This is a genomic window from Streptomyces sp. NPDC001536, assembly GCF_042894505.1.
Classification (GTDB): domain Bacteria; phylum Actinomycetota; class Actinomycetes; order Streptomycetales; family Streptomycetaceae; genus Streptomyces.
Window position 1 is genome coordinate 735,611 of sequence record NZ_JBIAVQ010000003.1, and the last position, 57,529, is coordinate 793,139.

Genomic DNA, 57,529 nt, shown 5'->3' on the forward strand with positions numbered 1-57,529 from the left:
GGCTTCGGCACCCTCCTGCCCCTGCTGCGCGCCCGCCGGGTCGCCGACGTGGACCGGGCCTTCGACAGCTGGGCCGAGCCCGTCAACGTCGTCCAGGCCGCCGACACCGAGGGCGGGCTGCTGCACCGGGTCGCGGGCCGGGTCCCGGTGCGGTCCCGGGCCAACCGCACGCGTGTCGTCCCCGCCTGGGAGACCGGCCACGAGTGGCAGGGCTGGCACGACATGCCCCGCGCCGGACTCACCGAGGACGGCGTCGCCGTCATGGCCAACCAGCGGGGCCCGGCGGCACCGCTCGGCGTCGAGTTCGCCCCGCCGCACCGCGCGAACCGCATCGCGGCGCTGCTCGCGGAGAAGGACCAGTGGTCGGCGGGGGACATGCCCGTCCTCCACATGGACACGTATCTGGCTTCCGCCGCCCCCCTGTTGGACCACCTCGCCACCCTCCACGACCTGACCCCGCAGGCCGCCGAGCTCAGGGACACCCTCCTGCGCTGGGACCGCCGCATGGACGCCGACAGCCAGGACGCCGCTCGCTACTCCGCGGTGCGCGGCGCGGTCGTACGCCGGCTCGCCGCCCACCCCGCGTTCGCCGCGCTGACCGCCCCGCCCGCCTACCCCGAGGTCCTCCTCCCCTGGCTCGGACTGACCCCACGCATCGGCTACGCCCTCGAACACCTGCTGCGCGCCGAGGAGTTGTACGGCATCGACCGCCCCGCCGAGATCCGCGCGGCCGTCGAGGAGGTGGCCGCCGGGAAGCCTTCCGCGACCTGGGGCGAGACCCACCGCCTGTACCCGTGGCGGGCGTTGCCGGACACGACGTTCGACGAACCCGGTCTGTCCGGCGACCACGACTGCGTGCTGTGCACCTCCGCCGTGCCCGGACTGACCGACCTGGCCGCGCGCGGTCCGGCCGCCCGCTACGTGTGGGACCTGGCCCGGCGCGAGGACAGTCGCTGGGTGGTGCCGTTCGGCGCCTCGGGCGTGCCCGGCTCACCGCATCACCGTGATCAACTGCCCCTGTGGCTCGCGGGCGACCTCGTCCCGGTCGTCACCGACTTCGAACAGCTCAGCAAGGAGAGCGATGTCTGACACCTACGTCCACGAGCAGGAGGTCGACGGCTTCGGCACCGTCCGTGTGCGCACCCTCGACGCGAAGGGCGACGCGGAGGTGGTGCACGGCTGGGTCAGCGAGGAACGGGCCGCGTTCTGGGGGATGAACGGCCTCACCCAGGACCAAGTGACCGAGATATACGCCCACATGGACACCCTCGACACCCACCACGCCTATCTGCTGGAGAAGGACGGCGAGCCGGTCGGACTGCTCCAGACCTATGAACCGGAGGCCGACCGGGTCAGCGAGTGCTACCCCGTCGAGCCCGGTGACATCGGCGTTCATCTGCTCCTGGCGCCCGCCGGAGCCGAGGGCGGGCGAGCGGGCTGGTCCTCCGCGCTGCTGGGGGCCGTCGCGTCGTACGTCCTGCTCGGCCTGGACCGCAGGCGGGTCGTGGTCGATCCGGACGTGCGCAACGAGCGGGCGATCGCCCGGTTCCTGCGACAGGGGTTCGTGGCCGGGGAGCGGGTCGTGCTGCCGGAGATCGACATCCCGGACGTGTACCTGCCCGAGAAGCACGCCCAACTGGCCTTCCTGACCCGGGAGGTAGCCTTCCCGGGGTGACCCCACAAGACCTCGTCGCCCACTACGGACTGGAGCCGATTCCGCGTGAGGGGGGCCTGTTCCGCCGTACCTGGGCGGGCCCCGAGCGCGCGGACGGCAGACCGGAGGGCTCGGCCATAGTCGTCCTGCTCACCGCCGACGACTTCTCCGCCCTGCACCGCCTGCCCAGTGACGAGGTCTGGCACTTCTACCTCGGCGACCCCCTGGAACTCCTCCTCCTGTCCCCCGACGGCACATCGAGCGCTCCGGTGCTCGGGCCCGACGTCCTCGCCGGCCAGCACGTCCAGCTGACCGTCCCCGCCGGCACCTGGATGGGTGCGCGGACCCGGGGCGCGTGGACGTTCTTCGGCTGCACGATGGCTCCCGGGTTCACCTACGAGGGGTATGAGCACGGGGAGTCCGAGGCTCTGGTGGCGCGTTACCCCGCCGAGGCCGACCGGATCGCGGCACTGTGCCGTCCATGAGACTCCTCGAAGGACAGGTCGCCCTCGTCACGGGCGCGGGCGGCGGCATCGGGCGGGGGATCGCGGTGCGGTTCGCCGAGCAGGGGGCCGCCGCGGTCGTCGTGCACTGCCGTACGGCGGTGGCGGCGGCGGAGGAAGTGGCGGCCCTGGTCCGGGAGTCGGGGGCGCGGTCCGTCGTGCTCCAGGCGGAGCTGAGGGACGAGGACGACTGCCGCGAGCTGGTCCGGGAGGCGGACGCGTGGGGCGGCGGACTGACCGCGCTGGTCAACAACGCGGGGGTGCAGCCGGTGCGGGAGCTGCCGGGGATGACGGCCGCCGAGTGGCGGGAGGTCGTCGACACCAACCTGACGAGCGCCTTCGCGTGCACCCAGGCGGCCGCGGAGGTCATGGCGCACGGCGGCGGTTCGGTGACGCACATCGCCTCCATCGAGGCGCACGCCCCCGCCGCCGGACACGCCCACTACTGCGCGTCCAAGGCCGCCCTGGTGATGCACGCCCGGTCGGCGGCCCTGGAGTACGGGCCGCGCGGCATCCGCGTCAACAGCGTCTCGCCCGGGCTCATCGACCGGGAAGGGCTGGCGCGGGACTGGCCGGAGGGCGTGGAGCGGTGGCACGCGAAGGCGCCCCTGGGCCGGCTCGGTCGCCCCGAGGACATCGGCGACGCCTGTGTGTTCCTCGCCTCGCCGCTCGCGTCCTGGATCACCGGGCAGGATCTGGTCGTCGACGGGGGAGTGTCGGCGCGGCCCACGTGGTGAGTGTTCCGGCGCCGTCGTGCGTACATAACCCGGAGCTGCGGGACGGAGTGCGGACGTGGAGCGTGACGGTGGACGAGGACGGCGGCGAGTTCAAGGGCTGGTGCTGCTGGGCACCGTGCTGGTCCTGCTCCTCTTCGGCGGCGCGGGATCGGCGTCGGCCCATGCCGCCCTCCGCTCCACCGACCCCGAGGACGGAACCGTCCTCAAGTCCGCCCCCGCGTACATCACCCTGACCTTCACCGAGTCCGTCGGTCTGCTCGACGACTCCTTCCGCGTGCTGAGCCCGAAGAACGAGCGGGTGCGCACGGGGGAGGCCGAGCATGTCCCGGGGAGCCCGGACACCGCCCGGGTGTCGCTGCCTACCGGCGGGCTCGGCGAGGGCACCTTCACGGTGGCCTGGCGGGTCGTCTCGGCGGACAGCCACCCGGTGTCGGGGGCGTTCACCTTCTCCGTCGGCAAGCCCTCGGCGACCGCGGTGACCGTGGACCCGGGACCCGTGGAGAACCCGGCCACGAACGGCCTCTACAACATCGCCCGCTACCTGGCCTATCTCGCGGTGGCCCTGCTCATCGGCACGGCGGTCTTCCTCGCGGTGTGCCGTCCGGCGGACGCGAGCATCCTGCCCAGGCTGCTGCGGGTGGGCTGGTGGACGCTGGCGGGCGCCACGGTCGCGCTGTTCGTGCTGCGGGCGCCCTACGAGGCCGGCACGGGCCCCGCGACGGCCTTCGACGCCGCCGCCTTCGAACGGACGGCGACGAGCCGGCCGGGGCTGGTACTGCTGGCCCGGCTGGTGCTGCTCGCACTGACGGCGCTCTTCCTCCTACGGCTGTTCCGGCACCGCCGCTCCTCCTACGCGATCGGCGCCGCCCTCGCCCTCGGTCTCGCCCTCACCTGGGCCGCCGGTGAGCACGCCTCCGCCGGCATCCAGGTGCCCGTGGCGATGGCCTCCTCGGTCCTGCACGTCCTGGCGATGGCGGCCTGGCTGGGCGGTCTGACGGCACTGGTCGTCACGCTGTACCGGGCCGCGGTCGTCGAACCGGCCACGGTCACCCGTTTCTCCCGCCTGGCCTTCGCCTCCGTGACCGTCCTGGTCCTCACCGGCGTCTACCAGTCCTGGCGGGGCCTCGGCTCCTGGAGCGCGCTGACCGACACGACGTACGGGCGGCTCCTGGTCGCCAAGCTGACCGTGGTGGTCGTGCTGCTGACGGCGGCCGGGTTCTCGCGGCTGTGGACGGTACGGCTGGCGACGGCGGACGCGCGGACCGCCGTACCGGAACGGGTGCCGGAGCCGGTGGGCGGGCCGCCGCTGCCGGAGGCGCCCGAGGAGCCGCCGGTGGTTCCGGACCGCCGCGGTCTGCGCCGGTCCGTCCTCGCCGAAGTCACCATCGGCGTCGTGGTGCTGGTGATCACGACCGTGCTCACCGGTACCGTGCCGGGCCGTGCGGAGGCGGAGGCCGCCGAGAGCCCCGCGGCTACCGGGCTGCCCGTCGCGTCCGTCTCCTACGTCCCCTTCGACATCGGCGGCGCCCGGGGCAAGGTGCAGATCACCCTCGACCCGGGCCGGGTCGGCCGGAACTCGGTGGAAGCGGTGGTCCTCGACGCCGAGGGCGGTTTCGCGATCGTCCCCGAGCTGCGCCTCTCCTTCACCCTCCCGTCCCAGGACATCGGCCCGCTGGACGCCAAGCTGACCGACAAGGGCGGCTATTGGGGAACCGGCGACCTCGATCTGCCGATCGCCGGCACCTGGGAGATGAAGGTGACGGTCCGCGTCTCCGAGATCGACCAGGTGAGCGTGACGAAGTCCGTGGTGATCGGCTAGGGCAGCACCTGGCAGAGCTGGTGCAGATCGGCGGTACCCGTCTTCGGACCCGGCCCTGTCCGTGGCCGGAAGCCGGCGGCTTGTTCGACCGGTCGAAGGTGATTCGGACGATCGGATCGATCTTGGATGTGTCGGTCACGTTTCCACAAAGGTGACATGCGCCTCTTGACGCATGACAGGACATACGGCTGTCATTACGCAACCGTGTTCGGTCAAGTTGATTTCTGGTCGGTTACGACGGACTTCGACACCCTCCCTGCCTGGCCGAAACCCTGTCCCCAGGAGCCGTTCATGCCCGACTTCTCCCTCCCCTCCGCGAGCCGCCGCTCCGTCCTGCGCGGCATAGGCGGCGCCGCCGTTCTCGGTGCCGGCATCCCCCTGCTGAGCGCCTGCGGCGGCAGCGGAGCCTCGTCCGACCCGAAGACGGTCACCCTCGGCTCCAAGGCGTCCGACCCGGTGCCGAAGAAGGCCTTCGCGGACATCTACGCGGCCTTCAAGAAGGACTCCGGGATCACGGTCGACGTGAACACCAAGGACTCCAACACCTTCCAGGAGCAGATCAACGCCTACCTCCAGGGCACACCGGACGACGTGTTCACCTGGTTCGCCGGCTACCGCATGCAGTTCTTCGCGGCCAAGGGACTGGCCACGCCGATCGACGACGTGTGGAAGACGATCGGGGGCAACTTCCCCGAGGCGATGCACAAGCTCAGCAAGGGCGAGGACGGCAAGTACTACTTCGTGCCGCTGTACTCGTACCCCTGGGCGGTCTTCTACCGGAAGAGCGTCTTCCAGCAGTACGGCTACGAAGTCCCCACCACCTGGGACGCCTTCGTCGCCCTGTGCAAGCAGATGGAGAAGGACAAGCTGGTCCCGATCGCCTTCGGCGACAAGGACGCCTGGCCCGCGCTCGGCACCTTCGACCAGATCAATTTCCGCCAGAACGGCTACGACTTCCACGTCGACCTGATGGCCGGAAAGGCCTCCTGGACCGACGCCAAGGTGCGCAAGGTCTTCGACCTGTGGACCGAGATCCTCCCCTACCACCAGGAAGGCGCCACCGGCCGCACCTGGCAGGACGCGGCGCAGACGCTCGCCTCCAAGAAGGCCGGCATGTACCTGCTGGGCACCTTCGTGGCCCAGCAGTTCACCGACAAGGCCGCCCTGGACGACCTCGACTTCTTCGCCTTCCCCGAGATCGACCCGGCGTACGGCCAGGACACCGTCGAGGCCCCGACCGACGGCTTCATGCTCTCCAAGAGCCCGAAGAACAAGGCCGGCGCGGTCAAGCTCCTGGAGTACCTGGGCACCACGGCCGCCGAGGACATCTACCTCAAGGCCGACCCGAGCGTCGTCCACGCCGCCACCGGCGCCGACACCTCCTCGTACACCGCCCTCCAGAAGAAGGCGTACGAGATGATCTCCGGCGCGAAGAGCCTCACGCAGTTCATGGACCGTGACAGCCGTCCGGACTTCACCTCGACGGTGATGCAGCCCGCGCTCCAGAAGTTCGTGCGCGACCCCAAGGGCATCGACAGTCTGCTGACCTCGATCGAGCGCCAGAAGAAGACGATCTTCGCGTCCAGCTGACCACGATGACCACCGACACCACCCCCACGAAGTCCCCGGAGGCGGCCCCCGAGCCGCCTTCGGGCGCTGCCCCGGTCACGAGGCGGGTCCCGCAGGGCCATGCGCGCCTGCTGACCCGCCGTGACCGGCTCACGCTCGGCCTGATGGCCGGCCTGCCGACGATCCTGCACGTGGCCCTGGTCTGGGTCACCGCGCTCGCGTCGATCCTCCTCGCCTTCACCTCCTGGAACGGCATCGGCTTCGACTCCATCCAGTGGGTCGGGCTCGAGAACTTCAAGGAACTGTTCACCAACAACCCGCAGTTCTGGCCCGCCGTGGAGCACAACGTCATCTGGTTCGTGGTGCTCATCTGCATCCCGACCCCGCTGGGCCTGTTCCTGGCCGTCCAGCTGGACAAGAAGATCCGCTTCAGCCGCGTCTACCAGACCGCGTTCTTCCTGCCGGTCGTGCTGTCCATGGCCGTCATCGGCTTCGTCTGGCAGCTCGTCTACAACCCCGACACCGGCCTGATCAACAGCCTCATCGGCGCCAACCAGCCCGGCCACTACATCGACTGGATCGGCGACCCGGACCTCAACCTCTGGGCGATCCTCATCGCGGCGTCCTGGCGGCACACCGGCTACATGATGATCCTCTACCTGGCCGGCCTCAAGGGCGTCGACCCGTCGCTGCGGGAGGCGTCCGCGCTGGACGGCGCCAACGAGTGGCAGACGTTCAAGAACGTCATCTTCCCCACCCTGCGCCCCACCAACACCGTGGTGCTGGTCGTGACGATCATCGAGGCGCTGCGCGCCTTCGACCTGGTCTTCGTCTTCAACAAGGGCGCCGAGGGCACCGAGCTGCTGTCGATCCTCGTGACCAACAACATCATCGGTGAGTCCAGCCGGATCGGATACGGCTCCGCGATCGCGGTCGTGCTGCTGCTGATCTCGCTCGTCGTGATCATCCCGTACCTGGTGAGCACCTTCCGGAAGGAGCGGCGCGCATGAGCACCCTGACTCTCAAGAAGCCGAAGACGCCGCTGCGCCCCGCGCGGGTTGTGCTGCACGTCGTCCTGGCCACCATGGCCCTGGCGTGGCTCGCCCCTCTCCTGTGGGCGGTCTACGCGGCCCTGCGCCCCTACGCGGAGACCAGCGAGAAGGGCTATGTGTCCTGGCCGGACTCCCTGAGCCTGGACAACTTCACCAACGCCTTCGAGCAGTCCGACATGACGCACTACTTCGTCAACACGCTGCTCATCGCCATACCCGCGGTCCTGCTGACCCTCTTCCTGTCCTCGATGGTCGCCTTCTACGTCAGCCGCTTCGACTTCCGCCTCAACCTCGCCCTGCTGCTCGTCTTCACCGCCGGCAACCTGCTCCCCCAGCAGGTCATCATCACCCCGCTCTACCGCCTCTACCTGCTCATCGACCTGCCCGGCATCACCATGAGCGGCAAGCTCTACGACTCCGCACTCGGCCTGGTCCTCATCCACGTGGCGTTCCAGTCCGGCTTCTGCGCGTTCGTGCTCAGCAACTACATGCGCTCCCTCCCGCACGAACTGACCGAAGCCGCCCTCGTCGACGGCGCCTCCGTATGGCGCCAGTACTGGCAGATCGTCCTCCCGCTGTGCAAACCCGCCATGGCCGCCCTCGGCACACTGCTCTCGATCTGGATCTACAACGACTTCTTCTGGGCCCTGGTCCTGATCTCCACCGGCGAGAACATGCCGATCACCTCGGCCCTCAACAACCTCTCCGGCACGTACTTCACGGACCCGAACCTGGTGGCGGCGGGTGCGCTGCTCACCGCGATCCCGACCCTGATCGTCTACTTCGTACTGCAACGGCAGTTCGTGAGCGGTCTGACGCTCGGTGCCAACAAGGGCTGACCGCCCTTCACTTGAAAGAGAACCACCGTGTCCCACTCCTTCACCCCGGTCGCCTCCGTGCCCGTGGACGCGCGCAACGCCCGTGTCCACGAGGAGGGTTGGCAGTCCTGGAGCCCCAGCGGCGCCTACGCCCTCGGTGACAAGCCGTACCGCCCGACCGACGACAACTGGGCCACGGTCTGCTACCGCCCCGGCGTCACCGTCCCCGCGGGCACCTTCCAGGGCGAGGGCCTGCTGGCCCTGGACCCGGGCGACGGCTCCGCGGTCCGCCTCTGGGCCGCGGTGGACCCGACCCGGGAGGTCCCGTCGATCCGTCTGGTCGTCACCGGCGAGGCGGCGGAGATCAGCGCCGACGGTCCGGTGAAGGAGTGGACGGGCACGGACATCCAGGAGGTGCTGGGCAGTTGGGCGGCCTCCCTGGAGGTCGCGCCCCCGCGCCCGGCGCCCACCGTCTGGTGCTCCTGGTACGAGTACTTCACCCAGGTCACCGAGGACGACATCCACGAGAACCTGCGGGCGATGGACACCCTCGACCTGCCCATCGACGTGGTCCAGATCGACGACGGCTACCAGAAGGCCCTCGGCGACTGGCTCACCCTCTCCGGCCGCTTCCGCTCCCGCCGGGGCATCGCGGACGCGATCCGGGCGCGGGGCCGCCGGGCGGGCATCTGGACGGCACCCTTCCTCGTCGACCCAGCGAGCGACCTGGCCGCCGAGCACCCCGACTGGCTGGTCAAGGATCTCGACGGCGGCTTCCTGCACGCCGGCCGCAACTGGGGCCACGACCTGTGCGTCCTGGACACGACCCACCCGGAGGCGGCGGAGTACCTGGCGAACGTCTTCCGCACCCTCCGCTCCGAGGGCTACGACTACTTCAAGGTCGACTTCCTCTACGCGGGCGCCCTGGAGGGCGTACGACACTCCGACGCGGACCCCCTCACGGCGTACCGCCAGGGCATCGAGCTGATCCGCGAGGCGATCGGCGACGACGCGTACCTGCTCGGCTGCGGCGCCCCGCTCCTCGCCTCCATCGGCCTCTTCGACGCCATGCGCGTCAGCCCCGACACGGCCCCGCACCGCCGCCCCGAGGCCGACGACTACAGCCAGCCCGGCCAGGACCCGGCGGAGTTCACGGGCGCCGGCCGCCAGTGGCAGCACGGCCGGTTCTGGGTCAACGACCCCGACTGTCTGATGGCCCGCCCCGCCGTGGAGACCCGTGAGCGCTGGGCGGCCCATGTCGAGGCGACCGGCGGGCTGATGGCGTCGAGCGACCGGCTGCTGTCCCTGGACCAGTGGGGTGTGGAGACGACCCGCCGGCTCCTGGGCGGAGACGCCCGATGATCCCGCGGGGCATCGCCTACGGCGGTGACTACAACCCCGAGCAGTGGCCCGAGGAGGTCTGGGCCGAGGACATGCGCCTCATGGCCGAGGCCGGGGTGACCATGGTCAGCGTCGGCATCTTCTCCTGGGCGCTGTTGGAGCCGAAGGAGGGCGAGTACGACTTCACCCTCCTGGACCGAGTCCTCGGCATGCTCCACTCCCACGGCATCGCCGCCGACCTGGCGACCCCGACGGCGGCACCGCCCGCCTGGTTCTTCGTCAAGCACCCCGAGGCGCTGCCCGTGGACAAGGACGGCAGGGGACTTTCGTACGGCAGCCGTCAGACGTTCTGCCCGTCGAGCCCGGCGTATCGGGAGGCGGCGCTGCGGATGGCGGGGGAGCTGGGACGGCGGTACGCCGAGCATCCGGCGGTCGTGATGTGGCACGTCCACAACGAGTACGGCTGTCACAACGCGGAGTGCTACTGCGAGGAGAGCGCGGCGGCGTTCCGGGTCTGGCTGCGCGAGAGGTACGGCGGCCTTGATGCGCTCAACGACGCCTGGGGCACCCGCTTCTGGAGCCAGTGGTACTACGACTGGGACGAGATCATCCCACCCCGCGCCACGGGCGCCGTCCCCAACCCCACCCACCAGCTGGACTGGCGCCGCTTCTGCAGCGACGCGCTGCTCTCGCTGTGCGAGGCGGAGCGCGAGGTGCTGCGGGAGGCGGCGCCGGAGATCCCCGCGACCACCAACTTCATGGTGATGCACAACTTCGACGCACTGGACTACTGGCGCTGGGCCCCGAAGCTGGACGTGGTCTCCAACGACCACTACCTCCAGTCCACGGACCCCGAGTCGCACATCGACCTCGCGCTCAGCGGCGACCTGGTCCGCTCGCTGGCCGGCGGGCCCTGGCTGCTGATGGAGCACTCGACGGGCGCGGTGAACTGGCAGCCGGTCAACCGGGCGAAGGGACCTGGGGAGTTGCGCCGCAATGCCCTCGCCCACGTGGCCCGGGGGGCCGACGGCATCGCCTACTTCCAGTGGCGGGCGGCGAAGGCGGGCGCCGAGCAGTGGCACTCCGCGATGCTGCCGCACGCGGGGACCGACAGTCAGATCTGGCGTGACGTGGTCCGATTGGGCGCGGATCTGCGGGCGTTGGCGGAGGTGCGGGGCGCCACGGTCCCGGCACAGGTGGCCATCGTCTGGGACTGGAACGCCCGTTGGGCCCTGGAACTGCCCTCGCAGCCGAGCGCGGAGGTGCGTTTCCAGGAGCTGGTCCGTGCCTGGTACGAGCCGTTGTGGCGGTCGGGCGTCGCGGTGGACTTCGTCCACCCGGAGGCGGACCTGTCGTCGTACCGTCTGGTCCTGGCGCCCTCGCTCTACCTGGTCGACGACGAGGGCGCGGCGAATCTGACCGGCTTCGCGGAGCGCGGCGGCACGCTGGCCGTGGGCTTCCACAGCGGGGCGGTCGACACCAACTGCCATGTGCGGCTGGGGGGTTACCCGGGCGCGTTCCGTGAGGCGCTCGGGGTGCGCACGGACGAGCTGTTCCCGCTGCTGCCGGGTGAGTCGGTGGAGCTGAGTTCCTCGGACGGCGGTGCCACGGGGACGCTGTGGTCGGAGCGGGTGCGGCTGGAGGGCGCGGAGGCCGTGTCGACGTACACGCGGGGCCCGCTGGACGGCGTACCCGCGGTGACCCGCAACTCCTTCGGTGCGGGCACCACCTGGTACCTGGCCACCCGGCCGGACCCGGCGACGCTCGCCGCCCTCCTCGACCGCATCCGCACGGAGGCGGGCGTGATGCCGGTCCTCAGCGCCCCGGAGGGCGTGGAGGCGGTGCTGCGGCGAGGCACGGACGCGGACTACCTCTTCCTGATCAACCACACCGAGGCGGCCGCGGAGATCTCCGTGTCCGGCGAGGCCACCGAGCTGCTCACCGGAAAGCCGGTGCCTGAACTGGTCACCGTCCCGGCGGGCGAGGTGGCGGTGGTGAGGGAGCCGCGCGCGGCGATGAGTTCTCGGCCCCTCACCGGTCGTACGTCCGACACCTTCTCCTGAGAGGACACGACCGCCATGACCGACGCCGTGAAGGGCCCCGCCAGCTACTTCCCGTCCATCGAGAAGAAGTACGGCCACCCGATCGCCCACTGGCAGGACCTGATCCGCACCTCCCCGCTGACCAGGCACATGGAACTCGTCACCTGGCTCAAGACGGAACATGGCCTCGGTCACGGTCACGCCAACGCGCTCGTCGCGCACACTCTGGCCGAGGGCAGGTGACCTGCCGTCCTCTACCACACCAGGCTGCGGCTCGGCTGTTCTGGAACTTCTTAGTCCGTTAATTCCAGGAGAACTCTTCTACAACCTTCCGTCACATACGTCTGTCTGCCTTACGCAGAGATGTTCGACAGGTTCATGGAAGAGGAGCTCAGAACGTGACCGTGCGTTCCTTTGCCCGGCGGATGCGCCCGCGAGTCGAGCGGAAGGCCGCCGAGAGCGTGTGGCAGCTGCGTACCATGCGGCGCCGCCGCCGGGCCGCGGTCACGGATCCGGTGCTCCGCCCGGTGGCCGTGCGCGGCCAGCAGCTCTACGGCCGGGTCGTGACGCGGTTCAGCGCCGCCGAGGCGGCCGCCGCCAACCTCGGCCTGGTCGTCGCCGCGCTGGAGCAGGAAGGGATCCCGTACTTCCTGGTCCCGGCCGCCCGCACCCGGCACACGGTCGGTGTGAACGTCGTGGACCGCGAGCGGCTGCTCACCGCCCTGGAGGCGCAGAACGAGGGCAAGGCGGTCTTCATCGGCCGCCCGATGCCCGGCGGAAAGCTCAAGCACCCCGCGCTGTTCATGGACGGCGCGCTGCCGGCCGGGCTGCGGAGCGCCCCCATCCTGCGGGTCGGGGAGAACCACCTCGGCCCCTCGGACCAGCTGCTCGCCGGCCCCGAACTGGCCTGCGACATCGAGTTCTGGGAGGACGGGGCCGAGCTCCTCGCCTCCGCCGACGGCCCCCGGCGCCTGGCCAAGGTGCAGCCGCAGGCCTCCGAGGACATCTTCGCCGACTCCCTCGTCGCCCCCCGGAACAACGGCATCACCGACGTCCTGCCGGCCTCCGAACAGCAGCCCGCCACCGTGCGGATCGGCGACCGTGAGCTGCCGAGCTTCGTCCCGCTCACCCTGCCGACCGTCAACGACGTGACCTTCCCCGTCGACGTCGTCTACACCTGGGTCGACGGCGAGGAGCCCGAGATGCGGGCCAAGCGGGCCCGCTACCAGGACCGCGGCACCGCCGAGATCCTGGACAAGGAGACCAACGCCTCCCGCTACACCAGCCACGACGAGCTGAAGTACTCGCTGCGCTCGCTCGCGATGTACGCCGACTTCGTCCGGCACATCTACATCGTGACCGACGGCCAGAAGCCGCACTGGCTCGACGACACGGCCCCCGGGATCACGGTCGTGGACCACCGCGACATCTTCCCCGAGGGCGTCCTGCCGGTCTTCAACTCGCACGCGATCGAGACCCGGCTGCACCACATCCCGGGCCTGTCGGACCACTACCTGTACTTCAACGACGACGTCTTCGTCGGCCGCCGGGTCACCCCGGAGCACTTCTTCCACGGCAGCGGCCTGATGAAGATCCCGGTCTCCCCCCTCAAGATCGGCGTCGGCAAGCCGCACGCCGAGGAGACGGCCACCAACTCCGCCAGCAAGAACGTCCGCCGGCTCCTGCTGGAGAGGTTCGGCCGCATGACGACGAACAACTTCATGCACACCCCGCTCCCCCAGCAGCGCCGCACCCACCAGGTGCTGGAGGAGCTCTTCCCGGAGGACATCCGCCGCACCACGGCGTCCCGCTTCCGCTCCCCGCAGGACATCGCCGTCACGGCCCCGCTGCTCTACCAGTACGCCCTGATGACCGGCCACGGCCTGCCGGGCAAGTACAGCTTCCGGTACGTCAACATCAGCCGCCCGGACGCCGACCGACGCCTGGCCGACCTGCGCCGCAACCGCCGCTTCGACTTCTTCTGCCTCAACGACGTCGACGTACCGCCCGAGGAGCGGGAGCAGGTGAGCGTCCGGATGAACGAGTTCCTGGAGGACTACTTCCCCTTCGCGAGCCCGTACGAGAAGCAGAGCTGACGGGGCCGGGGGGTAGCGACATGGGGGGCATGGACATCCGTGACCGCTTCGGAGTGCCGGGGGGCATCCGAAGGGTCCGGGACCTTCTCGTACGCCTGAGGCTCTGGTTCGCGGCCCGGCTCTGGGCGCTGCGCGCGGCCCGGGCCCGCCGCCGCCTGCGGGCCGCCGTCCCCGGGCTGCGCCGGGTCACCTTCGGACCGACGCGGCTCTACGGCCGTACCGTCGCCGGATACACCGCGGCGGACGCCGTCGAGGCCGACCTCGAACGGGTGTGCACGCTGCTGGACGGGCTAGGCGTCCCGTACTTCCTGGTCCCCGGCGAGCCCGGACAGGGGGCGCCCCGCCAGGTCATCGGCGTGGCGCGGACGTACCGCGAGACGATCCTCGCCCGGGCCGCCCAGCGCTTCGGCTCCGGTGTGGGGTACGTCGGGGCCGTAGGAGCGGACGGCAAGGTGAGCGCCGCGGCGCTGTGGGCCGACGGGAAGCTGCCGAAGGCGCTGCGGCGGGCCGAGGTGCTCCGCACCGGCGTGGTGCGCCTGGGTCCGAAGGGGCAGGTCCTCACGGGTCTCGAAACGGGCTGTGACATCGAGTTCTGGCGGCACGGCCGTGACCTCGGCACGGACCCCTCCTGGCTCACCGTGCCCGGCAGCCGGATGCCGGACGTCTTCGGCCCGGCACTGGTGGCCCCGCGCCACAACCCGGTGGCGGAGGTGCTCCCGCTGACGGCACAGCGCCCCGCCGTGGTCGCGGGCCGCCACCGCGGCGTGCCGACGTTCGCGCCGTTCGCCGAGCCCGGCATCGACGAGGTGCGCTTCCCCATCGACGCCGTCTACACCTGGGTCGACGGCGACGACCCGGCGATGGCGGCCAAGCGCCGCGCCCACCAGGCGCTCTCCCACAACCCCATCGCCCCGCGCGAGACCGGCGCCTCCCGCTACACCAGCCACGACGAGCTCAGGTACGCCCTGCGCTCGCTGGAGATGTACGCCGGTTTCGTCCGGCACGTCTACCTGGTGACCGACTCCCAGATCCCGGACTGGCTGGACCCGCGGGCGGAAGGCCTGACCGTGATCGACCACCGGGACATCCTCCCGGCGGACGCGCTGCCCGTCTTCAACTCCCACGCGATCGAGAGCCGCCTGCACCACATCCCGGGCCTGTCGGAGCACTACCTCTACTTCAACGACGACGTCTTCATCAACCGCCCGGTGGGGCCCGAGCACTTCTTCCACGGCAACGGCATCGCCCGTATCCCCTTGTCCCCCCTGAAGCTGGGCATAGGCGCCCCGCACCCCCTGGAACCGGCCCCGAACTCCGCGGGCAAGAACGCCCGCGAGATCATCAGCCGCTTCCACGGCCGACACATCACCCACAAGTCCCTGCACACCCCGCACCCCCAACTCCTCTCGGTGATGCGGGAAATGGAGAGCCTGGGCATCGAGGAGCTGGACCGCACCGCGTACTCCCGCTTCCGCTCCACGTCCGACGTGGCCCCGGCCTCGACCCTGCACCACCACTGGGCCATGGCGACCGCCCGCGCCGTCCCCGCCGACTACCGCTTCCGCTACGTCCAGCTGGGCACCCCGGACATGCGCCGCCGCCTCTCCCGCCTCGCCGCCGGCGACGACGTCGACTTCTTCTGCCTCAACGACGTGGACACGCCCCCCGAGGCCAGAGCGGCCGCCCAGACGGCCATCAATACCTTCCTGGAACGCAAGTACCCCTTCCCCAGCCGCTACGAATCAACGACCCGAACCCCCACCCACCCCGCCCTCCACAGAACGGCCCAGCACGCGGGCGACCCCCGCTGACCTGTCCTTCGGATTCGGCCCATGCCCTGCTCAGCCCTTGGATGCGGTGATCTGCGGATTCAGGATGGGTAAAGGGTGTTGGGGACGATTCCCCGGCCGGTGATCTGGCCGGAGCCCGGAGCTCGGAGAACCCGGGGAGCTGGGGGAGCCCGGAGAGCGCGTGGGCGTCAGCCGGCCAGTTGGTTCATCTTGCGGATCTGGTTGTCGAAGACCTGGGCGGGAGCGAGGCGGCGCAGTACGCGTGCGCGTCCGGCCAGGGGGCCGGCGGTGTAGCGCGGCTTCGGCTTCGGGGCGGTGGCCGCCGTGACGATCGCCTGCGCGACGACGGCGGGGGCGTCGCCGTTCCTGACGGCCTCCGCCATGACGCGGTCGACGGTCTGCCGCTGCTTCGCGTACGCGTGCAGGGGGATCTCGGGCTTCGCGCTGTTGGTCTCGAATCCGGTCCTGGTGTAGGCGGGTTCGACGATGAGCGCGCGGACGCCGTGGTCGCGGACCTCGTGGTCCAGGGACTCGGTGTAGCCCTCGATCGCGTGCTTGGAGGCGGCGTAGGCGGCCATGTAGGGCTGGGGCAGGAACCCGAGCACGGACGAGATGTTGATGATGCGCCCGCGTCGCTGGGCGCGCATGTGCGGCAGGACCTCGTTCACCAGGCGCATGACCCCGAAGACGTTGGTGTCGAACACGGCCTGGGCCTGCTCGACGGAGGTCTCCTCCGCCGCACCCATCGAGCCGACGCCGGCGTTGTTGACCAGGACGTCGATCCGCCCGAACCGCTCGCTCACCTCCTGGACCGCTGTGGCGACCGATGAGTCACTGGCGACGTCGAGTCCGAGGAACGTCACACCGTCGAGCGGGGTGACGCGTGAGGTGTCGCGGCTTGTGCCGACCACGTTGAATCCGGCTGCGACCAGTGCGAGCGCGGTTTCCTTGCCTATGCCGGAGGACGCACCCGTCACGAGTGCCACCGGGCGATCTGTCGTCATCATGGACTCCCGCACTCGTTTGAAACCGATCGGTTTCCGCTAGAGTAAACTGATCGGTTTCCGCGTGCAAGCCGGGCGGACGGAATGACGGCATGGACAGGATCGGCGCGCCGGAGAGACGTGAGGGCGTCATTCGCGCGGCGGTCACGGAGCGTGTTCGGCGTCGCGCAGCCGTATCTCTTCCGGCTCTTCCCGGACAAGAAGGCGATCTTTGTCGCCGCCGTGCACCTGTCGCTGGGTGCCGATGCCGCTCGCGGCCATGGGGCTGCCCCCGAGCGCCGGGCGGTGACAGGGCGTTCGGGAAAGCCGAGGTCAGCGCACGCCTGCCGCGTCGAGCAGGGTGGTCACCGTGGGCGCGACGAGCCCCGTCAGTTTGTCCGCTCCGATCCCCGCGCGGGCGCTGGCGCCGTCGAAGACCAGGCTGAGCTGCCGGGCCAGCAGGTCGGGATCGCTCGCCCCGCCCTGTTCGGCCTCGGCGCGGAAGAAGGCGGTCAGGTTCGCCTTGACCTGATGGGCGACCCGGCTCGCGGGGTGACTCTGATCCTTGAGCTCGATCTGGACGGCCAGATATTGGCAGCCTCGGAACTCGGGCGCACCCGCCTGCCGTTCCACCTGCTCGAAGACGTGCGTGATGCGCTCGCGAGGCGAACGACGGTCGTCCGCCGCGGGCAGGAGTGTCGCCACGTAGGCGGAGGCGCGCTGCTCCAGGCTCGCCGCCAGCAGTTCGTCCTTGCTCTCGAACAGCTGGTACATGGAGCGCTTCGACACCCCTGCCGCCTTGCACAGGGCCTCGACGCCGATACCGACACCGTCTCGGTAGGTGAGCGTGGCCGCCGCATCCAGCAGCCGCTCTCGGGGGCTGAGCTTCGCCTCGGTGGTCATACCGCGAGGTTAACTCGATTTCCACAAAATGGAAACTGATCGGTTTTCCGTGTGGAGCCCTGGAGCGTGGGGGCTCCCTCCGCTAGTCCTGGACCGCGGTCTTCTCTGGCGCCGCCCCCACCGGGATGCGATGCAGCCCCTTGCGGTCGTACGGCCCCAGCACGCCGAAGCCGAACAACGCGGCCGCCACGAGGCGGACGGCCATCATGACCAGGACGTACAGGGTTTCCTTCTTGTCCTGGAGTGGGCGCGGCACGGTGTCCATGAACGACTTGCGGTGGTCCAGATAGCCGGGCGACGAGCCGAGGCTCCGCGGCGGGCCCGCCCTGCGGACCGGGGTCGACTTGATCGGCCAGCTCGGCGAGGGCAGGCACCTCGATGAAGTCCACGCCTCCGACGTCCCATCACAGCAACTGAGACCACACACGACGAAGGGCCCCACCGTGAACGGTGGGGCCCTTCGGCATCGTGCCCGGTGAGGCACTGGCGGAGGATACGAGATTCGAACTCGTGAGGGGTTGCCCCCAACACGCTTTCCAAATGTTCGTCCGGGGGTGCAGGGGGGTGCGCGAGCGTTCTGACCTGCGGTGCGGCTGTAGCGGGTGGGGCTCCCGAACGGTGCTGTACGGAGGCGAATGCAACCAGAACTGCAACCATCGCCGGCCTATTTTCCGCTCTCCGGGCCGTACCACTGGAGAGCCTGGCCGGTCACTGCCGCGATGCAGGCGAAGTCGTGGTCGCGGTGTAGGAGGGTGAGCCCTTGCAGTTCGGCCGTCGCGGCGACGACGAGATCCACCGCACCCGCACTGCGATGCTTTCCCTGTTTGGTGAGTACTTCCTGGACCTGCCAGGCGCGGTCGTAGGCGCGGTCGTCGACGGGAACCCAACCGAAGATCAGGCGCATGTCCTCGATGCCGCGCGCCCTGTCGGCGGCGGACCGGGCGCTGTAGAAGAACTCAAGCTCGGTGATCGGGCAGGTGGCGATGAGCCCGGCGGCTGCCGCCTGGTCCCAGCCGTACTGCTCCGCGTCCTCGCGCATGAACCGAGCGAGTGCGCTGGTGTCGATCAGGAACTGGGCCGCGTTCACCGGCGGTAGTTCACCTTGTTCTCGAACAGCTCCAGATCGAATGCGCCGTCCCCGGCCGCGGCCCGCAGTCGGGCGAGGGCCAAGGCGCGACGTCGGCTCTCCAGCACCTCGCGAAGAGCGGTGTTGACCGTCTCCTTCTTGGTGCTCGTCCCGAGGGCTTTAGCCACGTCCGCGACCAGGTCGTCGTCCAGGTCGATAACCGTCCTGCTCATGAGCGCCTCCCTGATATCAACTGTGGGTTCAAGTATATCTCGCGAGATGTCGCGGGTGGTGAACCGGGCACCCGGCCTTGGCCGCCGAGTCCTACGCGGGCATCACGCCATGGATGCGGGAGAGAGTGAAGACGCGTTCCGCTTCGCGCAGGTGGCACCAGGCTTCGAGGTAGGGCGGGTCGAGTTCCAGGTCGCTGAGGGTGCGTACGGTCCGGTTGCCCGAGGTGGCGATGTACTCGACCGTGATGGCCGCACCGGTGTCGATGGCATGGGCGACCTGGCGGACGTCGCTGTACGACAGGTGCTTCGCATATCCGGCGACGATCTCCTCGGTGTCCGTCGCGAAGGGCACTCCGCTGCCGAACGGATCGGGTTCCGGTGCTGTCGGCGGGGCCTTGAGCAGCCGGTCGGCCAGGACGTCCATCCCGGCGTCGGCGGGCATGTCCGAGGCGCGGGTCGCAGTGGTCCGGGGCCCGCGCCGTCCGACGTTCCGTCGCGGGGGCGGGACGGCAGCGGCCCTCTGCGGCAGGCGCTTTTCGATACGCACAGTTCCCCCGGCGGTCTCGGCGACCGGGGCGTAGCCCGCGGCACGGAGCGCGGCGAGAGCCGTCGCGGGTGGGCTGCCGCTGACCAGAACCGTCGGAGCGAGTTGCCGCAGGGCGAGCTTGGCCAGTGCGCGGTGGGCGGCGAGTTCGGCCAGGAGCGCGGGTTCGTCGCCGTGGATGACACAGGCCGCGGGGGCGACGCGCACCCGGCCATGACTTCGTGCGGTGTCGGCGATGAGATAGGTCAGCGGCTGTGGCAGGGCCGTGGTGGAGGCGGCGGCCAGGTCGGCTGTGATGTCGTCCGGGCTGCGACCGGCGTCCAGGGCGCGGCGGATACTGCCGGCACTGAAGCGCCATACCGACGCCGTGCCACTGGTCTCCCGGTCGGCCGTCGAATCCAGCAGCGCCGCGAGTCGCGCGGACGTGGTGCCGGTGACGACGGCGGTGAGGTCGGCGCCGATCCGGGCCGTCGTGGTCGCGGGGGGCAGCAGCCGCCGGGCCGTGATGCTGAGTTCTTCGTCGGCGTGGGCCGCCAGGTGGGCACCGAGTGGGGACAGCGCACCCCGTGCCAGCACGCCCAGCAGTTCGCCTTCGCGGATCACGGTGCCGAACGGTGCCGTGCCTTCGGGCGAGGCGTCGTCGGCGAGCGGACGGTGCCAGGCCACGAGCGGCCCCAGCTCCGAAGCGACCTTCACCCCCTGTCCTGCCGGAAGCCCCGCCGCCGCGGCGAGCAGCCCGTGGCGGGCCTGCAGACAGCCGCCGCAGTCAGGCGCACCGGCGAGCGCGGGAAGCGCCTTGTTGTCTTCGTCGCGTGCTCTGGTGGGGGTGAGCGGCAGGTCCCGCCATGCCCGGAGCAGTACGGTGAATTGTTCTGCGGGCTCCTGCTCGGCCCAGGAGTCGTACTCCTCGGTGGGAGGCATGCGATCGCCGTCGCGGCCCAGCAGTCCGGCAGCGTACGCGGTCTCCAGGACGATGCGTACGACGGCGTCGTCCGCCTGGGCGGTCTTGCCGAGCCGGGCCAGTTCACGCGCGCCGATCCCGCCCGACTTCAGCCGGGTCGGTGGTGCGGTCGCACACGCCGAGAGAACGGAGGCGGCATGGGCCGCGAACGCGGTGGCGGCTACCGCGGCCTCCCGCTCCACCTCCGAGGGGGTGACGGGCCCCAACTGTGTGACAGGCGGCAGAGGATCGAACGGAGCGTGCCAGTCGGCGCCCCGCAGAGCCAGGGCTACCTCGGCCGGCATCCGGACGGGCCCGTAACGGTGACGGTCCTGGACCAGCAGCCCGCGGTCGAGTGCCCATCGGGCGCCTGGCTGGAGGTCCGGGTCAGGAGCCCCGAACACGACGAACAGTGACTGACGCGGCGTGGACCTGGCGCTCTGCTCAAGCAACTTCCGGGTGACCGCCGGTGCCCTCGCCACCAACGCGGCGACCCGTTCCGCGTCACTGTGCTGCTCCACCAGAGCCGCGAGTCGCTGCTGCTTGGTGCCGGGTGGCTTGACACCCAGGATCGCCAGCATGCCGCGCAGTTCCTCCGAGGTGGCGCCGGACAACAGCTCTTCCAGCGGGGCGTCAAGTCCCAGTGGCGTGCTCCACGCCTGCCGCAAGGGCATGGGCATGCGGAGCGCCTCGTCGCCGTCGGGCCACACGAGCGCCCAATCCGACAGCGCCTCCAGGGTCGCGTCCAGCGCGTGTACAGCCGCAGAGGACGTCGAGCCGAGCAACTCCGCGAGGCTGTCCCGGGACGCTCGTGCTCCCAGGGCAGCCAGCGCCTCGGAGACCTGCAAGCAAGGCAGCGTGAGGTGCGGCAGGGCGAGTGCCACGGACCCCGGACGTTGGAGACGGTCCGCCAGTTCCCCCACCGAGCGCGGTTCCGGAGAGGAGGCTGCGTCCTTCCGCATGGCGAGTACGCGTCCCAGGCGGGAACCGTCGAGTTCGCTCAGCCAAGTCGCAAGCGTCGATCGGGACTTCATGGGGTGCACCTCGACACACAGGGGACGTCACAGGCGGGCCGCAGCCGCTTCGGCTCAGCCCCAAGGCCAAGGATGGCGCAGGCGCGTGGTCTGCGGATGCCGTACGAAGACAGAGTCCGGGGCGCTTACCCGCCGTGGGCCCAGCCCGACGAGACGAGCCGACGGCAGTGGAAGATCTGACAACCTGCTCGCCGAAATGCCCATAATGGGTTGTTGTAAATGCAATCAAAACTGCAACCAGCGCACGGCGAAGAGCCGAGCCGCAATCGCGGCTCGGCTCTTCGTTTCGCCTGTTCAGGCAGCTGCGGAGGATACGAGATTCGAACTCGTGAGGGGTTGCCCCCAACACGCTTTCCAACTGTGTGGGTGGGGCGGTGGGGTGCGTCCGGGGGCGTTCACCTGGGTACATGGGCGTCTGGCCGTCGGCGTGGTGGTGGCTTGGGGCCTCGGCTGAACGGTCGTGAACGGGGCTGAATGAGACGGAAACTGAGACGGTTTCTGGCAGACGACGCCCTCCGCGCGCGAACAGGCCCGTCATGATCCGCTACATGATGTGCGTAGCTTGCTGCACCACTTCGGCACCGGGCCAGGTGTGGTCAGGCCGAGGGATTAACGAAAGCGGGGCATGGCCCGGCGGCGGGCATACAGTCGTCCCGTGAGTAAAAGGACTGAGGATCAGGTAGCTGATGGCCTGAAGCAGATAGCCGCTGCCACGGCTGGAACAGCAGTCGGTGCCATGATCGGTGGATCCGAAGGGGCACTGTTCGGAGCCGCCGTTGGCCCTGCCTTGGCAACGAGCTATGACATGGTCGCGGATCGGATCGCAGCGCACCGTGCCGGTCGACGTACCGAGTTGGTTCGTGAAGTGACCCGAGTGCTGCGGATCGATCCGGAAGAACTACAGGATCGGCTTCTCTCCGATGAGCGGTTGCTTGAGTTCGCCGGGAGAGTTGTCAGTGCCGCGCAGGACATCTCACTCAGCCAGAAGCGACGGGCTCTTGCTCGTGCCCTAGCCGCGGCGCTGGCAGACCCAGCGCCGGCACGCCTCGACATATGGGAACTGATGCAAAAAGCCATTAAAGAGATCGATCCTCCGCATATCAGGCTCATGCACATCATCTCGTCGGCGACACCGTTGCCAAGGCCTCCCGAGCGCCCCTCGGAGGGCGTGAAGTACGGCATGACGTTGCAGGACGTGTGCCGGACCGACCCTGGCCTAGAAGTGGGTGGGCACGCAGTCCTTCAGAAGCTCATCTCGCTGGGACTGGTAGAGAGTGCCCTCCACGGCGTTATCTACGGAGGTACTTACCGCCCGTACGCCTTGTCGGGTCTTGGCCGACGTTTGCTGACGCTGTTGCAGGAAGAAGCGGAGTCGTCATCTCGATGACGGAGCCGGGCATCTAAGTCCCGCAATCTGCCGTCGCGAGGGTGACCATGAGATTGGGCAGCTCAGGCGATCTAGGGATCGCTGTCAGGCTGACCTGCAGTGGAGCGGTGTCGGCGCTCGGTGGGCGGTCCACTGGTTCCCCGGTGTTCCCCGCACGACCTGGCACGCGTGAACTGTCACAGGAAACGGTCTCGTGCGCTTACTGACAAGCGCTGGCTCGAGGCGCTTACCGGCGGTGATCATGTATGCCAGAGACTAGCGATGCTGCTGGCAGGGTATGAAGGGGTTCAAGCGGCGAGCGCCTAGCTTCTTGGGGGGAACATGGCGGCCTCTTCTGCGTCAATTCAAGGAATTATCCGCCACATTCGAAACACTGTTGAACCAATAGTCACGCGCTGCGTCTTACTGGGAATATTTCTTCTCGGCCTAGTTGCCCAAATATTCAAGCCTGTCGGCGATGCTTTGCAAGGAAGCACATTTGTGGCTGGAGCTCTTCTGAGCTTAGTGGCATACGTCTTGTATGACGCGATTAAGGACTTAGCAGATGGGCCAAGGAGCGGGCAAAATTCATTCAGATTTGCGAATCCCGGCTCCCCAGGGGGATTAATCAAAGAAGCCGAGGATGGGCGCGTCGTTGACGTGCGGTTCATAGGCTATACTGGCGAGTCGATCTTCGAGCACATGCGTGAATCGTTGATGCGGTTGCACGACTCTCCGGGGCGCGTCCAGTCTGTGACGTTCAAGGTGTTGACTCCTGATCTATCTGGGCCAATGCGTATTCCATCCAAATTAAACAGTGATGGAACCTGCTCTGATGATCCAGAATTTCGAAGGTATGTAACGGGAAGGACTGAGGACTATGCGAGCCATCTACTCTTCTTCGCTAGGCGCCTAAGAGATCGCACGCGAATTCAGGTTTCGCTTCAATTTCGCACTCACCCCGGAATACCCGAATTCCGCGCGTGTCTTATCGGTGACAACGCCGCCTTCTTTACGCTCTACGATGTTGCCCGGGAGACAGAATTTCCTTATGGTCACCCCAACCGAACCCTAATTGATCCAGTCATATCTCAGACTGGAAATATCGGGTGGGATATCAGAGACGGAACGCCGCAGTCGGAGCGTATGGTAAAGGGATGCTCGGACTTTTTCGAAAGCATGTGGAAAATATCGAAAGATGCGCCTTGGAGCGATGCCGCGGGCGCCAGCTAGCATCTAGGTGATCAGCTCTAGCGGGGAACGGCTCACCGTTTGGGAAGCTGAGATTATTTGCGGACGGTCTGCGTGCTGACAGACCTGCCCTGAACTCAGAACGGCAGACGGCGACGATTGGCACCAGTAGTCCGGTTACGCAGGTCCGCTATAAATAACTGCTCACCCCGTCTCCGCGCACCGCTAACTCTCCCCTCACGTCCACCGGGTTGGACGGGACACGTACGTACTATCCCAGTGGAGGGCTGGAGTTACGGCGTCCTTGGTCACGTGGCTCCCCGGCTAGCCTGATCCAACACCGATTTAGGAGAGAAGCGGAGGTACCCTGCCGATGATCTGGGCCTTCGATATCAGCTGAGGTGCCCGGCAACTTGATGGCAGGGCACCCTCTGACCATAGTCGACCTCTGCATCTGGCACGGTTGTGGCATGAAGCTCAGCTGAAGACAGTCAGCCACGATGGCGAGTGTGCCGACCGACCACGCACGCGTGTGCCTCGCTGCAGCCCCACCGGCCTCAGCCACGTTGTCGGCTCGTGCCGTCGACCAGAAGAAGCCGGGACGGTCGGCCCCGTAACGACGGTGTGGAGCCCGCAGCTTGGGCAGCAGCGGAGTCGACTGGACCTCATCTCGGTACGTTTAGACCGATCGTCAGAGCATTGTGCAGTAGAAATGGTCCACTAACATTTAGATCAGAATGGCTTCGCCGGTGATAGAACTGAACATAGTCTTCGCGACGTCCTGGAATATAATTTGCGATCGCCCCAGAATAGAATAGCTGCAAGAGGAGATCGTCAAGGCTAATCTCTTCTTGTTCGAGGTCTGCTGCGAACAGTGCTTCAATATCTGATCGATCGAACCGCTGGCGAGGAATTCTCGTCATTTTGCCGATCAGTGATCGGCAGATTACTTCAGGTGCTAGTCCAACAAACTCGTTGGCGATCTCATTAGCGAAGTAAGTTCGACAGTAGTTGTTTACGCCTGCGCGAATCCTGAGAATGTCGAGGGGGTGTACGCCAGCTGACACTTTCCCCATCTCAGTGAACAGGGTAAGGATGTCTCGCGGTGTCTGGCGCGACAGATTCAAGAGGTACCGTGGCATCTCCTCCCTACGACCTTGTCCATATGTCATTTCAACAGGGAAGTAGTATGCGAGAACGTCTCCGTCGGGCCCGCCCGAAGCTTGAACCTTCCTTTCGATGAGATCCCACAGGTAGCTGTGTCGGAAGTCATCGACTCCGTAAGTCCAGTCCAGTTCAACACCCCACCCTTGGCGAATTTTGTTGCTATCGGGTAGTTGGATTTTAAGGAATACGTCACTGCGGCACAGTAGTGTGATCCGAACCGTTGAGTTACCTTTACGGAGATCCTTGTGGATGGAGTTGCAGGCGCGGAGAAGATTCGCCAAAAGTGTCCAGTACTCAGAACTGCCGATGAATGCACTATCTAGACCATCCAACGCCAGATAGTGGGGAGAACTTGTTTGTGCACTCAGTACGGCTTGGGAGATAATCTCTGCAAGCCTGTCGGCGCGTACTACATTCTCGCCTGTTGCCTCGATGGTGTAACTATAAAGCCCCTGGGGGAGCGAGAACTTGTGTCCCCGTTTTTTAACTTCCGAGATTACGGTCTTCAGATTTCCTGAAACTAGTCCGGCCGTTTTGAGGTCGTTAAAGAATTTGAGGTGGTCTGGGTCGTTGGCTAGGTCGCTCCCTTGGTCCTTCATGAGGGATGCATACAGTCGAAGCCAAATGAACACTCTCCAGGCTAGCTCGCTGCGGCTGTTTTCCAGATTGGAGAGATTGCTCTCCGCTGACTGGTAGAGTTCGCCGACGTCGCAGATATCGAAAAATGACAGACCGTTTGCTCGCTCCGCTTTCAGGCGAAGGTATTCAACTACTGTCGACTTTCCAGACCCTTTGGGTCCAATCAACAAGAACGCGTCACCTTTGGCTAGCTTATTTTCTACGCCCCATTTGTCAACGAAGCTGTGAAGCAGGAGATCTGGGCTCTTTTCGGCTTCCACTTCGGCGGCTGCCTCGCCGAAATTGAGGTCGCTGAACTTCATGGTCGCCATCGAGACCCCCAGTTAGGAGAGCATGCACAAGATGATTCACGTGTTAGACCGCTCGCGAGGTGAAATCAGCTTAGTGGCATCTTGCTCGGGGGAGGTGGCTAATGCCATGGAACCAGGCGTCGGGCCATGGCGTAGCCCTTCTCTCTGGCATCCGGTGGCTGCATCTTGCGTGCGCGGCCCGGCCCCCGGCCGGGCTGGAGCGGGGCGGAGACAGGAGCGCAGGCCCGGCCGGGGGCCGGGCCGCGCGCGGGGAGCGGAGCGAGCCGCCTTGAACCAGTAGAGAAAGTTGTAACTCAGTCGGGCGTGTGGGGCTTGAAGTCGTTTGTGCAGGCTGGGAGTTCGACGCCTTGGCGGTGGGCGAGCGGTAGGAAGAGCACTGGTCGGATCGTCCATGTGATGCGGGTCTGGGCATGAGTGATCGTGACCGTGCAGGGCTCGGAGCGTAGGAGGGCTTGCCGGGTTGCGATGCGGCCCTGGGAGAGCCAGGCCCACGCCACGTCGGAAGCGTCGGAGTCCAGAGCCGGAGAGATCGTGCGGAGCGTCACCGCAACCCATCTGTCTGCCTGGGAAGCCGAGTAGGCATCGAGGGACGCTCGGAGCGTCGGCCGTTCCTCTTCGGTGAGGTTCTGGGTCCAGCACTCGCACCAGTAGCCGTGGCGGGGTCCGTTCATCAGCACGGATGGCCTCCCCTACGTACGTCGGTGAAGAGTTCCGCGGTGACCGTGTGGCCGCCATCGCTGTCGTGGACCACGACCCGGTGGGCGATCGCGGTGACCATGCCCAGGCCCCGGCCGTGCTCGGCCTCCTGGTCCTGGTGCTCGACCTTCGGGACCGCGCCGGCCCCTCCGCCATCCGTGACCGACAGAGCGATCACCTGCGCCGACACAGCCAGAGCCAGATGGAAGCTGCCGGAGTCCCGGCCGCTGGCCGTGTGCAGGATCGCGTTCGCGCTGAGCTCGCTCACGATCAGCTCCGCGTCCTCCGCCAGCGGCGATCCGCTCAGGATGTCGCGGGTCCAGCGGCGGGCCCGGCTCACCTCTTCTGGAAAACCTGGGCAAGTGAGCCCCCAGACCCGGGCTGCACTCGTATACTCGTGCATACAAGTTCCTTCGTGCTGGTAGGCCGCCATGTGCAGCGGGTTCGGGTTAGACGAGTTTCACGCCGTCATGGGCGCGGATGGCCGGCGGCGACGTCGCGTCGAGTGCGTCCAGGACGCGGATGGCGTACGCCTCGTCGGAGAGTTCGGAGACTTCTTCGCGGGTGGCCCAGCGCAGGGCGCGGGTTTCGTCGCCGGTGGTGGGCGTGCCGTCAGCGGCTTCACAGCGGAAGACCAGCGAGACGATCAGGCCCGTCATGTTCTTGTAGATGCCGGTCAGGGTCGCGGGAAGTGCGATCTTGATGCCGGTCTCTTCGAGGACTTCGCGTTGCAGGGCCTCGGGGATGGTCTCCTCGCGTTCGAGGACGCCGCCCGGGGGTTCCCACTTGCCGTTGTCGCGGCGCTGGATCAGGAGGGCCCGGCCCTGGGTGTCGACGACCACTCCGGCAACGCTCACGGAGTGCGGTCGGTCAGTGCTCACGTTCCTCGACCCTCTCGGCTGGCTAGGCTCTCCACCGTAGCAACAAGACTCGCCCACTCGTCTAGATACCTAAAGGAGTACGCGTGAGCCCTCTTTCTTCCGGCCTTCTCGGCGATCTCGACCCCACGAGCGATCGTGCGGTCTTCCGGCAGATCGCCGACCAACTGCGTGAGGCCATCGACCGTGGGCGATTCCGCGAGGGCGACAAGCTGCCCTCGGAGGCCGACCTCGTCGATCATTACGGGGTATCCCGTATGACGGTCCGAAACTCCTTCTCCATCCTTCAGGGGGAAGGGCTCGTGCACGCCGAGCACGGGAAGGGCGTCTTCGTCCGGCCCCGGCCACCGGTACGTCGTCTCGCCTCCGACCGGTTCGCGCGGCGACATCGCGAGCAAGGCAAGTCCGCCTTCATCGTCGAGGCCGACGCCGCCGGCAGTCACCCCCAGGTCGACAGCTTGGAGGTCAAGGAAGAGAAGGCCAGTCAGGACATCTCCACCCGGCTCGGCTCCGTACGACGCGTACTCGCCCGGCGGCGCCGGTATCTCCTCGACGGGCGCCCGGTCGAGTTCGCCACCTCCTACCTGCCCCTCGACATCGCCCGCGGCACTCAGATCGCCGAACCCAATCCCGGGCCCGGCGGCATCTACGCCCGCCTCGAAGAACTCGGCCACCGTCTCGACCACTTCGAGGAGGAGATCCGGGCTCGGATGCCCTCGCCGACCGAAGTGAAGACCCTCCGGCTGGCCTCCGGCGTACCCGTGATCCACCTCATCCGGACCGCCTTCGACACCGAGGGGCGAGCCGTCGAGGTCTGCGACACCGTCATGGCGGCTGACGCATACGTGCTGTCGTACCAGCTTCCGGCGACCTGATCGTCATGGTTTGCGGTGGTGCGCGGGGACGGTTCTCGGACTTGTACACCTCAACAGGCAAACTCGTATAGACGAGTGGGCAAGTTGAGTGGCAGAGTGGTCCGCGTGATCCCGAAGATCGGGTTCGCAGGACGCATCATGTATAGACGAGTAGATAGGGGAACTCCCTTGCGTACCATCCGTGTTGAGGCCTCCGCCGCGACGATCCTGCTGACCGAGGCTCCGGAGCCGAAGGTTCGCGACCGTCAGACCGGCGAGCGGGCCATGGACACCGTCAGCGGTGAGCCGCTGATGACGATCGGCGTCGTCTACATCGAGCAGGGCGAGTCGTCGCTGATCAAGGTCACCGTTCCTGAGGGCGGTATCTCGGAGGGGCTGGCGCTCGGGGCGCCGGTCTCGCTGCCGGGGCTGATCGCCCGGCCCTGGGAGAGCGTGTTCAACGGGCAGCAGCGCCACGGCATCGCCTTCCGCGCCGCCGCCGTCACCCCGGCCGCGTTCCCGGCTGCCGCAACCGGGGCCGCTGCCTGATGACCGACATAGCGACGCTTCTGGAGGTGGGAGGTCCTGTCGCCGCACTCGGCGGCGGGGCTGCCTACGCCCGGGCCAAGCACCCGGCCGTCTACTGGTCCGCTGTCGGCTTGCCGGTCTCCACCGCTCGGCTGATCGGCTCGTACGCCTCCGTCATGGAGGCATGCGGCCTGACCGTCACGCCGTCCCGGCTCAGGGTCCTCGCGGTCAAGGCCACCACGAACCGAGAGATACGGCCCGTCCCGCCCCGCCGGGGCATCATCCGACCCACCACGACCGGCCTGCGGATACGGCTCCGGCTCGCCCCGGGACAGGCACCCGCCGACGTCGCCGCCTCCGCCGAACGACTGCGGCACGCCTGGGGCGTTCACGCCGTCTACGTCACCACCGTCAAGCCCGGTGTCGTCGAACTGCGGCTCGTCGGCTTCGACGTCCTGCGGCAAGTTCGGATGCCTCGCAAGGTCGACTCCGGATACCTGCGCATCCCCGTCGCCCTGCGCGAGGACGCCACCGCCTTCGTACGCGACTACCGCACCATGCCGCACCAACTCACCCTTGGCGCCACCCTGTCCGGCAAGTCCATGTACCTGCGCCACCTGATCACCGGGCTCGCCCCGCAACCGGTCGCCTTGGTCGGCATCGACTGCAAGAGGGGTGTCGAGCTGGCGCCCTTCGCCGCCCGACTCTCGGCACTCGCCACCGATCCGGAGCAGGCAGCCGAGCTGCTTCCCGTACTCGTCAAGGAAATGGAGGACCGCTACGACCTGATCAAAGCCCGGCAGGGCATCGCCCCGGACATCCCAGACGAGGAGATCACCTCCGACATCTGGGGCCTGCCCGAGCACGAACGCCCCACCCCCATCGTGCTGTTCGTCGACGAGGTCGCCGAACTCTTCCTCATCGCCACCAGGAAGGACGAGGAACGGCGCGACGAGATGGTCACCCAACTCATCCGCCTCGCCCAACTCGGCCGCGCCGCCGGCATCTACCTGGAAGTCTGCGGGCAGCGCTTCGGCGCCGAACTCGGCAAGGGCGCCACCATGCTCCGCGCCCAACTGACCGGCCGCGTCTGCCACCGCGTCAACGACGAGGCCTCCGCCAAGATGGCACTCGGCGACATCGCCCCGGAAGCGGTCATGGCCGCCTGTGCCATCGCTCCCGAACGCCCCGGCCTGGCCGTCGCCGGTGACACCTCCGGCGGCTGGTCCCGCATCCGCACGCCGTACCTCTCCCTCGCCGACGCCGCCGAGACCTGCCGAGACTCCGCGCACCTGGTCCCCGACCTGCCCGCACTCAAGCCCTTCCGGCCCCACGTGCCCGTACGACCGGTCAAGTCCCCGGCGCCGCAAGTCCAACCGCGCCCGATCGCCGACTGACCTTCCTCCTCCCCCCAACTCCGGTCGGCGTGACTGCCTCACGCCACGTCCCTACCCCTCCCATGCCTGAACCCGGAAGGAGCCGCTCATGCGCGCCCAACTGGCCCGCGTCGACGCGGTGCTCGTCCAGGCGCTGATCGCCGCCGCACTGTCCTTCGCCCACATCCACGACATCGCCTCGGCGGCCGGACAGGACGGATGGAAAGCGTGGGCCTACCCCGTCTCCGTCGACCTGCTGCTCGTCGCCGCCTGGCGTCGACTCCGTTCCGGCGAGGCGAAAGCGTCCGGGTGGTGCTGGTTCGTCATCGCACTCGCCGCGTCCCTCGGCGCGAACGTCGCCACCGCCGGACTGCTCGACCTGGACCACGTGCCGGCCTGGCTGCGCATCCTCGTCGCGGGCTGGCCCGCGGTCGCCTTCCTCGGCGGAACCCTCCTCGCCCACTCCACCCCGACGACGAAACCGGCCAACGACACCGAGCTCATCGAGGACCAGGAAAACGCGCCCGAACCCACCCCCGAGCCACCCGCGCAACCAGCCATCGAAGCACCGCCCGACCGCCCCGCCGTACCCGTCCCGACCGCCCTGGTCGACCACGCCCGCAAGGTCGCCACCGAACACCACACCCGCACCGGCACCCCGATCGACACTCCAACCCTTCGCGCCCGCCTCGGCGTTCCCGCGCCCATGGCGGAAGCCATCGCCGCCCAGATCTGAGGGGAGATCCGCATGCCCGCCAACCGCCGCTTCCGCAACGTCACCCGCATCGGCCCGGTCCAGGTCGCCACCTCTTACGACCAACGCGGCCGCGAGAAGCACACCGCCGCCTGCACCGCCCCGCGTTGCGGCTTCTCCTCCGACTACGACAGCCGCGCCGCCGCCGAACTGGCCGCCAACACCCACCGCTGCCCCGTCCGCTGAGAGGACCTCGCACCCGTGACCGTCAGTCTGCCGCTCGTCTTCGTCCTCGGCTTCTTCGCCTGGGGAGCGGTCAAGTTCCTCGGCGTCCGTACCTGGGTCGTCGTACTGATCGCCCTCTTCGGCTTCCTGCTCTCCCGCACCTTCATGGCCCCCGTCGTGGAGTCCGGCACGCGCACCGGCGTGGACGTCATAAACGGCTCACACGACTAGACGAGTAGATAAGGAGAACGCCGCCGTGTTCCTGCCCAAGTACCCCGACAACCCGACCCCGCCGCCCGCGCACACCCACACCCCTGCCGACCCGATGCCCGTACGGCGCTCGCTCCCGTCGGTCTCGATCGATCAGAAGACGGTCGTCGCCCTGGTCGTCGGCGGAGTCGTCCTCACCGCGCTCCTGGCGGCCGTAGCCATCACGGCCATCTCCGTAGCCGTGGCCGCCGTGGTCCTGCGCTCCCTGCTCCGCGAGCAGCATCGGCGCTGAGCCCCCGCCAGACCTCCGGGGCGGCGTCGCTCGACTAAGCATCACGCCGCCCCGGGGCCTGTTCCTCCCGACCTAGCCAGCCAGAAGGAGAAACGCCATCTTCACCCGCACCACTCCGGCCCCACTCCCGGAACTCGCGAACCTGGCCTCGCAAGGCACGCTCCCGGGTATCCTCCGCCAGCTCTCCACCCTCGGCGGCTGCACCCACCCCATCCGCCTCGACGGCCACCGCACCGAGTACGACGTCGACACCACGACCGGCGAGATCGGCGCCGTCGTCCACCAACTCGACTCGACCAGCCTTCCGGCCGGCCAACTCCTCGTCCGCTGCAACAACCGCCGTACGACCCGCTGCCCGGCCTGCGCGGAGGTCTACCGCCGCGACACCTTCCACCTGATCACCGCCGGACTGCGTGGAGGCAAGGGCACCCCGGAACAAGTCGGCGCCCACCCACGCGTGTTCGCCACCTTCACCGCCCCCGGCTTCGGCCCGGTCCACAACCGCCGCACCGACGGCCGCCCCTGCCGCTGCGGCGTCCACCACGACCAGGACGACGACGCCCTTGGCACCCCGCTCAACCCGGGCACCTACGACTACGAAGCAGCCGTTCTCTGGAATGCCCACGCGGGCGCCCTCTGGCGGCGCTTCTCGACGTACCTGCGCCGGGAGGTCGCCAAGCGTGCCGGCCTCTCCCAGCGCCGATTCCGCGACCACGCGCGCGTGTCCTTCGCCAAGGTCGCCGAGTACCAGAAGCGTGGTGCGGTCCACTTCCACGCCGTCATACGCCTCGACGGCCCGGGAGGCGGCGACACCCCGCCCCCGGCCTGGGCCACCGCCGAGCTGCTCACTGACGCCATCAACACTGCCGTAACCAAGACGAGCGTGGACGGCCCGACCATCGACGGCCGCACCCACACCTTCACCTTCGGCCGCCAACTCGACGTCCGCACCATCCGCTCCGCCGACTTCAACGACGGCCAGGAGTTGACCGAGCGAGCCGTAGCCGCGTACATCGCCAAGTACGCGACCAAGGGAGCCGAGACAGCCACGGGAGCTCTCGACCGCCCGCTCAAGTTCGCCGCCGAGCTGGCCCAGCTCGACATCAGCGACCACGCCCGCAGCCTGGTCCGCACCGCATGGGCCCTCGGCGCTCGAAAGGACCTCGAACACCTCCGCCTACGCGCCTGGGCCCACATGCTCGGCTTCCGCGGCCACTTCTCCACCAAGTCTCGCCGCTACTCCACCACCCTCGGCGCCCTCCGCGACGCCCGCGCCGAATGGCGCCGCGCACAAGCCGCCCCACCCACACGCGAGCCCGAGACGACGTACGTCCTCGCGCACTGGGTCTTCGCCGGAACAGGCCTCTCCGACGCCGAAGCCTGGCTGTCCGCATCCCTCGAACCCGCCGCCGGAACGGAAGGAGAGCCCATCCGTGGCTGAGCCCCGAGTCGTCGCTGTCGTGCCCGAACAGTTCGACCCGTCCTTGGCCCTGCTGACCGTCGAGGAAGCGGCCCGGCGGCTCCGGATCGGCCGTACGACCTGCTTCCGCCTCGTCCTTGCCGGAGAGATCGAGTCCGTCATGGTCGGGAGGCTGCGCCGAGTCCCCGCCGATGCCGTGCCCGCTTACGTCGCGAAGCTCCGCTACCGACCCGCCGAAGCTGCTTGAGGGGGATGCCATGGCAGAGAACAAGCGCAGTCGTCAGCCCAACGGAGCCTCCTCCATCTACTTCGGCAAGGACGGCAAATGGCATGGCCGAGTGACGGTCGGCGTCCGTGATGACGGCAAGCCGGACCGTCGCCACATCGAGCGGAAGACCAAGGCCGAGGTGACGCGGGCCGTCCGTGACATGGAGCGGGCCCGGGACGAGAAGAAGCTGAGGAAGCCGGGCCAGAGCTGGACCGTCCAGGCGTGGCTTGAGCACTGGGTCGAGAACATCGCCAAGCCGTACGTCTCCGAGAACACGTACGACGGCTACGAAGTCGATGTACGAGTTCACCTCGTGCCCGGCCTGGGCGCTCACAAGCTCGACAAGCTGGAGCCTGAGCACCTGGAGCGCTTCTACCGGAAGATGCAGGACGCCGGGAGCTCCGCCGGCACCGCCCACCACGCTCACCGAACGGTCCGGGTGGCCCTCGGTGAGGCCAAGCGGCGTGGGCACGTCGCCACCAACGTGGCCGAGATCGCCAAGGCTCCGCGTCTCGAAGAAGAGGACATCGAGCCGTTCACGATCGAGGAGGTTCAGAGCCTGCTCGTTGAGGCCGCCAAGCTCCGGAACAGCACGCGCTGGGTCGTCGCCCTGGCGCTTGGTCTCCGGCAGGGGGAGGCGCTCGGGCTCCACTGGGAAGACGTCGACCTGGACGCGGGATACGTCCGCATCCGCAAGAACCGTCTCCGCCCCAAGTACGCCCACGGCTGTGGAGACAACCCGTGCGGCCGGAAGGCCGGCTACTGCCCCCAGAAGCGGCAGACCCGCCGCGAGCACAAGTCCACCAAGTCCCGCGCCGGGCGTCGCACGATCGGCTTGCCCAACCCGCTGATCAAGCTCCTACGCCAACACCAGGAGGTACAGGAGAAGGAGAGGATGGCGGCCGGTACCGACTGGGAGGACAAGGGATACGTCTTCGCCTCCCCGACCGGCGGCCCTCTGAGCCCGAACACGGACTTCCACGTCTGGAAGCGACTGCTGCGGGACGCGGGCGTACGAGACGGCCGTCTTCATGACGCTCGCCACACCGCCGCGACCGTCCTCCTGATCCTCGGTGTACCGGACGTCGTGGTCGACGCGATCATGGGCTGGGAGCCTGGGGGAGCGGCCCGCATGCGCGCTCGCTACATGCACGTCACTGGAACGCTGCTGCGGAAGGTGGCCCAGCAAGTCGGCGACGCTCTCTGGGAGCTCCCGAAGACGAACTGAGACGGAAACTGAGACGGACAACGACGAAGGGCCCCGCCGCGAACGGTGGGGCCCTTCGACATCGTGCCCGGTGAGGCACTGGCGGAGGATACGAGATTCGAACTCGTGAGGGGTTGCCCCCAACACGCTTTCCAAGCGTGCGCCCTAGGCCTCTAGGCGAATCCTCCGCGGCAAACAATACAAGACGTTGAGGAGTGCTCGCGAACTCGTTCCCAGCCCCTGACATCGGGTACTGTTTGGGCAGCCCCTCACGTGGCGCTATCTGACTGAACTCCCCCAGGGCCGGAAGGCAGCAAGGGTAGGTTGGCTCTGGCGGGTGCGTGGGGGGCGCTTGCGTTTGCCGGCAAGGGTGGGCCTCGTGCGTGGGGCTGGTTGTCAGTGGGCGCCTATAACCTCGTATGCGTGTCGTCTCTCGCGCTGTACCGCCGCTATCGCCCGGAGTCGTTCGCCGAGGTCATCGGGCAGGAGCATGTCACCGACCCGTTGCAGCAGGCGCTGCGGAACAACCGGGTCAATCACGCGTACCTGTTCAGCGGTCCGCGTGGCTGCGGCAAGACGACGAGCGCCCGCATCCTGGCCCGCTGTCTGAACTGTGAGCAAGGTCCCACGCCGACCCCGTGCGGGGAGTGCCAGTCCTGCCAGGACCTGGCCAGGAACGGGCCGGGTTCCATCGACGTCATCGAGATCGACGCGGCCTCTCACGGTGGTGTGGACGACGCCCGTGAGCTGCGAGAGAAGGCCTTCTTCGGGCCCGCGAGCAGCCGGTACAAGATCTACATCATCGACGAGGCCCACATGGTCACGTCGGCCGGCTTCAATGCCTTGCTGAAGGTCGTCGAGGAGCCTCCCGAGCATCTCAAGTTCATCTTTGCCACCACCGAGCCCGAGAAGGTCATCGGGACCATCCGGTCGCGGACCCACCACTACCCCTTCCGGCTCGTGCCGCCGGGGACCCTGCGCGACTACCTCGGCGAGGTCTGCGGACACGAGAACATCCCGGTCGAGGAGGGCGTGCTGCCGCTCGTCGTGCGAGCGGGGCAGGGTTCCGTGCGTGACTCCATGTCCGTCATGGACCAGCTGCTCGCCGGCGCGAAGGAAGAGGGTGTGACGTATGCCATGGCCACCTCTCTCCTCGGCTACACCGACGGCTCGCTCCTCGACTCCGTCGTCGAGGCCTTCGCCACCGGTGACGGCGCCGCCGCCTTCGAGGTCGTCGACCGGATCATCGAGGGGGGCAACGACCCGCGGCGCTTCGTCGCGGACCTCCTGGAGCGGCTGCGCGACCTGGTGATCCTCGCCGCCGTCCCGGACGCCACGCAGACCGGCCTCATCGACGCCCCCGCCGACGTCCTGGAGCGGATGCAGGCCCAGGCCGGCATCTTCGGCGCCGCCGAGCTCAGCCGCGCCGCCGACCTCGTCAACGCGGGCCTCACCGAGATGCGGGGCGCCAACTCCCCTCGCCTCCAGCTGGAGCTGATCTGCGCGCGCGTGCTGCTGCCGGCCGCCTATGGCGACGAGCGGTCCGTGATGGCCCGGCTCGACCGGCTGGAGCGCGGTGTGAACTTCTCCGGGGGCGGGGGCGCGCCCGCGATGGGATACGTCCCCGGGCCGGAGGCGCATGGGGCGGCGGCTGCCGCGCCGGTTCCGCCGGGGGGCGGTGCCGCGGCGGCCCGGGCGGCGGTACGGGCTTCGGGTGCGCCGAGCGGACCTGCGCCCGCCGGACCTGTGACCGGCGGACCCGCAGCGAGCGGACCTGCGGCAGGCGGCGCCCCAGGCTTCGGCACCGCACCCGGTCAGCCCGGTCATCCGGGCCAGCCCGGTCATCCGGGCCAGCCCGGTCATCCGGGCCAGCCCGGTCATCCGGGTCAGGACACGGCCCCGGCCCCGACTCCGGCTTACGACGCCGGCTCGGCCCAAGCCCCGGCCGCGCCCACGGGCCCGGCACCCGGCGGCACCGGCATCACCCAGCCCCAGGCACCCGCCGCCCCCACCACCTCCACCCCCGGCGCCTGGCCCACCGCCGCACCGGCGGGCGGCGGCCGACGCCCCGGTGGCTGGCCCACGGCGACCCCCGCCGGAGGCGGCCAGCCCCCGGCCGCCCCGAGCCAACCCGCACCCACCACCCCGGCGCCGAACCAGCCCGCAGCTGCCCAGCCCGCATCCGCCCAGCCCCAGCCGGCCGCCCCCGCTGCCTACGCACCTCCGGCCGGCGGAGTCGACCCCCGCATGCTCTGGCCGAACATCCTGGAGGCCGTCAAGAACCGCCGCCGCTTCACCTGGATCCTGCTCAGCCAGAACGCCCAGGTGGCCGGCTTCGACGGCACCACCCTCCAGATCGGCTTCGTCAACGCCGGAGCCCGCGACAACTTCGTGAGCAGCGGCAGCGAGGACGTCCTGAAGCAGGCGCTGGGCGAGCAGTTCAACGTCCAGTGGAAGATCGAGGCAGTCGTCGACCCCTCGGGCGGCTCGGCACCCCCGCAGCCCGGCGGCGGCACGCCCGGCTTCAACGGCGGCGGTGGCGGCTACGGCACCCCCGGCGCATCCGGCACCCCTGGAACCTCCGGCGGCTACGGCGGAGGCGGCGCCCCCGCCCCCTCGCCGGCACAGCGCCCGGCGACCCCCGCTCCCACCCCCGCGACCCCTGCGCAGTCCCCGGCGACACCACCCCCGGCCTCCGCTCCCACCACCGCCCCCCGTCCCTCCGCCCCGGAGCCGCCCCCGGTCGCCCCCGAGGACGACATCCCCGAGGACGACGACCCCGACCTCAACGAATCGGCCCTCTCCGGCCGCGAACTGATCGTGCGGGAGCTGGGAGCGACGGTGGTGGAGGAGTTCACGAACGAGTAGGGGCTCCCCACCAGGCGCGGATACGGCACCGGCACCCGGCCGGCCAGTCGTCAGCGAGGAGCGGCAGCACGCGCGCCAGCGGGACACCACGTTCCCCGAGAGCGCCCACGGCCTCAGCGCGCCCGGAGACAGCACCGACACCGCACCGACACCGCACCGGCGCCACCCCTCCCCCCACCCCCGTTTCGGAGAAACCCACAAACCCCGTCCCCCCACCCCTTCAGCAACCCGCACAATTCCCCGAGCCCCGAGCCGGTTACGCTGACCCCGTGAAGGTCCTCGTCATCGGCAGCGGCGCCCGCGAACACGCCCTGTGCCGCTCCCTGTCCCTCGACCCCGACGTCACCGCGCTGTACTGCGCTCCCGGCAACGCCGGTATCGCCGAGGTCGCCGAGCTGCACCAGGTCGACGCCCTGGACGGCACGGCCGTCGCCGCGCTGGCCACCGGGCTCGGCGCCGAGCTCGTGATCGTCGGCCCGGAGGCACCCCTTGTCGCGGGGGTGTCCGACGCCGTGCGCGAGGCCGGTATCCCGGTCTTCGGTCCCTCCGGGGAGGCCGCGCAGCTCGAGGGCTCCAAGGCCTTCGCGAAGGACGTGATGGCGGGGGCGGGCGTCCCCACCGCGCGCTCCTACGTCTGCACGAACCCCCAGGAGGTCGACGAGGCCCTCGACGCCTTCGGCGCCCCGTACGTCGTCAAGGACGACGGTCTCGCGGCCGGCAAGGGCGTCGTCGTCACGCCCGACCTGGAGGTCGCCAGGGCGCACGCCAACTCCTGTGAGCGCGTCGTCATCGAGGAGTTCCTCGACGGCCCCGAGGTCTCCCTCTTCGCCGTCACCGACGGCGAGACCGTCGTCCCGCTCCAGCCCGCCCAGGACTTCAAGCGTGCCCTGGACGGCGACGAGGGCCCGAACACCGGCGGCATGGGCGCGTACTCCCCGCTGCCCTGGGCCGACCCGAAGCTGGTGGAAGAGGTCCTTGAGACCGTCCTCCAGCCGACCGTCGACGAGATGCGCCGACGCGGCACCCCCTTCTCCGGGCTCCTTTACGCCGGCCTCGCGATCACCTCGCGCGGAGTCCGCGTCATCGAGTTCAACGCCCGTTTCGGCGACCCCGAGACCCAGGTGGTCCTGGCCCGTCTGAAGACTCCCCTCGCGGGTCTCCTGCTGGCCGCCGCCAAGGGCGACCTCGCCGACCTGGCGCCCCTGCGCTGGAGCGACGACGCCGCGGTCACCGTGGTCGTGGCCTCGCACAACTACCCCGGCACCCCGCGCACCGGCGACCCGATCACAGGCCTCGACGAGGTGGCCGCCGAGGACGCCCCGCACGCGTACGTCCTGCACGCCGGCACCAAGCACGACGGCGACGCCGTGGTCAGCGCCGGCGGCCGCGTCCTGTCCGTCACGGCGACCGGCAAGGATCTGCACGAGGCCCGCGACCGCGCGTACCAGGCGGTCTCCCGCATCCGTCTCGACGGCTCCCAGCACCGTACGGACATCGCGGCGAAGGCCGCGGCGGGCGAGTAGCCAGGACAACCCGAGTAGCCGAAACGACCGGAATACCTGGAACAACCGGCAGACCGGATGAACCCGACAGGCCCCGAATCCGTCTCAGGATTCGGGGCCTGACGCGTGCCCGGCCCGGGCACCGGCCCGCCGCAGACCGGGCACCGCACGCCGGACGGGGGCTGAACTTGGGTCAAGAACCAAGGCCTGATCTTCGCTGTCCGTCATCCACCTTTCCCCAAAGCCATTCCATCGAGTGACCGCTCCCTTTTCCGGCTGACGTGGGCCGGGGCCCCAACTAAGGTGCGGCGCAAGCGTTCCGGCACTTGGCCCACCGGCATTGCGATGTCAGTGGTGGGTGCCACAGTGGGGGAGTGAGCAACGCCAGGACAGTCAGGCAGCCAGGACACCAGGGAGGGGGTGACACCCGGTCGTGACCGGTATGGGTGGAGAGGCGGTCGCACAGGCCGCGCGTTCCCGAGCGCTCGCCGTGCTGCGCATCCGCAGCCGCGCGCTCGCCGTCGCGCTGCTGCCGGCGGCCGTCGCCGTGGTGCTGTACGCCGGAAGCTCCACCGGCCACTTCGTGGGCCCCGGCTGGCAGGCCGCCCGCTGGGTCGTCACGCCGTTCGCCGTGCTGGTCCTGCTGGCCGCCGCCGGCATCGCCCTGGTCGTCGCCCGTGCCCGCCCCGCCATGAGCCCGACGGTCGCGATCGCCGAGGAGTCGGCGCCGGACCTGTACCGCATGGTGCGCGACCTGGCCGACCGTCTCGACGTGCCCGCCCCGTCCGCGATAGCGCTCACCCCGGACTGCGACAGCTGGCTGGAGGACCGCACCCATCCGTCCCACGGCCCGCCGTTGCGAGAGGCCCGCGACGAGCTCACGGGCGCCCGCGGCTCGCGGCGCACGACGGCGGCGCCCGTCCTGGTCATCGGCTCCCCGTTCCTGTGGTGGATGCGGGTCGGTGAGCTCCGCGCCGTCCTCGCCCCGGTCGTCGCCGGTACGGGCCCCTCGGCCCACCCGGACATAGCCGCGGCCCGCCGTTTCGTCCGCGGCCTGGACGCCGCGGTGGCCGTCGCCTCGACATCCGGCCGCTGCCCGATGACCCGCGCGGTGTGCGCCGGCGTCGGCTGGGTGGCCCGGCTGCTGCTGCACAGCTGCCGGGAGCACGCGTCCCAGATGGAGCGAGGGGTCGCCGCCGCGGCGGCCGAGCGTGCACAGGCTGTGGACTACGGCCTGCGGATCGTCGCCCAGGAGCAGGTGGGCCTGGCCTACGCCGGCTGGGACCGTCTCCTGACCCGTGTGGCGCTGCCCGCCTGGCGGATGGGCCGCTGGCCGTCCCGCCTGGACGCGGGAGTGGTGGCGGCGCTCACGGAGCTCTCCCGCCGGGACCGCCTGGCCGAGGGCTTCGCCTCCCGTCTGGGTGAGCGCCCCGCCTGTGACCTCCTGGAGGAACCCGGCACGATCGACGAGGCCACCTCCCTCCTCGCCGCCCGCCTCTTCCACGGCGGCCCGGCGGAGTCCGGCCCCGACTGGTCCCCGGTCGACTGGCAGGAGTACCCGGAAGAGGTCGTCGACCGAAAGTGGCGCCTCGACGCGGCCCGCCTCCACCGAGTCCTGGACGCCCAGGGCGTACGCCGGACCCCCGAGACCACGGGCCCGGAGACGGACGGCCCGACCCTGTCCCGGGTCCTGGACTACCTCGCGGCACCGACCGAACCCGAGGCACCGACCGAGCCCGCAGCGCTACGGAAAGACTCGGACGAGCCCACAGCCGCACCGACACTCGAACCCGCAGCCGCCGACGGCGACCAGGCCCCCACCCCACAGGAGCCACCCGCCCCCGACGGCGAAACCGTCATGGCCGTCGCGGGCGGGATCGCAACAGCCGAAGCCGAAGTCGAAGCTGAGGACGAGGCTGACGCCGAAGCCGAGGCCGACGCCGACGAACAAGAAAACGAACGCACCACCACCCTCGCCGCAGGCCTCACCGCGGAACTGGCGCGCGAAGAAGCCACCGCCCCCACCACCCAGGGCCCCGACACCACCCTCTGGGACGACGGCGCGCTGCCCCTCTTCCCGCCCCAAGCACCCCGCACATCCCGCGAACTCCTCACCGACCACGTCACAGCCATGGTCTGCTGCGCCGCGATGGACACCGCCGGTGCCACCCCCGGCCTCGACTGGCTCGACGGCCCGACCCTCCTCATCAACGGCGACCGCGCGGCCGACCTCACCCCCGTGGTCCTCAGCCTCGTCGTGGACGGCGACCCGGTGCCCCTGCGCACCTGGCTCCTGGAGTCCGGCATACGCCCGGAGAAGCCGGTCCGCCTCGTCTGAGCGAGCCCCGTCGGCCGGAAGGCCCCGCACAACTCCCTTACCGGAAGCCCTCGTTCCACTTTCGGCCAATTCGCAACGAATAGTGACCGCGTGCGTGCGTAATGTGATGTGCTGGGACCGATCGCGCACATGGCAAGGGCTTACGACATAAGACAGACGTCACACGCACGAACGGACGACCGCACTCACACACGGGGGCACGAGGGAGGGGAGCAGCCATGGGGTCGGAGCAGATCCGCCGCTGGGAGTCGGGAGCGCTGGCGCACGCGGTGACGGACCCCTTCGGCCAGGGTCCCGTCCCCTGGCTCCGCGGTGACGAGACGTACTTCGACGACACGGGCCAGGTGGTCCCCTGGTACGTGGACGGAGCCCAGCAGCCGACCCCCGCCGGCGGCCGCAGGGACACCCCCCGCATCCCGGCCCCCCGCGCCACCGGCGGCCCCCGCGCCGCGGACGACGTGCGCCGCCAGATCAAGGGCTTCACCTCGACCAGCGCGGTCGCCCCCGGTGAGGCCATCGACTTCCACATCACGGTCGACCCGCCCCAGGAGTTCAGCGTCGATGTGTACCGCATCGGCCACTACGGCGGTGACGGCGCGGCCAAGATCACCACCAGCCCCCGCCTCTCCGGCATCGTCCAGCCCTCGCCGCTCACCGCGGACCGCACGGTCTCCTGCCACCACTGGTGGCTGAGCTGGCGCCTGCAGATCCCCTCCTTCTGGAGCATCGGGGCGTACGTGGCCGTCCTGACCACCGCGGACGGCTACCGCTCCCACGTCCCGTTCACCGTCCGCCACGACCACCCGGCGGACCTGCTGCTCCTCCTGCCCGACGTCACCTGGCAGGCGTACAACCTCTACCCGGAGGACGGCCGCACGGGCGCCAGCCTCTACCACGCCTGGGACGAGGACGGCCGCCTGCTGGGCGAGTCCGACGCGGCCACGACCGTCTCCTTCGACCGCCCGTACGCAGGCGCCGGCCTCCCCCTGCACGTGGGCCACGCCTACGACTTCATCCGGTTCGCCGAGCGCTACGGCTACGACCTCGCCTACGCCGACGCCCGCGATCTACACTCCGGCCGTGTCGACCCCACCCGCTACCGAGGCCTGGTCTTCCCGGGGCACGACGAGTACTGGTCGGCGAACATGCGCCGCACCGTGGAGCGGGCCCGCGACCACGGCACATCGCTGGTCTTCCTCTCCGCCAACACCATGTACTGGCAGGTGGAGTTGGGCCCGTCCCCGTCCGGCGTCCCCGACCGCCTCCTGACCTGCCGCAAGCGCAGGGGCCCGGGCCGGCCGGTGCTGTGGCGGGAGGTCGACCGCCCCGAGCAGCAGGTGGTCGGCATCCAGTACGCGGGCAGGGTCCCCGACCCTCACCCGCTGATCGTGCGCAACGCCGACCACTGGCTCTGGGAGGCCACCGGCGCCCACGACGGCGACGAGATCGAGGGACTGGTCGCGGGCGAGGCCGACCGCTACTTCCCGCGCACCCCGCTCCCCGAGCACGACGACCGCATCCTGCTCGCCCACTCCCCGTACACCGACACCGAGGGCGCCCTCCGCCACCAGGAGACCTCCCTCTACCGCGCCCCCTCCGGCGCCCTGGTCTTCGCGTCCGGCACCTTCGCGTGGTCCCCGTCCCTGGACCGCCCCGGACATGTGGACCCCCGCGTCCAGCGCGCCACCGCCAACCTGCTGGACCACATCTGCAAGCGCGACTGACGCCGAAAAGCACAGGCCACAGACCCCCTGTCCAGGACTGGCCACCTCATACGGGACAATCGAGCCACTTGGACAGAACCACGGGGAGGAACCGTGTCCGGATTCGTAGAAAAGCCCGAGCCGCTTCAGGTTCCGGGCCTGGTGCACCTCCACACCGGCAAGGTGCGTGAGCTGTACCAGAACGAGGCGGGCGACCTCGTGATGGTCGCCAGCGACCGCATCTCCGCGTACGACTGGGTGCTGCCGACCGAGATCCCCGACAAGGGCCGGGTCCTCACCCAGCTGTCCCTGTGGTGGTTCGACCAGATCGCCGATCTCATCCCCAACCACGTCCTGAGCACCGACCTGCCCGAGGGCGCCCCGGCCGACTGGGCCGGCCGCACCCTCGTCTGCAAGTCGTTGCAGATGGTCCCGGTGGAGGCGGTGGCCCGCGGCTACCTCACCGGCTCGGGCCTGGTCGAGTACAACGAGTCCCGCACGGTCTGCGGCCTCGCCCTTCCCGAGGGCCTCGTCGACGGCAGCGAACTCCCCGCCCCGATCTTCACCCCGGCCACCAAGGCCGAGGTCGGTGAGCACGACGAGAACGTCTCCTACGAGGAGGTCGCCCGCCAGGTCGGCGCCGACACCGCCGCCCGGCTGCGGCAGGCCACCCTCGCCGTCTACTCGCGCGGCCGTGACATCGCCCGGGACCGCGGCATCATCCTCGCGGACACCAAGTTCGAGTTCGGCTTCGAGGGCGAGACCCTGGTCCTCGCGGACGAGATCCTCACCCCGGACTCCTCCCGCTTCTGGCCGGCCGACCAGTGGGAGCCGGGCCGTGCGCAGCCGTCGTACGACAAGCAGTTCGTGCGTGACTGGCTGACCTCGGCGGAGTCCGGCTGGGACCGCAAGAGCGAGCAGCCGCCGCCGGCGCTGCCGCAGGAGGTCGTGGACGCGACCCGCGCCAAGTACATCGAGGCGTACGAGCGACTGACCGGCACCAGCTGGTCGTAACGCGAGAGGCCCCCGGGAAACCGGGGGCACCGCACACGCCCGACGTCGCAAGCCCACGCAAAAGCCCCCGGCCGGAACCGGGGGCTTTCATCTGGAGCGAACGACGAGGTTCGAACTCGCGACCTCAACCTTGGCAAGGTTGCGCTCTACCAACTGAGCTACGTTCGCATGCGCCGTGGCGCGACAACCACTATACCCAACCTCGCTCCCGGGCGAGCCGCACCGCGGCGTGCCGGTTCTCTGCCCCGAGCTTCGACACCGCCGACGACAGATAGTTCCGCACGGTCCCCTGCGACAGCGCGGCCCGCTCGGCGATCTCCGCGACGGGCGCCCCGTCGGCGGCGAGTTCCAGCACCTCGGCCTCGCGCGCGGTCAGCGGGGAGTCCCCGGCGGAGATCGCGTCGGCGGCCAACTCGGGGTCGACGTACCGCTGTCCGGCATGCACCCTGCGGATGATCTCGGCGAGCTTCTGCGCGCTCACGGTCTTCGGGACGAACCCCCGCACACCGGCCCCAAGGGCCCGCTTGAGATGCCCGGGCCGCCCATGGCTGGTCACGATCAGCACCTTGCAGCCGGGCAGTTCGGTGCGCAGGGATGTGGCGACCTTCACACCGTCCGCGCCGGGCATCTGGAGATCCAGTACGGCGACGTCGGGAGCGTGCGCCTTGGCCATCGCCAGCGCCTCGGGACCGGACGCGGCCTCGGCGACGATGACGAGGTCGTCCTCCAGCGCGAGCAGCGCCGCCAGCGCGCCCCGGATCAGATGCTCGTCGTCGGCGAGCAGCAGTCTGACCGTCATGCCGTGACCTCGCTCACCCGCAGCGGCACCTCGGCCACCAGCCGGAACACCCCGTCCTTCACAGCCCCCGCCTCCAACGTCCCGTCCACGGCCGCCAGCCGCTCCCGCAGCCCGGCCAGCCCCGAGCCTCCGCTGCCCGCCGCGCAGGCTGCCCCGTCGTTCTCGACGGTCAGCACCACACGCCCCTCCCTGACCCGCACCACGACCTCGCACCGCCCGGCGTCCCCGTGCCGCAGCACGTTCGTCGTCGCCTCCCGCACGACCCACCCGAGCGCCGACTGCACGTCCAGCGGCAGCCCGGCGGCCTCCCCGGTCACCGTGCACGAGATCCCAGCCGCCTCCAACACTCCTTGCGCACCGGCCAGTTCGACCCCGAGATCGGCCTCCCGGTACCCTCGTACGACATCCCGCACCTCGCGCTGCGACTCCTGCGCGATGCGCTGCACCTCGACCATCTGCTCCTCGGCCTCCGGCCGACCCCGCCGCGCCAGCTGCACGGCGAGCTCGCTCTTGAGCGCGATCACGGCGAGGTTCCGCCCCATGACGTCGTGCAGATCGCGCCCGAACCGCAGCCGCTCCTCGGCGACGGCGAGCCGGGCCCTTGTCTCGCGGGCCTCGTCGAGCTCGTAGACGGCGTTGAGCAGCCAGACCGAGAAGGCGGCGGAGAAGGCGATGAACGCGCCGCCGAGCAGTACCAGGAACGCGCTGAGCAGAGCGGTGGAAGCGGGCCGGCCCATCGCGATGCCGACGAGCCACGCACCCGCCCCGAAGCCCACGACGACGGCGTACACGTGCCGTCGGCTGCGGGCGCCGAGCGCGATGGTGCCCATCCCGAAGATCAGCACGACGCCGAAGACCCCGCCTGCCGCGGTGTCGGCGCCGTCACCGGCCGGACCGTACTCGGCCACGGCGGCCGCCGTGAGGGCGACCGCAGCGGTGACGGCGCCGAAGGTCCACAACAGCCGTGCGGGGTGCTCACGCCGGCCGCACACCCAGTCCACCGCCCGTGACACGGTCAGGGCGCAGACCGCCGCGTGCGCGGTCGCCGCGAGCGTCAGCCAGACGGCCGGCCCGGGGGTGAGTGCGTTGGCGACCGACAGCCCGACCGTCACGACCTCGAGCACCGCGAAGAAGTGGAACGTCCACCGGGTGTACGTCTCGACCTTCTGCGGCGTGTTCTTCCCCCGCCACCACTCGCCCGGCCCGCGCATCCCGCCGCCCCCCTGCGTCAACGTCGCGGCTCCCACCGGAACCACCGCCGTACAGCAAACACGCCCAGGACCGTCCAGGCCAGCACGGTGAGGACGGCGCCCAGCACCTCGTACACCGAAAGCTCCCCGGTCCAGCCGCCGCGCACCAGGGTGATCACGGGGGTCAGCGGCAGCAGCTCGCACACCGACGCCATCCGGTCGGGCAGCACCTCCAGCGGGACGGCCATGCCGGAGCCGAGCATCGAGACGAGCATCACGGGCAGCGTGGTGACCTGGGCGCTCTCGGTGGTACGGGTGAACGCCGAGGTCACCGCCGCGAGCAGGGCGCACAGGACGACCCCCAGGAGCAGGGCCAGTACCGCGAGATGGGGCGCGCGGGGCGCGGGGACGTCGAGGAGGACCGTGCAGCCGACCGCCAGGACGACGGACTGCGCCAGGCCCGTGGTGACGGCCGGCAGGGCGGACCCGGCGAGGATCTCGTTGTCCCGCAGCTCACCGGTGCGCAGCCGCTTGAGGACGAGTTCCTCGCGACGGGCGGTGAAGACACCGACGAGCGCCCCGTACACCGCGAAGATCAGCGAGAACCCGATCGCGGCGGACAGGACGACGGTGCCGGCACTGAGACCGGACTCCTCGAGGTCCATGTCCTTGGTCGCCGACCACACGCTGAACGGAAGGACCAGCGGTACGAACAGGGCGGCGACGAGTGTTCCCCTGCTCCGCCCGAGCAGGGTCGCCTCGGCGCGGGCCAGCGCCGTCATCCGGCTCGCCGGGGTGGTGATCGTCCCGCTCATGCCACCTTCTCCTTCGTCTGGAACTCCCGCGCGATCCCCAGGAACGCCTCCTCCAGGGAGGCCGAGCGCACATCGAGCCGGTGCAGCTCGACCCCCGCCGCCGAAGCCCAGGTCAGCACCCCTGTCGCCGCCCGCTGCAGCTCCCGCGTCCGCAGCCTTACGGCCCTACCGTCGACCTCGTGGGACAGCACCCCGAGCTCCCCGAGCGGCGGCAGATCGCCCACGAAGTACCCCTCGGGCAGCTCGAAGGAGATCCGCGACGGCTGCCCGGCGGTCACCTCGGCCGGCGTCCCGGCGACCGCGATCCGCCCCTCGTGCAGGATGGCGAGCCGGTCGGCGAGGCCCTCGGCCTCCTCCAGATAGTGCGTGGTCAGCAGCACCGTCGTACCGCCGTCGCGCAGTGCCCGCACCAACTCCCAGGTGTCCCGCCGCCCTTCCGCGTCGAGCCCGGTCGTCGGCTCGTCCAGGAACAGCACCTCCGGGTTCCCGAGCAGCGCGAGCGCCAGGTCCAGGCGCCGCCGCTCACCCCCGGACAACTGCTTCACGCGGACGCCGGTCCGCCGCGCGAGCCCGACGAGCTCCAGCGCCTCCAGCGGCGGCCGCGCCCCGCTGACGCAGCCGGCCCACATCCGCGCGGTCTCGGCGACGGTGAGCTCGGACGGGAACCCGCCCTCCTGGAGCATCACGCCGGTGCGCGGCCGGACGACGGCCCGCTCCTCGTAGGGGTCGTGCCCGAGCACCCGCACCCGGCCGGCGGCCGGTCGTGCGAGTCCCTCCAGCAGCTCGACCGTGGATGTCTTGCCGGCACCGTTGGTGCCGAGCAGTGCGAAGATCTCGCCCCGGTCCACGGAGAAGCTGATCCCGCGGACCGCTTCGAACCCGCCCCCGTAGACGCGTCGCAGGTCGGTGACCTCAATCACGTTCGTGTTCATGGTCCAAGCATCTCGGCGTCCCGGGCCCGGAAGGAGTGCGCGCTGTCATCACTCGACATGACAAATGTCAGGGGTACGCCAAGCACGAAAAAGCCCCCCGACAGAAGCCGGGGGGCCTTCGAATCAAGAGCGAACGACGAGGTTCGAACTCGCGACCTCAACCTTGGCAAGGTTGCGCTCTACCAACTGAGCTACGTTCGCATTGCCTCCGACCGGCTCTCACCGATCGGCGCGAGCACCATCCTACCTGATCCACAAGAGTGGTCAGACCGGCGATGCAGAGCGGGTGACAGGAATTGCACACTGCGCCTTCCCCCTGGAAGGGGGATGTTCTGCTACTGAACTACACCCGCATGTACTCCGTGGGCTGGGCTTTTCCGTCCCCGCCCCTCGGCGTGCTCCAGACTCTAGCCGACCGGGTGGGGTGCAACGCAAGTCGGTTGTCCTCAGGGTCCGCTGACGGACCCTGAGCACGCCCGGTGAGCCGTCACTGCGCCGCGGTGAACGCCTCGTAGACCTTCTTGGGGATGCGGCCGCGCGCGGGCACGTCCATCTTGTTCGCCTGGGCCCAGGCGCGGACGGCGGCCGGGTCGGGGGCGACCTCCGTCTGCCGGTAGGCCTTGCCGGACTTCGACCGCTTGCGGCCGGCGTCCACGTAGGGCTCGAGCGCCTTACGCAGTTTCTTGGCATTCGCTTGATTCAGGTCGATCTCGTACGACTTGCCATCGAGTCCGAAGGCGATCGTTTCCGCCGCTTCCGAGCCGTCGATGTCGTCAAAGAGAGTGACCACGACCTTCTGCGCCACGAATATCGGTCCCTTCATACGGCACTTGCCAATTCATTTGTACAGTGCCCGACAATGCAATGGGAAGCCCGACTAAATCCTTCCGCGTGTCTGAGCGCAATAGGTATCGGGTGTCGATCGCGGATCTTTCCTGGAAATTTTCGTGAACACGGCCGTCGATACCGGATCGTGACGGCAGTCACGTAGTTTCCTACAAGTCGACGCGCGTAGAAATTTTGTGCGGGTAGTCTGAAGACACTGTTGGACGGACACCTTCAGCAACCTTGCTCAGCACCACACACCGGGAGTGCCAGTGGCACGCGTCGTAGTCGACGTCATGCTCAAGCCGGAGATCCTCGACCCCCAGGGCCAGGCGGTGCAGCGCGCACTGCCGCGTCTGGGTTTCGAAGGCATCTCCGACGTACGTCAGGGAAAGCGATTCGAACTGGAAGTTGACGGACCGGTCGACGAGGCCGTGCTCGCCCGCATCCACGATCTTGCGGAATCCTTCCTCGCCAACACCGTGATCGAGGACTTCACCGTGAAGGTGGAAGAAGTCGCGGAGGCCGCGAAGTGACCGCTCGTATTGGCGTCGTCACTTTCCCGGGGAGTCTCGACGACCGGGACACCCAGCGCGCGATCCGCCTCGCGGGTGCCGAACCGGTCGCCCTCTGGCACAAGGACAAGGACCTCCACCAGGTCGACGCCGTGGTGCTGCCCGGCGGTTTCTCCTACGGCGACTATCTGCGGGCCGGCGCCATCTCCCGCTTCTCGCCCGTGATGGAGACGGTCATCGAGCAGGCCAAGGCGGGCCTCCCGGTCCTCGGTATCTGCAACGGCTTCCAGGTCCTCACCGAGGCCCACCTGCTGCCCGGCGGGATGCTCGGCAACGACCACCTGCACTTCATCTGCCGCGACCAGAAGCTGCGGGTGGAGAACGCGCAGACGTCCTGGACCAGCGACTACACCGCCGGCCAGGAGATCCACATCCCGCTGAAGAACATGGACGGCCGGTACGTGGCCGACCAGTACACGCTGGACAAGCTGGAGGCCGAGGGCCGGGTCGCGTTCCGCTACCTCGACTTCAACCCGAACGGCTCGCTCAACGACATCGCGGGCATCACCAACGAGGCCGGGAACGTCGTAGGCCTCATGCCGCACCCGGAGCACGCCGTGGAGCCGCTCATCGGCTCCGGCCGCACCGACGGCCTCCCCTTCTTCACCTCGATCCTCAAGAAGCTGGTCAACGCATGAGCCGGACGCCTCTGGACACGGTCGAGCACGCGGCCGAGACCCCCGACGTCGAGCTGCCCTGGGCCGAACTGGGCCTGAAGAAGGACGAGTACGAGCGGGTCGTGGAGATCCTCGGCCGCCGGCCCACCGGTGCCGAGCTCGCCATGTACTCGGTCATGTGGTCCGAGCACTGCTCCTACAAGTCCTCGAAGGTGCACCTGCGCCAGTTCGGCGAGAAGGCCCCCCAGTCGGACGCGCTGCTCGTGGGCATCGGCGAGAACGCGGGCGTCGTGGACGTCGGCCAGGGCTACGCGGTCACCTTCAAGGTCGAGTCGCACAACCACCCGTCCTACGTCGAGCCCTACCAGGGCGCGGCCACGGGTGTCGGCGGCATCGTCCGCGACATCATCGCGATGGGCGCGCGTCCGGTCGCGGTCGTGGACCCGCTGCGCTTCGGTGCGGCCGACCACCCGGACACCAAGCGGGTGCTCCCCGGTGTCGTCGCCGGCATCGGCGGCTACGGCAACTGCCTGGGCCTGCCCAACATCGGCGGCGAGGTCGTCTTCGACGCCTGCTACCAGGGCAACCCGCTGGTCAACGCCGGTGCCATCGGTGTGATGCGGCACGAGGACATCCACCTCGCGAAGGCCTCCGGCGCGGGCAACAAGGTCATCCTGTACGGGGCCCGGACGGGCGGTGACGGCATCGGTGGCGCGTCCATCCTCGCTTCCGAGACCTTCGACGACGCCAAGCCCTCGAAGCGTCCGGCCGTGCAGGTCGGCGACCCCTTCCAGGAGAAGCTCCTCATCGAGTGCACCCTGGAGGCGTTCGCCGAGAAGCTGGTCGTCGGTATCCAGGACCTGGGTGCGGCGGGCCTGTCGTGCGCGACGAGTGAGCTGGCGTCGAACGGCTCGGGCGGCATGCGCGTGACGCTGGACGACGTACCCCTTCGCGACTCGACCCTCTCGCCCGAGGAAATCCTCATGAGCGAGTCGCAGGAACGCATGTGCGCGGTCGTGGAGCCGGAGAAGGTCGACCGGTTCCTGGAGATCTGCGACAAGTGGGACGTCATCGCCACCGTCATCGGTGAGGTCACCGACGGCGACCGTCTGGAGATCTACTGGCACGGCGGCAAGATCGTCGACGTCGACCCGCGCACGGTCGCGCACGACGGCCCGGTCTACGAGCGCCCGTACGCCCGCCCGTCCTGGCAGGACGAGCTCCAGGCGGACGACGCGAACAAGCTGCCGCGGCCTTCCTCGGGTGAAGAGCTGAAGGACCAGGTCCTGAAGCTGGTGGCGTCCCCGAACCAGGCTTCCAAGAAGTGGATCACCTCGCAGTACGACCACTTCGTGCAGGGCAACACGGTGCTGGCCCAGCCCGAGGACTCGGGCATGATCCGCATCGACGAGGAGACCGGCCTCGGCGTCGCCATCGCGACGGACGGCAACGGCCGCTACGCGAAGCTGGATCCGTACGCGGGCGCGCAGTTGGCGCTCTCGGAGGCGTACCGCAATGTCGCCACGACGGGCGCCAAGCCGCTCGCCGTGTCGGACTGCCTGAACTTCGGCTCGCCCGAGGACCCGGCGGTGATGTGGCAGTTCGCGGAGGCGATCCGTGGACTGGCGGACGCCTGCCAGCAGTTGGGGACCCCGGTGACCGGCGGCAATGTGTCGCTCTACAACCAGACGGGCGAGGTGGCCATCCACCCCACCCCGGTGGTCGCGGTCCTGGGTGTCATCGACGACGTGGCGCGTCGCACGCCGGTCGCCTTCCAGGAGGAGGGCCAGCTGCTGTACCTCCTCGGCGACACGCGTGAGGAGTTCGGCGGTTCGGCCTGGTCGCAGGTCGTGCACGACCACCTCGGCGGCCTTCCCCCGAAGGTCGACCTGGAGCGTGAGCGTCTGCTGGCCGAGATCCTGATCTCCGCCTCCCGCGACGGCATGATCGACTCCGCGCACGACCTCTCCGACGGCGGCCTGATCCAGGCGGTCGTGGAGTCGGCCCTGCTCGGCGGCAAGGGCGCGCGTCTGGTCGTACCGGACGGGCTCGACGCCTTCACCCTCCTCTTCTCCGAGTCGGCGGGCCGCGCGGTCGTCGCCGTGCCGCGCTCCGAGGAGCTCCGCTTCAACGACATGTGCGGTGCGCGCGGCCTTCCGGTCACCCGCATCGGTGTCGTGGACGGGGAGACGGTCGAGCTCCAGGGCGAGTTCGAGCTGTCCCTGGAGGAGCTGCGCACGGCGCACGAGGAGACGATCCCGGCGCTGCTCGCGTAGTCAGTCCTACGACAGGAAGGTCCCGTCCGACCCATGGACGGGACCTTTTTGGTCATCGGGTCGGCGCTGCTGGGGAGATACGCGCGCAGGAAGTGAACTCCCGCAGCGGCCACATGAGTTGACGTAACTACGTAGTTCCGTACGATCGACGGTATGGAACTCGACGAGCGCGTGGCCGAGTTGGAGCGCCGAGTCGCCGCCCTCGAAGGCGCCGCGGCCACGGAACCCCGCCTCGGCGAGGGTGACTTCTGGGCGCTGGAAACGCTCAAGGAGCAGTTGGCCGCACTGGGTGCCGAGACCGGCGGGGTGCTGTTCACCGGCTCCGTCCGGATGCCCGCCGGCGAGCGTTACGTCTGGCAACAGGGCGCCCTGACCGAGGAGTTGCTGGACGGCGACTGGACACCGGCCGCCGAGTCGTTCGCCGCGCTCGGCCACCCGGTCCGGCTGAGGCTCCTCAAGGAGATCTTCGCCGGGCGCCGCACCGCCGCCGAACTCGCCGAGCTGGACGAGCTCGGCACGACCGGCCAGATCTACCACCACCTGCGCCAACTCACCGCCACAGGCTGGCTCCACACCAAGGGCCGCGGCCGCTACGAGATACCGGGCACCCGCGTCGTACCGCTCCTGGTGGCCCTGTCCGCGAGCCTGCCCTGACACCTGTGAGAACCGTGACCCCCGGGGGACCGATGACCGTACGCAAGCTCGCCATGACGACCTTCCGCTTACTCCAGATCGTCTTCGTGATCCTGGTGATCGCGAGCCTGTGGCCCGGTCTGCCGTACGCGTGGTGGTGGAACCTCCTGGTCCTGGCCGCGGCGTACGTCCTGGTCGCCGTCGTGAACCGGCAGGGCCGCGAGCACATCGAGGCCGCCCCCGCCCGTGAGGTCGACCCGCCCGTCACCGGCCGCTGGTCCGCCCTCAACAGCCCCGCCGACCGCACCCCGAGCCACGGCACCCACGCCTACGGCCAGACCTACGCCATCGACATCGTGGCCGAACCCGAGCCAGGCGCCCGCCCCGGCTTCCACGCCCTGTGGCCCCTCGCACGCCCCAACCGCGACTTCCCCGGCTTCGGAGCGCCCCTGCTCGCCGCCGCGGACGCCACCGTCGTCCGGGCCGTCGACCACCGGCGCGACCATCTCAGCCGCACCTCCCTGCCCGGCCTGCTGTACCTGATGCTGATCGAGGGCTCGGTGCGCGAGATGGGCGGGGTCGGCGGGATCGTCGGCAACCACGTCGTGCTCGACCTCGGCGACGGCACCTTCGCGCTCTACGCCCATCTGCGCCGCGGCTCCCTCGCCGTCGCCGAGGGCGAGCGGGTACGCGCCGGACAGCGACTGGCCGAGTGCGGCAACTCCGGCAACTCCTCCGAGCCGCACCTGCACTTCCAGCTCATGGACGGCCCCGACCCGGACACCGCCCGCGGCCTCCCCTTCAGCTGGCGCGGCCTCGGCGTCCCCCGCAACCGCGAGATCTTCGAAGCGCCCGCCCCCAGCATCCGGCCCGCCTAGGCTTGATCACATGCCACCGGCCAAGAAGCGCGCCCGCACCTACGACCCCGCGAAGATCCGCACCGCGGTGCTCATCCAGTTCGGGCACGTACGGCAGGCCGTGGGCACACTGAGCGAGGAGCAGCTCGCGGGCCCCACCCGCCTCGGTGACTGGACCGTCCGCGAGCTGGCCGCGCACCTCACGATGGCCGTCGACGCGATCAGCCGTGCCCTGGACCGCGACGAGCCGGACAAGCCCGTACTGACCCTCCAGGAGTGGCCCTTCACCACCGCGCCCCGGGCCGGCGACATCGACGACGGCACCCGCGACCTCGCCGCCGCCCACCCCGACCTCGGCGCCCTGTACGCCGACACCGGGGAACGCTTCGCGCGCAAGCTGGAACAGACCTCGGGCGACCGCCTCATCGGCAGCCGCACCGGCGCCATGACCCTCGCCGACTACCTGGTCACCCGTACCGTCGAACTCGTCGTCCACACCGACGACCTGAACGCCGCCGTGCCGGGCCTCGACGTCCCCTACGACCGCCAGGCCCTGGCCGCCTGCACCCGTCTGCTGGCCGACGCCCTCGCCGCGAAGGCCCCTGGCGGCTCGACCGAGGTGCGGATCCCGCCGTACGCCGTCGTGCAGTGCGTCGAGGGCCCCCGGCACACCCGCGGCACCCCGCCCAACGTCGTCGAGACCGACCCGCTGACCTGGATCCGGCTCGCGACCGGACGGGTGGCCTGGGCGGAGGCGATCGAGGACGCGAAGGTCAGTGCCAGCGGTGAGCGGGCGGATCTTGGCGGATTGCTGCCCCTGATGGGGTGAACCGGTCGTCGGCAAGGAACCGGTCTCCCGCCCCTTCCGTCCCATCGGCATGGACAAACAGCGACTGATCCTCGTGGTCCTGACCGTGCTCCCGCTCGCCGCGGCCTGCGGCACCGACAAGGCGGGCAGCGGCTCGGTCGGCGCCGAGAAACCCGTCACCGGAGTCCACTGGACCGTCGACAGCGTCACCGTGGCCGGCAAGACCCACAAGGCACCCGAGGGGGCCAATGTGGAGATGAAGGACGGCAAGGCCGCGGGCAACTACGGCTGCAACCACTTCAACGCCAAGGTCACCACCGCCGAGGACGGCACCCTCCGGCTCAGCCACGCCACGACCACCAGGATGGCCTGCGAGAAACCGGTCATGACCTTCGAACGGACCCTCGCCGACACCCTGGTCGGCGGCGCGTTGAAGACCGCCGTCACCGACGACCACCTCACGCTCACCACCGCGAGCGGCGACACCGTGCGTCTGACGGAGTCCCCCGAGGCCGCCGAGTCCACCGGCTGAGAGGTGTGCGACACCTCACTCATATATCCGGAGGACCGCTGAGCAGCCCCGCTGACCAGCCAAAACGAAAAAACCGCCAAAGCGGTCCCCGCCCAGAGACTCAACAAAGGCACGTATCCCCAATTCGGACCAGTGGGCGACCTCGCCTACACTCGGGGACGTGCCACGTGGTGACGGTCGACTCAATCATGATCTGCTCCCCGGCGAGAAAGGCCCCCAGGACGCTTGCGGCGTCTTCGGTGTCTGGGCTCCCGGTGAAGAGGTCGCCAAGCTCACTTACTTCGGGCTCTACGCCCTCCAGCATCGGGGCCAGGAATCCGCGGGTATCGCGGTCAGCAACGGCTCCCAGATCCTCGTCTTCAAGGACATGGGGCTCGTTTCCCAGGTCTTCGACGAGACCTCTCTCGGTTCGCTCCAGGGTCATATCGCGGTCGGTCACGCCCGCTACTCGACCACCGGCGCCTCCGTCTGGGAGAACGCCCAGCCGACGTTCCGTGCCACCGCGCACGGCTCGATCGCGCTCGGCCACAACGGCAACCTGGTCAACACGGCGCAGCTCGCCGAGATGGTCGCCGACCTCCCCAAGGACACCAACGGCCGCTCGACGCGGGTGGCCGCCACCAACGACACCGACCTGCTCACCGCGCTCCTCGCGGCCCAGGTCGACGCCGACGGCAAGCCGCTGACCATCGAGGAGGCCGCCCACGCGGTCCTCCCGAAGGTGCGTGGCGCCTTCTCCCTCGTCTTCATGGACGAGCACACCCTCTACGCGGCCCGCGACCCGCAGGGCATCCGCCCGCTGGTCCTCGGCCGCCTGGAGCGTGGCTGGGTCGTCGCCTCGGAGTCCGCCGCCCTCGACATCTGCGGCGCCGCCTATGTCCGCGAGATCGAGCCGGGCGAGTTCATCGCCATCGACGAGAACGGTCTGCGCAGCTCCCGATTCGCGGAAGCGAAGCCCAAGGGCTGTGTCTTCGAGTACGTCTATCTGGCCCGCCCCGACACCGACATCGCCGGCCGCAACGTCTACCTCTCCCGCGTGGAGATGGGCCGCAAGCTGGCGAAGGAAGCCCCGGTCGAGGCCGACCTGGTCATAGCGACCCCGGAGTCCGGCACCCCGGCGGCGATCGGTTACGCGGAGGCGAGCGGAATCCCGTTCGCTGCGGGTCTGGTGAAGAACGCCTATGTCGGGCGTACGTTCATCCAGCCCTCGCAGACGATCCGGCAGCTCGGCATCCGTCTGAAGCTGAACCCGCTGAAGGAAGTCATCAAGGGCAAGCGCCTGGTCGTCGTCGACGACTCGATCGTGCGCGGCAACACCCAGCGGGCGCTCGTGCGGATGCTGCGAGAGGCGGGTGCGGCGGAGGTCCACATCCGGATCTCGTCTCCCCCCGTGAAGTGGCCCTGCTTCTTCGGCATCGACTTCGCCACCCGCGCCGAGCTCATCGCCAACGGCATGACCATCGACGAGATCGGCACCTCCCTGGGCGCCGACTCCCTGGCGTACATCTCCCTCGACGGCATGATCGAGGCGACCACCATCGCCAAGCCGAACCTCTGCCGCGCCTGCTTCGACGGCGAGTACCCGATGGAGCTCCCGGACCCCGAGCTGCTCGGCAAGCAGCTCCTGGAGACCGAACTGGCCGCCGGTCCGGCCGCCACGGCCGCGGCCGACGCGATCCGTCGCCCGTAATACCTGCAGTACGACACGAAAGTTCTCACCGTCATGTCTGAGACAACTGGTGCCAGCTACGCAGCCGCGGGCGTCGACATCGAAGCGGGCGACCGCGCCGTAGAACTCATGAAGGAGTGGGTGAAGAAGACCCAGCGCCCCGAGGTCCTCGGCGGCCTCGGCGGTTTCGCCGGCCTCTTCGACGCCTCCGCCCTCAAGAACTACGAGCGCCCCCTGCTGGCCTCCGCGACCGACGGCGTCGGCACGAAGGTCGACATCGCGCGTCAGCTGGGCGTCTACGACACGATCGGCCACGACCTGGTCGCGATGGTCATGGACGACATCGTGGTGTGCGGTGCCGAGCCGCTGTTCATGACCGACTACATCTGCGTCGGCAAGGTCCACCCCGAGCGGGTCGCCGCGATCGTCAAGGGCATCGCCGAGGGCTGTGTCCTCGCCGGCTGCGCCCTGGTGGGCGGCGAGACGGCCGAGCACCCCGGTCTGCTGGGTCCGGACGACTTCGACGTCGCCGGAGCCGGTACGGGCGTCGTGGAGGCCGACCGGCTGCTGGGCCCCGATCGCATCCGTACGGGTGACGCGGTCATCGCCATGGCGGCGTCCGGACTTCACTCGAACGGGTACTCGCTCGTCCGCCACGTCCTGCTGAACGAGGCCGGCCTGTCCCTGGACGCCCGGATCGACGAGCTCGGCCGCACCCTCGGTGAGGAGCTCCTGGAGCCCACCAAGATCTACTCGCTGGACTGCCTGGCGCTCACCCGCACCACGGACGTCCACGCGTACAGCCACGTCACCGGCGGCGGTCTCGCGGCCAACCTGGCCCGCGTGATCCCGGACGAGCTGCACGCGATCGTGGACCGCTCCACCTGGACCCCGGCCCCGATCTTCGACCTCGTCGGCAGGACGGGTCAGGTCGAGCGCCTGGAGCTGGAGAAGACCCTCAACATGGGCGTCGGCATGATCGCCATCGTCCCCGAGGAGTCGACGGACGTGGCCCTGAGGACGCTGGCCGACCGCGGGGTCGAGGCCTGGGTGGCCGGCGAGATCACGGACCGGGGAGACAAGGAGACCGGCGCGGAGTTGGTGGGCGACTACGCCTGAACCCAGCCCCT

At 69.2% G+C, this 57,529-nt stretch carries 53 protein-coding genes, 4 tRNA genes and 1 other RNA gene (1 of these 58 only partly in view); 39 read left to right on the plus strand and 19 right to left on the minus strand.

From position 1 onward, the window contains the following. The 13 genes from ACFY0U_RS12340 to ACFY0U_RS12400 form a co-directional block, all read left to right on the plus strand. Window positions 1-1,089 carry the 3' portion of a penicillin acylase family protein gene (locus ACFY0U_RS12340; protein ID WP_388634057.1) on the plus strand. It extends 966 nt beyond the left edge of the window, so the window shows 1,089 of its 2,055 coding nt (coding positions 967-2,055); its start codon lies beyond the left edge, outside the window; the stop codon is at window positions 1,087-1,089. Continuing rightward, on the plus strand, window positions 1,082-1,675 hold the full coding sequence (locus tag ACFY0U_RS12345; RefSeq protein WP_388634059.1) for a GNAT family N-acetyltransferase: 594 nt from the start codon (window positions 1,082-1,084) through the stop codon (window positions 1,673-1,675). The genes ACFY0U_RS12340 and ACFY0U_RS12345 overlap by 8 nt, the downstream gene beginning before the upstream one ends. Further along, the gene (locus ACFY0U_RS12350; protein WP_388634062.1) at window positions 1,672-2,139 is read left to right on the plus strand and encodes a cupin domain-containing protein; all 468 of its coding nucleotides are present in this window, start codon (window positions 1,672-1,674) and stop codon (window positions 2,137-2,139) included. The genes ACFY0U_RS12345 and ACFY0U_RS12350 overlap by 4 nt, the downstream gene beginning before the upstream one ends. Then, entirely contained in the window at window positions 2,136-2,894 is a 759-nt protein-coding gene (locus ACFY0U_RS12355) for an SDR family NAD(P)-dependent oxidoreductase (protein WP_388634065.1), read from the plus strand. The genes ACFY0U_RS12350 and ACFY0U_RS12355 overlap by 4 nt, the downstream gene beginning before the upstream one ends. Window positions 2,895-2,994: 100 nt before the next feature. Then, a complete protein-coding gene (locus ACFY0U_RS12360; RefSeq protein WP_388634336.1) occupies window positions 2,995-4,713 on the plus strand; it encodes a copper resistance protein CopC in 1,719 nt (572 codons plus the stop codon). Between the two features lie 291 nt (window positions 4,714-5,004). Further along, the gene (locus ACFY0U_RS12365; protein ID WP_388634068.1) at window positions 5,005-6,303 is read left to right on the plus strand and encodes an ABC transporter substrate-binding protein; all 1,299 of its coding nucleotides are present in this window, start codon (window positions 5,005-5,007) and stop codon (window positions 6,301-6,303) included. Between the two features lie 5 nt (window positions 6,304-6,308). Beyond that, complete coding sequence (locus ACFY0U_RS12370; RefSeq protein WP_388634071.1) at window positions 6,309-7,292, plus strand: carbohydrate ABC transporter permease; 984 nt, start codon at window positions 6,309-6,311, stop codon at window positions 7,290-7,292. Beyond that, the gene (locus ACFY0U_RS12375) at window positions 7,289-8,173 is read left to right on the plus strand and encodes a carbohydrate ABC transporter permease (protein ID WP_388634073.1); all 885 of its coding nucleotides are present in this window, start codon (window positions 7,289-7,291) and stop codon (window positions 8,171-8,173) included. The genes ACFY0U_RS12370 and ACFY0U_RS12375 overlap by 4 nt, the downstream gene beginning before the upstream one ends. A gap of 27 nt (window positions 8,174-8,200) precedes the next feature. Next, on the plus strand, window positions 8,201-9,514 hold the full coding sequence (locus ACFY0U_RS12380; RefSeq protein WP_388634076.1) for a glycoside hydrolase family 36 protein: 1,314 nt from the start codon (window positions 8,201-8,203) through the stop codon (window positions 9,512-9,514). Beyond that, window positions 9,511-11,556, plus strand: coding sequence for a beta-galactosidase (locus tag ACFY0U_RS12385; RefSeq protein ID WP_388634079.1), 2,046 nt, complete (start codon window positions 9,511-9,513; stop codon window positions 11,554-11,556). The genes ACFY0U_RS12380 and ACFY0U_RS12385 overlap by 4 nt, the downstream gene beginning before the upstream one ends. Window positions 11,557-11,571: 15 nt before the next feature. Further along, window positions 11,572-11,778 (plus strand): DUF4287 domain-containing protein, encoded by a 207-nt coding sequence (locus ACFY0U_RS12390; protein ID WP_388634081.1) that lies wholly within the window; start codon window positions 11,572-11,574, stop codon window positions 11,776-11,778. Between the two features lie 155 nt (window positions 11,779-11,933). Then, window positions 11,934-13,631: a stealth family protein gene (locus ACFY0U_RS12395; protein WP_388634084.1), complete on the plus strand. Its 1,698-nt coding sequence runs from the start codon at window positions 11,934-11,936 to the stop codon at window positions 13,629-13,631. Between the two features lie 29 nt (window positions 13,632-13,660). After that, a complete protein-coding gene (locus tag ACFY0U_RS12400; protein ID WP_388634087.1) occupies window positions 13,661-15,442 on the plus strand; it encodes a stealth family protein in 1,782 nt (593 codons plus the stop codon). 167 nt (window positions 15,443-15,609) lie between these two features. Here the strand turns inward: ACFY0U_RS12400 and ACFY0U_RS12405 are convergent, their stop codons facing one another. The 6 genes from ACFY0U_RS12405 to ACFY0U_RS12430 all read right to left on the minus strand — a co-directional run bounded on the left by ACFY0U_RS12405 (window position 15,610) and on the right by ACFY0U_RS12430 (window position 21,124). Further along, window positions 15,610-16,425, minus strand: coding sequence for an oxidoreductase (locus ACFY0U_RS12405; RefSeq protein WP_388634089.1), 816 nt, complete (start codon window positions 16,423-16,425; stop codon window positions 15,610-15,612). 312 nt (window positions 16,426-16,737) lie between these two features. Next, entirely contained in the window at window positions 16,738-17,307 is a 570-nt protein-coding gene (locus ACFY0U_RS12410; RefSeq protein ID WP_388634091.1) for a TetR/AcrR family transcriptional regulator, read from the minus strand. A gap of 82 nt (window positions 17,308-17,389) precedes the next feature. Continuing rightward, window positions 17,390-17,563, minus strand: a complete 174-nt coding sequence (locus ACFY0U_RS12415) for a hypothetical protein (RefSeq protein ID WP_388634094.1) — start codon at window positions 17,561-17,563, stop codon at window positions 17,390-17,392. 408 nt (window positions 17,564-17,971) lie between these two features. Beyond that, window positions 17,972-18,394 (minus strand): PIN domain nuclease, encoded by a 423-nt coding sequence (locus ACFY0U_RS12420; protein WP_266682294.1) that lies wholly within the window; start codon window positions 18,392-18,394, stop codon window positions 17,972-17,974. Then, window positions 18,391-18,606 carry a type II toxin-antitoxin system VapB family antitoxin gene (locus ACFY0U_RS12425; RefSeq protein ID WP_388634097.1) on the minus strand — a complete coding sequence of 72 codons (216 nt, stop codon included), beginning with the start codon at window positions 18,604-18,606 and terminating at the stop codon, window positions 18,391-18,393. Before ACFY0U_RS12425 ends, ACFY0U_RS12420 begins: the two co-directional genes overlap by 4 nt. Window positions 18,607-18,697: 91 nt before the next feature. Next, on the minus strand, window positions 18,698-21,124 hold the full coding sequence (locus ACFY0U_RS12430; protein WP_388634100.1) for a helicase-associated domain-containing protein: 2,427 nt from the start codon (window positions 21,122-21,124) through the stop codon (window positions 18,698-18,700). A gap of 655 nt (window positions 21,125-21,779) precedes the next feature. On the opposite strand from ACFY0U_RS12430, the gene ACFY0U_RS12435 reads away from it, so the two are divergent. After that, window positions 21,780-22,511, plus strand: coding sequence for a hypothetical protein (locus ACFY0U_RS12435; protein WP_388634102.1), 732 nt, complete (start codon window positions 21,780-21,782; stop codon window positions 22,509-22,511). Between the two features lie 1,835 nt (window positions 22,512-24,346). Here ACFY0U_RS12435 and ACFY0U_RS12440 read toward each other — a convergent pair. The 4 genes from ACFY0U_RS12440 to ACFY0U_RS12455 form a co-directional block, all read right to left on the minus strand. Then, on the minus strand, window positions 24,347-25,798 hold the full coding sequence (locus ACFY0U_RS12440; protein WP_388634104.1) for a P-loop ATPase, Sll1717 family: 1,452 nt from the start codon (window positions 25,796-25,798) through the stop codon (window positions 24,347-24,349). 293 nt (window positions 25,799-26,091) lie between these two features. Then, window positions 26,092-26,469 (minus strand): hypothetical protein, encoded by a 378-nt coding sequence (locus tag ACFY0U_RS12445; protein ID WP_388634338.1) that lies wholly within the window; start codon window positions 26,467-26,469, stop codon window positions 26,092-26,094. Then, complete coding sequence (locus ACFY0U_RS12450) at window positions 26,469-26,897, minus strand: ATP-binding protein (protein ID WP_388634107.1); 429 nt, start codon at window positions 26,895-26,897, stop codon at window positions 26,469-26,471. Before ACFY0U_RS12450 ends, ACFY0U_RS12445 begins: the two co-directional genes overlap by 1 nt. Window positions 26,898-26,943: 46 nt before the next feature. Next, on the minus strand, window positions 26,944-27,351 hold the full coding sequence (locus tag ACFY0U_RS12455; RefSeq protein WP_388634340.1) for an NUDIX hydrolase: 408 nt from the start codon (window positions 27,349-27,351) through the stop codon (window positions 26,944-26,946). A gap of 107 nt (window positions 27,352-27,458) precedes the next feature. On the opposite strand from ACFY0U_RS12455, the gene ACFY0U_RS12460 reads away from it, so the two are divergent. From ACFY0U_RS12460 to ACFY0U_RS12505, 10 genes are all read left to right on the plus strand, one after another. After that, window positions 27,459-28,247 (plus strand): GntR family transcriptional regulator, encoded by a 789-nt coding sequence (locus ACFY0U_RS12460; RefSeq protein WP_388634109.1) that lies wholly within the window; start codon window positions 27,459-27,461, stop codon window positions 28,245-28,247. 168 nt (window positions 28,248-28,415) lie between these two features. Continuing rightward, window positions 28,416-28,775, plus strand: a complete 360-nt coding sequence (locus ACFY0U_RS12465; RefSeq protein WP_388634112.1) for a hypothetical protein — start codon at window positions 28,416-28,418, stop codon at window positions 28,773-28,775. After that, window positions 28,775-30,151: an FtsK/SpoIIIE domain-containing protein gene (locus ACFY0U_RS12470; protein ID WP_388634115.1), complete on the plus strand. Its 1,377-nt coding sequence runs from the start codon at window positions 28,775-28,777 to the stop codon at window positions 30,149-30,151. The genes ACFY0U_RS12465 and ACFY0U_RS12470 overlap by 1 nt, the downstream gene beginning before the upstream one ends. Window positions 30,152-30,239: 88 nt before the next feature. After that, a complete protein-coding gene (locus ACFY0U_RS12475; protein ID WP_388634117.1) occupies window positions 30,240-30,866 on the plus strand; it encodes a DUF2637 domain-containing protein in 627 nt (208 codons plus the stop codon). Window positions 30,867-30,878: 12 nt separating this feature from the next. Further along, on the plus strand, window positions 30,879-31,070 hold the full coding sequence (locus tag ACFY0U_RS12480; RefSeq protein ID WP_266825088.1) for a mobile element transfer protein: 192 nt from the start codon (window positions 30,879-30,881) through the stop codon (window positions 31,068-31,070). Window positions 31,071-31,085: 15 nt separating this feature from the next. Further along, a complete protein-coding gene (locus tag ACFY0U_RS12485; RefSeq protein ID WP_388634120.1) occupies window positions 31,086-31,280 on the plus strand; it encodes a hypothetical protein in 195 nt (64 codons plus the stop codon). Window positions 31,281-31,305: 25 nt separating this feature from the next. Continuing rightward, window positions 31,306-31,551, plus strand: a complete 246-nt coding sequence (locus ACFY0U_RS12490) for a SpdD protein (protein WP_388634123.1) — start codon at window positions 31,306-31,308, stop codon at window positions 31,549-31,551. A gap of 142 nt (window positions 31,552-31,693) precedes the next feature. Beyond that, window positions 31,694-32,992, plus strand: a complete 1,299-nt coding sequence (locus ACFY0U_RS12495) for a replication initiator (protein WP_388634342.1) — start codon at window positions 31,694-31,696, stop codon at window positions 32,990-32,992. After that, on the plus strand, window positions 32,985-33,218 hold the full coding sequence (locus ACFY0U_RS12500; protein ID WP_329337364.1) for an excisionase family DNA-binding protein: 234 nt from the start codon (window positions 32,985-32,987) through the stop codon (window positions 33,216-33,218). The genes ACFY0U_RS12495 and ACFY0U_RS12500 overlap by 8 nt, the downstream gene beginning before the upstream one ends. Window positions 33,219-33,228: 10 nt before the next feature. Next, window positions 33,229-34,467: a tyrosine-type recombinase/integrase gene (locus ACFY0U_RS12505; RefSeq protein WP_388634127.1), complete on the plus strand. Its 1,239-nt coding sequence runs from the start codon at window positions 33,229-33,231 to the stop codon at window positions 34,465-34,467. A 79-nt stretch (window positions 34,468-34,546) separates the two neighbouring features. Here the strand turns inward: ACFY0U_RS12505 and ACFY0U_RS12510 are convergent. After that, window positions 34,547-34,634, minus strand: a tRNA-Ser gene (locus ACFY0U_RS12510). Between the two features lie 72 nt (window positions 34,635-34,706). On the opposite strand from ACFY0U_RS12510, the gene ffs reads away from it, so the two are divergent. From ffs to ACFY0U_RS12540, 6 genes are all read left to right on the plus strand, one after another. After that, an RNA gene (gene ffs, locus ACFY0U_RS12515) (signal recognition particle sRNA small type) lies at window positions 34,707-34,805 on the plus strand. A 64-nt stretch (window positions 34,806-34,869) separates the two neighbouring features. After that, window positions 34,870-37,314 (plus strand): DNA polymerase III subunit gamma and tau, encoded by a 2,445-nt coding sequence (locus ACFY0U_RS12520; protein ID WP_388634130.1) that lies wholly within the window; start codon window positions 34,870-34,872, stop codon window positions 37,312-37,314. 269 nt (window positions 37,315-37,583) lie between these two features. Continuing rightward, on the plus strand, window positions 37,584-38,837 hold the full coding sequence (gene purD, locus ACFY0U_RS12525) for a phosphoribosylamine--glycine ligase (RefSeq protein WP_388634133.1): 1,254 nt from the start codon (window positions 37,584-37,586) through the stop codon (window positions 38,835-38,837). Window positions 38,838-39,249: 412 nt separating this feature from the next. After that, window positions 39,250-41,154 carry a hypothetical protein gene (locus ACFY0U_RS12530; RefSeq protein ID WP_388634136.1) on the plus strand — a complete coding sequence of 635 codons (1,905 nt, stop codon included), beginning with the start codon at window positions 39,250-39,252 and terminating at the stop codon, window positions 41,152-41,154. Between the two features lie 218 nt (window positions 41,155-41,372). Beyond that, entirely contained in the window at window positions 41,373-42,878 is a 1,506-nt protein-coding gene (locus ACFY0U_RS12535; protein WP_388634139.1) for a N,N-dimethylformamidase beta subunit family domain-containing protein, read from the plus strand. Window positions 42,879-42,971: 93 nt separating this feature from the next. Beyond that, window positions 42,972-43,871, plus strand: coding sequence for a phosphoribosylaminoimidazolesuccinocarboxamide synthase (locus ACFY0U_RS12540; RefSeq protein ID WP_388634142.1), 900 nt, complete (start codon window positions 42,972-42,974; stop codon window positions 43,869-43,871). A gap of 92 nt (window positions 43,872-43,963) precedes the next feature. Here ACFY0U_RS12540 and ACFY0U_RS12545 read toward each other — a convergent pair. The 8 genes from ACFY0U_RS12545 to ACFY0U_RS12580 form a co-directional block, all read right to left on the minus strand. Beyond that, window positions 43,964-44,039, minus strand: a tRNA-Gly gene (locus ACFY0U_RS12545). A 22-nt stretch (window positions 44,040-44,061) separates the two neighbouring features. Continuing rightward, window positions 44,062-44,670, minus strand: a complete 609-nt coding sequence (locus ACFY0U_RS12550) for a response regulator (protein WP_388634145.1) — start codon at window positions 44,668-44,670, stop codon at window positions 44,062-44,064. Next, on the minus strand, window positions 44,667-45,881 hold the full coding sequence (locus ACFY0U_RS12555) for a sensor histidine kinase (RefSeq protein WP_388634345.1): 1,215 nt from the start codon (window positions 45,879-45,881) through the stop codon (window positions 44,667-44,669). Before ACFY0U_RS12555 ends, ACFY0U_RS12550 begins: the two co-directional genes overlap by 4 nt. 17 nt (window positions 45,882-45,898) lie before the next feature. After that, window positions 45,899-46,675, minus strand: a complete 777-nt coding sequence (locus ACFY0U_RS12560) for an ABC transporter permease (protein WP_388634148.1) — start codon at window positions 46,673-46,675, stop codon at window positions 45,899-45,901. Beyond that, window positions 46,672-47,607 carry an ABC transporter ATP-binding protein gene (locus ACFY0U_RS12565; RefSeq protein ID WP_388634151.1) on the minus strand — a complete coding sequence of 312 codons (936 nt, stop codon included), beginning with the start codon at window positions 47,605-47,607 and terminating at the stop codon, window positions 46,672-46,674. The genes ACFY0U_RS12560 and ACFY0U_RS12565 overlap by 4 nt, the downstream gene beginning before the upstream one ends. A gap of 128 nt (window positions 47,608-47,735) precedes the next feature. After that, window positions 47,736-47,808: transfer RNA gene (locus ACFY0U_RS12570), tRNA-Gly, on the minus strand. Window positions 47,809-47,888: 80 nt separating this feature from the next. Continuing rightward, window positions 47,889-47,960 (minus strand) — tRNA-Gly (locus tag ACFY0U_RS12575). A 134-nt stretch (window positions 47,961-48,094) separates the two neighbouring features. Beyond that, window positions 48,095-48,412 (minus strand): Lsr2 family protein, encoded by a 318-nt coding sequence (locus ACFY0U_RS12580; protein WP_388634154.1) that lies wholly within the window; start codon window positions 48,410-48,412, stop codon window positions 48,095-48,097. Between the two features lie 292 nt (window positions 48,413-48,704). Here ACFY0U_RS12580 and purS point away from each other — a divergent pair, with 292 nt between their 5' ends. The 9 genes from purS to purM all read left to right on the plus strand — a co-directional run bounded on the left by purS (window position 48,705) and on the right by purM (window position 57,518). Then, the gene (gene purS / locus ACFY0U_RS12585; protein ID WP_020124274.1) at window positions 48,705-48,968 is read left to right on the plus strand and encodes a phosphoribosylformylglycinamidine synthase subunit PurS; all 264 of its coding nucleotides are present in this window, start codon (window positions 48,705-48,707) and stop codon (window positions 48,966-48,968) included. Beyond that, window positions 48,965-49,645 carry a phosphoribosylformylglycinamidine synthase subunit PurQ gene (gene purQ, locus ACFY0U_RS12590; protein ID WP_388634158.1) on the plus strand — a complete coding sequence of 227 codons (681 nt, stop codon included), beginning with the start codon at window positions 48,965-48,967 and terminating at the stop codon, window positions 49,643-49,645. Before purS ends, purQ begins: the two co-directional genes overlap by 4 nt. Further along, window positions 49,642-51,900 (plus strand): phosphoribosylformylglycinamidine synthase subunit PurL, encoded by a 2,259-nt coding sequence (gene purL, locus ACFY0U_RS12595; protein ID WP_388634161.1) that lies wholly within the window; start codon window positions 49,642-49,644, stop codon window positions 51,898-51,900. Before purQ ends, purL begins: the two co-directional genes overlap by 4 nt. A 153-nt stretch (window positions 51,901-52,053) precedes the next feature. Beyond that, window positions 52,054-52,554 carry an ArsR/SmtB family transcription factor gene (locus ACFY0U_RS12600; RefSeq protein WP_388634163.1) on the plus strand — a complete coding sequence of 167 codons (501 nt, stop codon included), beginning with the start codon at window positions 52,054-52,056 and terminating at the stop codon, window positions 52,552-52,554. Window positions 52,555-52,586: 32 nt separating this feature from the next. After that, window positions 52,587-53,411 carry a M23 family metallopeptidase gene (locus ACFY0U_RS12605; RefSeq protein ID WP_388634166.1) on the plus strand — a complete coding sequence of 275 codons (825 nt, stop codon included), beginning with the start codon at window positions 52,587-52,589 and terminating at the stop codon, window positions 53,409-53,411. A 10-nt stretch (window positions 53,412-53,421) separates the two neighbouring features. Beyond that, window positions 53,422-54,219 carry a sterol carrier family protein gene (locus ACFY0U_RS12610; protein WP_388634169.1) on the plus strand — a complete coding sequence of 266 codons (798 nt, stop codon included), beginning with the start codon at window positions 53,422-53,424 and terminating at the stop codon, window positions 54,217-54,219. A 49-nt stretch (window positions 54,220-54,268) separates the two neighbouring features. Then, the gene (locus tag ACFY0U_RS12615) at window positions 54,269-54,730 is read left to right on the plus strand and encodes an META domain-containing protein (RefSeq protein ID WP_388634171.1); all 462 of its coding nucleotides are present in this window, start codon (window positions 54,269-54,271) and stop codon (window positions 54,728-54,730) included. Window positions 54,731-54,890: 160 nt separating this feature from the next. Further along, window positions 54,891-56,420 carry an amidophosphoribosyltransferase gene (purF, locus tag ACFY0U_RS12620; protein WP_388634173.1) on the plus strand — a complete coding sequence of 510 codons (1,530 nt, stop codon included), beginning with the start codon at window positions 54,891-54,893 and terminating at the stop codon, window positions 56,418-56,420. A gap of 33 nt (window positions 56,421-56,453) precedes the next feature. Further along, window positions 56,454-57,518 (plus strand): phosphoribosylformylglycinamidine cyclo-ligase, encoded by a 1,065-nt coding sequence (gene purM, locus ACFY0U_RS12625; protein WP_388634176.1) that lies wholly within the window; start codon window positions 56,454-56,456, stop codon window positions 57,516-57,518. The last annotated feature ends 11 nt before the right edge of the window (window positions 57,519-57,529 follow it).

Bases quoted from the DNA above. Each gene is read 5' to 3' on its own strand.
- ACFY0U_RS12345 (WP_388634059.1), top strand. From the start codon at position 1,082: ATGTCTGACACCTACGTCCACGAGCAGGAGGTCGACGGCTTCGGCACC.
- ACFY0U_RS12355 (WP_388634065.1), top strand. From the start codon at position 2,136: ATGAGACTCCTCGAAGGACAGGTCGCCCTCGTCACGGGCGCGGGCGGC.
- ACFY0U_RS12365 (WP_388634068.1), top strand. From the start codon at position 5,005: ATGCCCGACTTCTCCCTCCCCTCCGCGAGCCGCCGCTCCGTCCTGCGC.
- ACFY0U_RS12370 (WP_388634071.1), top strand. From the start codon at position 6,309: ATGACCACCGACACCACCCCCACGAAGTCCCCGGAGGCGGCCCCCGAG.
- ACFY0U_RS12375 (WP_388634073.1), top strand. From the start codon at position 7,289: ATGAGCACCCTGACTCTCAAGAAGCCGAAGACGCCGCTGCGCCCCGCG.
- ACFY0U_RS12385 (WP_388634079.1), top strand. From the start codon at position 9,511: ATGATCCCGCGGGGCATCGCCTACGGCGGTGACTACAACCCCGAGCAG.
- ACFY0U_RS12390 (WP_388634081.1), top strand. From the start codon at position 11,572: ATGACCGACGCCGTGAAGGGCCCCGCCAGCTACTTCCCGTCCATCGAG.
- ACFY0U_RS12400 (WP_388634087.1), top strand. From the start codon at position 13,661: ATGGACATCCGTGACCGCTTCGGAGTGCCGGGGGGCATCCGAAGGGTC.
- ACFY0U_RS12405 (WP_388634089.1), bottom strand. From the start codon at position 16,425: ATGACGACAGATCGCCCGGTGGCACTCGTGACGGGTGCGTCCTCCGGC.
- ACFY0U_RS12410 (WP_388634091.1), bottom strand. From the start codon at position 17,307: ATGACCACCGAGGCGAAGCTCAGCCCCCGAGAGCGGCTGCTGGATGCG.
- ACFY0U_RS12425 (WP_388634097.1), bottom strand. From the start codon at position 18,606: ATGAGCAGGACGGTTATCGACCTGGACGACGACCTGGTCGCGGACGTG.
- ACFY0U_RS12430 (WP_388634100.1), bottom strand. From the start codon at position 21,124: ATGAAGTCCCGATCGACGCTTGCGACTTGGCTGAGCGAACTCGACGGT.
- ACFY0U_RS12440 (WP_388634104.1), bottom strand. From the start codon at position 25,798: ATGGCGACCATGAAGTTCAGCGACCTCAATTTCGGCGAGGCAGCCGCC.
- ACFY0U_RS12445 (WP_388634338.1), bottom strand. From the start codon at position 26,469: ATGAACGGACCCCGCCACGGCTACTGGTGCGAGTGCTGGACCCAGAAC.
- ACFY0U_RS12450 (WP_388634107.1), bottom strand. From the start codon at position 26,897: ATGCACGAGTATACGAGTGCAGCCCGGGTCTGGGGGCTCACTTGCCCA.
- ACFY0U_RS12470 (WP_388634115.1), top strand. From the start codon at position 28,775: ATGACCGACATAGCGACGCTTCTGGAGGTGGGAGGTCCTGTCGCCGCA.
- ACFY0U_RS12475 (WP_388634117.1), top strand. From the start codon at position 30,240: ATGCGCGCCCAACTGGCCCGCGTCGACGCGGTGCTCGTCCAGGCGCTG.
- ACFY0U_RS12480 (WP_266825088.1), top strand. From the start codon at position 30,879: ATGCCCGCCAACCGCCGCTTCCGCAACGTCACCCGCATCGGCCCGGTC.
- ACFY0U_RS12505 (WP_388634127.1), top strand. From the start codon at position 33,229: ATGGCAGAGAACAAGCGCAGTCGTCAGCCCAACGGAGCCTCCTCCATC.
- ACFY0U_RS12535 (WP_388634139.1), top strand. From the start codon at position 41,373: ATGGGGTCGGAGCAGATCCGCCGCTGGGAGTCGGGAGCGCTGGCGCAC.
- ACFY0U_RS12550 (WP_388634145.1), bottom strand. From the start codon at position 44,670: ATGACGGTCAGACTGCTGCTCGCCGACGACGAGCATCTGATCCGGGGC.
- ACFY0U_RS12555 (WP_388634345.1), bottom strand. From the start codon at position 45,881: ATGCGCGGGCCGGGCGAGTGGTGGCGGGGGAAGAACACGCCGCAGAAG.
- ACFY0U_RS12560 (WP_388634148.1), bottom strand. From the start codon at position 46,675: ATGAGCGGGACGATCACCACCCCGGCGAGCCGGATGACGGCGCTGGCC.
- ACFY0U_RS12565 (WP_388634151.1), bottom strand. From the start codon at position 47,607: ATGAACACGAACGTGATTGAGGTCACCGACCTGCGACGCGTCTACGGG.
- purL (WP_388634161.1), top strand. From the start codon at position 49,642: ATGAGCCGGACGCCTCTGGACACGGTCGAGCACGCGGCCGAGACCCCC.
- ACFY0U_RS12600 (WP_388634163.1), top strand. From the start codon at position 52,054: ATGGAACTCGACGAGCGCGTGGCCGAGTTGGAGCGCCGAGTCGCCGCC.
- ACFY0U_RS12605 (WP_388634166.1), top strand. From the start codon at position 52,587: ATGACCGTACGCAAGCTCGCCATGACGACCTTCCGCTTACTCCAGATC.
- ACFY0U_RS12610 (WP_388634169.1), top strand. From the start codon at position 53,422: ATGCCACCGGCCAAGAAGCGCGCCCGCACCTACGACCCCGCGAAGATC.
- ACFY0U_RS12615 (WP_388634171.1), top strand. From the start codon at position 54,269: ATGGACAAACAGCGACTGATCCTCGTGGTCCTGACCGTGCTCCCGCTC.
- purM (WP_388634176.1), top strand. From the start codon at position 56,454: ATGTCTGAGACAACTGGTGCCAGCTACGCAGCCGCGGGCGTCGACATC.